This is a genomic window from Marinilactibacillus piezotolerans (assembly GCF_900114235.1).
In the GTDB taxonomy this organism is placed as follows: Bacteria; Bacillota; Bacilli; order Lactobacillales; family Carnobacteriaceae_A; genus Marinilactibacillus; species Marinilactibacillus piezotolerans.
The window spans coordinates 1-57,671 of record NZ_FOSJ01000010.1; the positions used below are offsets into that span (position 1 = coordinate 1).

The 57,671-nt window shown below is 34.3% G+C and carries 48 protein-coding genes (1 of these 48 running past the window's edge); 42 read left to right on the plus strand and 6 right to left on the minus strand.

Annotation, left to right across the window (positions count from 1 at the left end):
• On the plus strand, positions 1 to 725 hold a 725-nt coding region (gene istB / locus BM212_RS03845; RefSeq protein WP_143744898.1), incomplete at its 5' end, for an IS21-like element helper ATPase IstB.
• A 268-nt stretch (positions 726 to 993) separates the two neighbouring features.
• On the opposite strand, the gene BM212_RS03850 is transcribed toward istB, so the two are convergent.
• On the minus strand, positions 994 to 1,785 hold the full coding sequence (locus BM212_RS03850; protein ID WP_091896413.1) for a MurR/RpiR family transcriptional regulator: 792 nt from the start codon (positions 1,783 to 1,785) through the stop codon (positions 994 to 996).
• 205 nt (positions 1,786 to 1,990) lie between these two features.
• Here BM212_RS03850 and BM212_RS03855 point away from each other — a divergent pair, with 205 nt between their 5' ends.
• Entirely contained in the window at positions 1,991 to 3,385 is a 1,395-nt protein-coding gene (locus BM212_RS03855) for a glycoside hydrolase family 1 protein (RefSeq protein ID WP_091896417.1), read from the plus strand.
• Positions 3,386 to 3,389: 4 nt separating this feature from the next.
• Positions 3,390 to 4,700, plus strand: coding sequence for a PTS sugar transporter subunit IIC (locus BM212_RS03860; protein ID WP_091896420.1), 1,311 nt, complete (start codon positions 3,390 to 3,392; stop codon positions 4,698 to 4,700).
• A gap of 773 nt (positions 4,701 to 5,473) precedes the next feature.
• Here the strand turns inward: BM212_RS03860 and BM212_RS03865 are convergent.
• Positions 5,474 to 6,265, minus strand: a complete 792-nt coding sequence (locus BM212_RS03865) for a cation:proton antiporter (protein WP_091896423.1) — start codon at positions 6,263 to 6,265, stop codon at positions 5,474 to 5,476.
• Positions 6,266 to 6,792: 527 nt separating this feature from the next.
• Here BM212_RS03865 and BM212_RS03870 point away from each other — a divergent pair.
• The 14 genes from BM212_RS03870 to BM212_RS03935 all read left to right on the plus strand — a co-directional run bounded on the left by BM212_RS03870 (position 6,793) and on the right by BM212_RS03935 (position 23,994).
• Complete coding sequence (locus BM212_RS03870) at positions 6,793 to 7,107, plus strand: PTS cellobiose transporter subunit IIB (RefSeq protein ID WP_072695175.1); 315 nt, start codon at positions 6,793 to 6,795, stop codon at positions 7,105 to 7,107.
• A 16-nt stretch (positions 7,108 to 7,123) separates the two neighbouring features.
• A complete protein-coding gene (locus BM212_RS03875) occupies positions 7,124 to 9,124 on the plus strand; it encodes a BglG family transcription antiterminator (protein ID WP_177206300.1) in 2,001 nt (666 codons plus the stop codon).
• A 13-nt stretch (positions 9,125 to 9,137) separates the two neighbouring features.
• A complete protein-coding gene (locus BM212_RS03880) occupies positions 9,138 to 9,461 on the plus strand; it encodes a PTS cellobiose transporter subunit IIA (RefSeq protein ID WP_072695173.1) in 324 nt (107 codons plus the stop codon).
• A 1-nt stretch (position 9,462) separates the two neighbouring features.
• Positions 9,463 to 9,966: a hypothetical protein gene (locus BM212_RS03885; RefSeq protein WP_072695172.1), complete on the plus strand. Its 504-nt coding sequence runs from the start codon at positions 9,463 to 9,465 to the stop codon at positions 9,964 to 9,966.
• Positions 9,956 to 11,320 carry a PTS cellobiose transporter subunit IIC gene (gene celB / locus BM212_RS03890; RefSeq protein ID WP_072695171.1) on the plus strand — a complete coding sequence of 455 codons (1,365 nt, stop codon included), beginning with the start codon at positions 9,956 to 9,958 and terminating at the stop codon, positions 11,318 to 11,320. Before BM212_RS03885 ends, celB begins: the two co-directional genes overlap by 11 nt.
• 797 nt (positions 11,321 to 12,117) lie before the next feature.
• Positions 12,118 to 13,410: an AAA family ATPase gene (locus BM212_RS03895; RefSeq protein WP_091896430.1), complete on the plus strand. Its 1,293-nt coding sequence runs from the start codon at positions 12,118 to 12,120 to the stop codon at positions 13,408 to 13,410.
• 148 nt (positions 13,411 to 13,558) lie between these two features.
• Positions 13,559 to 14,017, plus strand: coding sequence for an RloB family protein (locus BM212_RS03900; RefSeq protein ID WP_091896433.1), 459 nt, complete (start codon positions 13,559 to 13,561; stop codon positions 14,015 to 14,017).
• A gap of 248 nt (positions 14,018 to 14,265) precedes the next feature.
• Positions 14,266 to 15,768, plus strand: a complete 1,503-nt coding sequence (locus BM212_RS03905; RefSeq protein WP_091896436.1) for a TIGR02677 family protein — start codon at positions 14,266 to 14,268, stop codon at positions 15,766 to 15,768.
• Positions 15,758 to 16,936 carry a TIGR02678 family protein gene (locus tag BM212_RS03910; protein WP_091896440.1) on the plus strand — a complete coding sequence of 393 codons (1,179 nt, stop codon included), beginning with the start codon at positions 15,758 to 15,760 and terminating at the stop codon, positions 16,934 to 16,936. The genes BM212_RS03905 and BM212_RS03910 overlap by 11 nt, the downstream gene beginning before the upstream one ends.
• The gene (locus tag BM212_RS03915) at positions 16,936 to 21,075 is read left to right on the plus strand and encodes a TIGR02680 family protein (RefSeq protein WP_177206301.1); all 4,140 of its coding nucleotides are present in this window, start codon (positions 16,936 to 16,938) and stop codon (positions 21,073 to 21,075) included. The genes BM212_RS03910 and BM212_RS03915 overlap by 1 nt, the downstream gene beginning before the upstream one ends.
• Positions 21,065 to 22,411, plus strand: coding sequence for a TIGR02679 family protein (locus BM212_RS03920; protein WP_091896446.1), 1,347 nt, complete (start codon positions 21,065 to 21,067; stop codon positions 22,409 to 22,411). Before BM212_RS03915 ends, BM212_RS03920 begins: the two co-directional genes overlap by 11 nt.
• Positions 22,412 to 22,532: 121 nt before the next feature.
• Complete coding sequence (locus BM212_RS03925) at positions 22,533 to 22,757, plus strand: hypothetical protein (RefSeq protein ID WP_072695165.1); 225 nt, start codon at positions 22,533 to 22,535, stop codon at positions 22,755 to 22,757.
• Positions 22,758 to 23,418: 661 nt separating this feature from the next.
• Positions 23,419 to 23,649, plus strand: a complete 231-nt coding sequence (mazE, locus tag BM212_RS03930) for a type II toxin-antitoxin system PemI/MazE family antitoxin (protein ID WP_072695164.1) — start codon at positions 23,419 to 23,421, stop codon at positions 23,647 to 23,649.
• Entirely contained in the window at positions 23,650 to 23,994 is a 345-nt protein-coding gene (locus BM212_RS03935) for a type II toxin-antitoxin system PemK/MazF family toxin (RefSeq protein ID WP_072695163.1), read from the plus strand.
• A 285-nt stretch (positions 23,995 to 24,279) separates the two neighbouring features.
• Here the strand turns inward: BM212_RS03935 and chbG are convergent, their stop codons facing one another.
• Positions 24,280 to 24,981 carry a chitin disaccharide deacetylase gene (chbG, locus tag BM212_RS03940; protein WP_091896449.1) on the minus strand — a complete coding sequence of 234 codons (702 nt, stop codon included), beginning with the start codon at positions 24,979 to 24,981 and terminating at the stop codon, positions 24,280 to 24,282.
• A gap of 26 nt (positions 24,982 to 25,007) precedes the next feature.
• Entirely contained in the window at positions 25,008 to 25,727 is a 720-nt protein-coding gene (locus tag BM212_RS03945; RefSeq protein ID WP_091896452.1) for a GntR family transcriptional regulator, read from the minus strand.
• A gap of 160 nt (positions 25,728 to 25,887) precedes the next feature.
• Between BM212_RS03945 and BM212_RS03950 the strand changes: the two genes are divergently transcribed.
• The 18 genes from BM212_RS03950 (at position 25,888) to BM212_RS04030 (ending at position 45,705) form a co-directional block, all read left to right on the plus strand.
• A complete protein-coding gene (locus BM212_RS03950; protein ID WP_425434169.1) occupies positions 25,888 to 27,192 on the plus strand; it encodes a 6-phospho-beta-glucosidase in 1,305 nt (434 codons plus the stop codon).
• Positions 27,193 to 27,403: 211 nt separating this feature from the next.
• A complete protein-coding gene (locus BM212_RS03955) occupies positions 27,404 to 28,828 on the plus strand; it encodes a PTS sugar transporter subunit IIC (RefSeq protein WP_072695160.1) in 1,425 nt (474 codons plus the stop codon).
• 80 nt (positions 28,829 to 28,908) lie between these two features.
• On the plus strand, positions 28,909 to 29,130 hold the full coding sequence (locus BM212_RS03960) for a hypothetical protein (protein WP_091896455.1): 222 nt from the start codon (positions 28,909 to 28,911) through the stop codon (positions 29,128 to 29,130).
• A gap of 22 nt (positions 29,131 to 29,152) precedes the next feature.
• Positions 29,153 to 29,326 carry a DUF3188 domain-containing protein gene (locus BM212_RS12400; protein WP_143744901.1) on the plus strand — a complete coding sequence of 58 codons (174 nt, stop codon included), beginning with the start codon at positions 29,153 to 29,155 and terminating at the stop codon, positions 29,324 to 29,326.
• A gap of 1 nt (position 29,327) precedes the next feature.
• Positions 29,328 to 29,738: a DUF3284 domain-containing protein gene (locus BM212_RS03965; protein ID WP_091896458.1), complete on the plus strand. Its 411-nt coding sequence runs from the start codon at positions 29,328 to 29,330 to the stop codon at positions 29,736 to 29,738.
• 37 nt (positions 29,739 to 29,775) lie between these two features.
• A complete protein-coding gene (locus BM212_RS03970) occupies positions 29,776 to 30,669 on the plus strand; it encodes a DUF7916 family protein (RefSeq protein ID WP_091896461.1) in 894 nt (297 codons plus the stop codon).
• A 574-nt stretch (positions 30,670 to 31,243) separates the two neighbouring features.
• Positions 31,244 to 32,581, plus strand: a complete 1,338-nt coding sequence (locus BM212_RS03975) for an FAD-dependent oxidoreductase (protein ID WP_091896464.1) — start codon at positions 31,244 to 31,246, stop codon at positions 32,579 to 32,581.
• A complete protein-coding gene (locus BM212_RS03980) occupies positions 32,571 to 34,040 on the plus strand; it encodes an AcpB/EbpR/MafR family transcriptional regulator (RefSeq protein WP_091896467.1) in 1,470 nt (489 codons plus the stop codon). The genes BM212_RS03975 and BM212_RS03980 overlap by 11 nt, the downstream gene beginning before the upstream one ends.
• A 569-nt stretch (positions 34,041 to 34,609) precedes the next feature.
• Positions 34,610 to 34,807, plus strand: a complete 198-nt coding sequence (locus BM212_RS03985; RefSeq protein WP_091896471.1) for a hypothetical protein — start codon at positions 34,610 to 34,612, stop codon at positions 34,805 to 34,807.
• An 18-nt stretch (positions 34,808 to 34,825) separates the two neighbouring features.
• The gene (locus BM212_RS03990) at positions 34,826 to 35,491 is read left to right on the plus strand and encodes a hypothetical protein (RefSeq protein ID WP_143744902.1); all 666 of its coding nucleotides are present in this window, start codon (positions 34,826 to 34,828) and stop codon (positions 35,489 to 35,491) included.
• 55 nt (positions 35,492 to 35,546) lie between these two features.
• Positions 35,547 to 35,747, plus strand: coding sequence for a hypothetical protein (locus BM212_RS03995; protein WP_072695152.1), 201 nt, complete (start codon positions 35,547 to 35,549; stop codon positions 35,745 to 35,747).
• Between the two features lie 505 nt (positions 35,748 to 36,252).
• Entirely contained in the window at positions 36,253 to 37,758 is a 1,506-nt protein-coding gene (gene glpK / locus BM212_RS04000) for a glycerol kinase GlpK (RefSeq protein WP_091896477.1), read from the plus strand.
• Positions 37,759 to 37,775: 17 nt separating this feature from the next.
• A complete protein-coding gene (gene glpO, locus BM212_RS04005; RefSeq protein WP_091896480.1) occupies positions 37,776 to 39,611 on the plus strand; it encodes a type 1 glycerol-3-phosphate oxidase in 1,836 nt (611 codons plus the stop codon).
• The gene (locus BM212_RS04010) at positions 39,612 to 40,328 is read left to right on the plus strand and encodes an MIP/aquaporin family protein (RefSeq protein ID WP_091896483.1); all 717 of its coding nucleotides are present in this window, start codon (positions 39,612 to 39,614) and stop codon (positions 40,326 to 40,328) included.
• A gap of 1,047 nt (positions 40,329 to 41,375) precedes the next feature.
• Positions 41,376 to 42,980 carry a DUF7309 domain-containing protein gene (locus tag BM212_RS04015; RefSeq protein WP_091896486.1) on the plus strand — a complete coding sequence of 535 codons (1,605 nt, stop codon included), beginning with the start codon at positions 41,376 to 41,378 and terminating at the stop codon, positions 42,978 to 42,980.
• Positions 42,981 to 43,039: 59 nt separating this feature from the next.
• Positions 43,040 to 43,807, plus strand: coding sequence for a tyrosine-protein phosphatase (locus BM212_RS04020; RefSeq protein ID WP_091896489.1), 768 nt, complete (start codon positions 43,040 to 43,042; stop codon positions 43,805 to 43,807).
• Positions 43,808 to 44,299: 492 nt separating this feature from the next.
• Complete coding sequence (locus BM212_RS04025; RefSeq protein WP_143744903.1) at positions 44,300 to 44,845, plus strand: sigma-70 family RNA polymerase sigma factor; 546 nt, start codon at positions 44,300 to 44,302, stop codon at positions 44,843 to 44,845.
• A 17-nt stretch (positions 44,846 to 44,862) separates the two neighbouring features.
• Positions 44,863 to 45,705, plus strand: a complete 843-nt coding sequence (locus BM212_RS04030; protein WP_072695146.1) for an N-acetylmuramoyl-L-alanine amidase family protein — start codon at positions 44,863 to 44,865, stop codon at positions 45,703 to 45,705.
• A 64-nt stretch (positions 45,706 to 45,769) separates the two neighbouring features.
• Here BM212_RS04030 and BM212_RS04035 read toward each other — a convergent pair whose 3' ends face one another.
• Entirely contained in the window at positions 45,770 to 46,615 is an 846-nt protein-coding gene (locus BM212_RS04035) for a competence protein ComK (RefSeq protein WP_091896495.1), read from the minus strand.
• Between the two features lie 328 nt (positions 46,616 to 46,943).
• Between BM212_RS04035 and BM212_RS04040 the strand changes: the two genes are divergently transcribed.
• From BM212_RS04040 to BM212_RS04050, 3 genes are all read left to right on the plus strand, one after another.
• The gene (locus tag BM212_RS04040; protein ID WP_091896498.1) at positions 46,944 to 47,804 is read left to right on the plus strand and encodes a transporter substrate-binding domain-containing protein; all 861 of its coding nucleotides are present in this window, start codon (positions 46,944 to 46,946) and stop codon (positions 47,802 to 47,804) included.
• Between the two features lie 2 nt (positions 47,805 to 47,806).
• On the plus strand, positions 47,807 to 48,490 hold the full coding sequence (locus tag BM212_RS04045) for an amino acid ABC transporter permease (RefSeq protein WP_091896501.1): 684 nt from the start codon (positions 47,807 to 47,809) through the stop codon (positions 48,488 to 48,490).
• Positions 48,491 to 48,793: 303 nt separating this feature from the next.
• Positions 48,794 to 49,096 (plus strand): DUF5316 family protein, encoded by a 303-nt coding sequence (locus tag BM212_RS04050; RefSeq protein ID WP_091896504.1) that lies wholly within the window; start codon positions 48,794 to 48,796, stop codon positions 49,094 to 49,096.
• Positions 49,097 to 49,408: 312 nt separating this feature from the next.
• On the opposite strand, the gene BM212_RS04055 is transcribed toward BM212_RS04050, so the two are convergent.
• Entirely contained in the window at positions 49,409 to 50,935 is a 1,527-nt protein-coding gene (locus tag BM212_RS04055; RefSeq protein WP_177206303.1) for an AcpB/EbpR/MafR family transcriptional regulator, read from the minus strand.
• 216 nt (positions 50,936 to 51,151) lie between these two features.
• Between BM212_RS04055 and BM212_RS04060 the strand changes: the two genes are divergently transcribed.
• The 4 genes from BM212_RS04060 to arsA all read left to right on the plus strand — a co-directional run.
• On the plus strand, positions 51,152 to 55,687 hold the full coding sequence (locus BM212_RS04060; protein WP_091896511.1) for a SpaA isopeptide-forming pilin-related protein: 4,536 nt from the start codon (positions 51,152 to 51,154) through the stop codon (positions 55,685 to 55,687).
• A gap of 9 nt (positions 55,688 to 55,696) precedes the next feature.
• Positions 55,697 to 56,020: an MSCRAMM family protein gene (locus tag BM212_RS04065; RefSeq protein ID WP_257786588.1), complete on the plus strand. Its 324-nt coding sequence runs from the start codon at positions 55,697 to 55,699 to the stop codon at positions 56,018 to 56,020.
• 281 nt (positions 56,021 to 56,301) lie between these two features.
• On the plus strand, positions 56,302 to 56,667 hold the full coding sequence (gene arsD / locus BM212_RS04070; protein ID WP_072695138.1) for an arsenite efflux transporter metallochaperone ArsD: 366 nt from the start codon (positions 56,302 to 56,304) through the stop codon (positions 56,665 to 56,667).
• A gap of 15 nt (positions 56,668 to 56,682) precedes the next feature.
• A protein-coding gene (gene arsA, locus BM212_RS04075; protein WP_091896514.1) for an arsenical pump-driving ATPase crosses the window boundary here: on the plus strand, positions 56,683 to 57,671 show its 5' portion. Its footprint extends 754 nt past the window's final position; the window shows 989 of its 1,743 coding nt (coding positions 1–989); the start codon lies at positions 56,683 to 56,685; the stop codon falls past the right edge of the window.

Below are 57,671 nucleotides of genomic sequence, written 5' to 3' on the forward strand. Positions count from 1 at the left end.
CAGACATGAAAATGAGTGCAATGGCCGATTCGTATAAAGAGCAGATGAACAATCACGATTATCAGGATATGACGTTCGAAGAACGCTTTAATCTACTTGTAGATCATGAGTATTCTCGTCGTCAGACAAGCAAACTACAGCGATTGATTAATCAAGCCCAGTTCAATGAACCGTCCGCAGCAATTGAAGATATTGAATATCATCCTGACCGGCATTTGGATAAACACCTTATTCTCGAATTGGCCGCAGGCAACTATATTCAAAAACATTTAAATATCATATTAATGGGAGCATCTGGAAACGGTAAGACTTGGTTATCAAATGCCTTCGGCGTTCAAGCCTGTAGACAACAGTATAAAGTGAAATATGTTCGCCTACCAGAATTATTAGATGAGTTCATTTCAGCAAGAAATGAAGCAGACGGTAGCTTTCGCCGGTTGATAAAGAAGTATAAAAAAGTTGACTTACTCATCATTGATGAATGGCTACTAACCACCTTACCCGAGGAACATACCCTAACATTATTTGAGATTATCGAATCTCGGTTGAAGACATCTTCAACCATCTTCTGTTCACAGACAGCACCTGAAGGATGGTATGAGAAACTTGGGGAAGCGCTAGTAGCTGACGCAATTCTTGACCGTATCGTACATGATTCTTACACTGTTTTGATTGATGGTGAAGTTTCTATGCGTGAAAGACATGGACTGAAGGGTGTAAGATAATAGAGCAAGTCAGTAACCATAATTGAAAAACTCTAGATAAATGGAATCCGGCCACTGACAATTACATGTCAGTGGCCTTTTCTTCTCCGCATTAAGTGGATTTATTTCCCGCACTGACTGGCTCTAAACTCCGCATACGCGGCTCAATCTGTCCGCAATATTCAGTAAATTTAAATACCGCTAAATCAAGGTTAAACTACCTTGGCTTGACGGTATTTTTTTGTACTAGTTGTGTCTCGACTTCTCCCTCACGCCTGTTAATTCAAAATTAAACATATTTATTAAAGTAACAATGCGCTAAGAACTCTATAAACATTAATAATTTGTATTTGCCACCTCGTTCTGCTCCATGGTCGCCAAGGTGGATGACGTGATCGAAAACAGTTGAAAGCTTCATTTCTGGATTATGAGTTAACAGCACAGTAGTAGCTTTTGACCTGGTTATTTTCAAAGTTAAATCTTTTTGCATAACATAGGATCCTTCAAGTGATATGAAAATAGCTAAGTCATTTTCTTTAAGGTTATCAGCAGCAATTAATTGATTATTAAGTTGAGGATAGTATTCAACAAACTTTCCAGCAGTCAATAACATATGCTGTAGGATTTCAGCCATATTTCCTGGTATCAATGTTGCATAAAGATGAACATTTGAAGCATCATGAATTAATTCAGATAAATTCTCAAATTCTTTTAAATCCAGTTTTTCTGCATAAGCTGCTAAGTCAGTCACTGAATTTTGAAATTCTGAAAGGATATTTTTTTGTAAAGGACTTACTTGTTTATTAGTAATTGCATCTAAATCAATTTTCATTTCGTCAAGTTCGATATAGGTTAACTGATAATCTTTTTTTAAATCATTAAATCCGGCATATCCTAAGTTTTGAGAAAATCGAGTGACGCTTGCTTTCGATATATGACACTCACTGGCAATATCATTTATTGAAAGATTTTCTTTATATAAATGTTTTAATAAATAACGTGCAATGACGATATCAATTTCTGTATATGTTGGAGATTGATTGATGATGTTTTGAAGCGTTAATACTAACCCGGCGCTCATATAACCACTACTTTCTCGTGAAATAATGCAATATTATTTCTACCCTTTTTCTTATTATACCAATTAGTTTTATAAATCCATAATGGTCATAATTTCAATTCTTAAAACTAGTTTCAAAAGATGAAACCGTTCTCTTAACGAGAGCCCATCTGGCTTAGTGTTGTTGCTATACTTGGACTATCAAATAGGAAAGGGATGAGAGCAAATGACATTTAGGGAAAATTTTTATTGGGGAAATTCAGTTTCAAGTATGCAAACAGAAGGAGCTTGGAATGCAGAGGGAAAAGGTAAATCAGTATACGATATTAAAGAAGCGACTGAATTTTCTTCTGACTGGAAAGTTGCAACTGACTCTTATCATAGATATGAAGAAGACTTTGACTATATGCAAGACCTTGGAATGAATATGTATCGTTTCCAAATTTCGTGGAGCAGAGTAAATCCTACTGGAGATGGAGCGTTTAATGAAGCTGGGATTGAATTTTACGATCGATTCATTGACTCCTTGATTTCTAGAGGGATTGAACCAATGATTTGTTTATATCATTTTGATATGCCTTTGCATTTAGCAGAAAAGTACAATGGGTTTTTATCGAAAGAAGTTGTTAGCGCTTTTAGTCGATATGGAATTGAAATGATTAAGAGATTCGGCCATAAAGTGAAGCATTGGATTACGTTTAACGAACAAAATGCATTCTGTTTAATACCTGAAGTTTTTGAATCTTCTGGATATATGACAGGGGGAAAAAGTATAAACGAAGCCTATCAGATCCAACACAATATTATGATGGCACACACCTATGTGGCGAATTATATACATGAGAATACCGACTGCCAAATAAGTGGGATGCTTGCTTATCAGGAAATATATCCGGCAACTTGTCATCCAAAAGATGTGTTTAGAGCAAGAGAATTTGATGAGCAGATTAACAATAATTTATTAGAAGCATTTGTACATGGTCGCTATTTGGATTCATTTTGGTCACTGCTTAAAGAACATAATATTGAATTGAAAATCGAAGAAGAAGAATTAAATGAGCTCAGTAAATTAACAAGTGACTATTTAACGTTTAGTTATTATGCAACTAACGTTATTGATCATAAGAAAATTCCAAAAGGAACATTCCCTGCTGAATATTTAGAATTTGGAAAAGTTGATAATCCATATATAGATTCCACTGAATGGAATTGGCAAATTGATCCACTAGGTTTTAGAAATATATTAAATAAATTATATGCTAGATATCATTTACCAGTTTTCCCGATTGAAAACGGAATTGGAGTTATTGAAGAATGGGATGGAAAAAACTCAATAGAAGATGATTATCGTATTGAATATCATAGAGATCATATACAAGAAATGAAAAATGCAGTAGAAAAAGATGGTGTAGATGTAATAGGATATCTTGGATGGGGTCTTATTGATATTCTTAGTTCAAAAGGAGATATGCGTAAAAGATATGGTGTTGTGTATGTAAATAGGGAAAATCATGATTTAAAAGACTTAGCACGTGTTCCGAAAAAAAGTTATCAATGGTTAAAAAGAGTCATTCGTACAAATGGAGAAAATTTGTCTAGCATGGTAAGCAGAGAGGAATGATCATATGTCAGATAAAAATGAAAGAATGATGAATAAGTTTGTTGAAATTGCAACTAAAATAGGAAATCAAGTTCATTTAAGATCTTTGCGGGATGCTTTTGCAACGATCATTCCGTTGTTTGTTTTAGCTGGATTAGCAGTTCTGATTAATTCTGTTGTTTTTCCATGGATCTTTTCTGATCAAATGCTGGAAACAGCAGAACAGTTTGGAACAAGTATTATTCGAGGAACGTTGAATAGTGCTGGTTTGCTGTTATGTCCTGCTATAGCTTATTTTCTATCAAAAAACAAAGGGTTTAGTAATCCTATTTCAGCAGCAATTATTGCCATAGCAACATATATCACAATGATGCCACTACAACTGATGACCACTACTACCACAGGTGAAGAAGTTCTAGTAGATAATGTACTAAGTTTTGCTAATTTAGGAACTGGAACAATGTTTGCCGGTATTGTTATTGGTTTAGTAGCTACTGAATTATTGATTGCGCTTAATAAATTTGATATTTTAAAAATTAATCTAGGAGAAAAAGTTCCACCAGCAGTTTCGAGATCTTTTAATGTTATGATTCCAGCTATCATAACGGTATCATTATTCTCTGGATTATCTTTGCTATTGATGATTACATTGGGAACTGATTTAATTTCTTTAATTGTAACGGTTATACAAGAACCTTTAAGAGCAGTTGGAACAAGTCTAGTGGGTTATTTGTTCCTTTATAGCTTAGGAAACTTATTCTTTGGATTAGGCATTCATCAATCTGTCATTAATGGACCATTTACAGAACCGTTCATGACACAAAATATTAATGAAAATTCAGTAGCTTTTGCCGAGGGTGCAGATATACCGCATATTTTAACAATCAGCTTTCAAACTGCATTTGCTCAAATGGGCGGAACAGGCGCAACTATTTCCTTAATTATTGCCATCCTCATATTTTCAAAAGTAAAAGCTTATAGACAAATTGCAAATTTATCAGCAGCACCAGGTATTTTCGAAATCAATGAACCTTTAATATTTGGTATGCCGATTGTATTCAATTTACCAATGATTATTCCATTTGTTTTGCTTCCAATTATTCAAACCATTATAGCTTATCTGGCTACTGCGGCTGGTTTGGTAAGTAAAACAGTTGTGTATATACCTTGGGTGACTCCGCCTGTTATAAGCGGATGGCTGGCAACGGGAGGAGATTGGAGAGCATCGGTACTCCAAATTATTCTAATAGCACTGGGAGTCATAATTTATCTTCCATTCTTGAAAATCAGCGAGCGAGTATTAATGAGACAGGCAGAACTGGAACAAGATCTGTAATTGAATTATGATTTAAGAAGAAAAACACGGAGTTTATTTATAAAATATCTACAAATGAACTGGAAAAAAATAGCCAACTCGTGTCTGTTGTTTTTGTTGAATCGTTATGTCAATAAAAAAAGAATGTCGCTTTATAAAGTTTTAAATGAATTGTAAGTAAATAGAAAATAATCAAATGATAGAGGCTGGGACAAAACCAGCCAGAAAAGAAAATACCGCCCAAGCGCAAGGTAACTGAGCCTTGACTGGGCGGTATTTAAAATTATTTGTACACAAAATTTTGGGTATTAAATATTTATATGCTAACTTTATCTTTATGGATATGTGGATCACTCTATTGTCAATACATTACTTAGATTCAACCTTCTTCAATAATTTCGTTAAAGGATAAACACCCATACTTTGAAGGACGAATGAGATTAGAATAGCTGAAAATGCAATAGAGATGACCAAATTTTGATTACCTACTGAACTGTTTACCGTCCATAGTAGTAAGACGATCGACATGGATCCTTTAATGCCTGCCCATGATAAGAGCAAGAAATTTAAAAGAATGTTTCGAAATAATGTTTTTCTCCAATTTGGAAAAATGGACATAAGGGAAAAGACAATAATTGTTCTTGCAAGCACAGATAATAAAAATACCATGAAAGCTAGGGGCCATTGATTAAATTTTAAATAGGGTATGGCCTGTATACCAATGAGTAGAAAAAGAATGGAAGTTAGAATGGGGTTAAGGATATTCCAGAATATATTTAAATGGTTTCTAGTTTCTATTTTATCTCAGTTTCTTTTTTTACAAATGCAAAAGAAAGTACGATCCCCGAAATAACGGTTGCTAGCACCCCAGAAAAGCCAAAGTATTCAGCAAGCAGGAAGCTTCCATATGCTGTTAACACACTTAACATTACCAGATAATCTGGGTGAGAAGTGAAACGTAGAAGTTTTCTGAGAATCCAACCTGTGATTAAACCTACGCCAACACCTCCCGCTGAAACAATCATGAATTCCTGTAGAAAATGAAGAATTGAAAAACCACCACCGGTTTCGACCATCGATAAGACAATCGTAAACATGACAATGCTCGTTCCGTCATTTAACATTGATTCCCCTTCTACAATATTTGCAATCTCATCCACACCATTGCTTTGCTTTAGAATATTTACAACAGAAACTGGATCTGTAGGAACCAATATAGCTGCTAGTAACAATGAGATGTTCCATGCCAAAGGATGAATTAATGCAGAAGTATAGTAGATCCCTATGCCTAAAAGAAACACAGTACCTAGCATACCAACAGTAGCCAGTGTCATAATGACAGGAGCATTACTTTTAAAAGCTTTTGCAGAAAACTGATATGCTGAGACAAACAGTAATCCTGGAATGAAAACTTCATATAAAACATCGCTTGCCACAGAAAAATCTGAAAATATAGGGATAAACGACAGTCCTATACCAATAAGTGCTAGAACAACAAGTACAGGAAAATACTTCTGCTTAATATCAAGCATACGAACTACAATACTCACTAGCAGAAGAATCATCAGCTGATGCAATATTGTCACATTAATACCCCTTTCTCTCTAAATATGAATTCTCTATTAAAATAGTATAACAAAGAAAAGGATAGGAGTTAAAAATGTAGCTTATTGCAATTATTTAATTTCTACTTTCAGACTAGACACTTCTAAGAAAAGTTACTACGATCCCATTATAAAACCATTTCGATAACTATTCAGAGAAAGTATATTCATAATTAAATAACCAAGAAAACTTTAAACGAATAATAATAAATATGAATTATTCTCAGAAAAAAAGAAATTTGTATATTGATTATACCGCTATTTAATCAGAGACCCAGACTATTATCAGAGGTGAACGCGATATGTGTAGAAACTTATAACTTTGTTGACTCATTTGTACATGATTTCAGTTTGGGGACATGGTGTAGTGAATGGTGAGGATAAATATTCATTTACAAATATAGTAAGCGATTACAATGAATGACCTTTACGAAACGGAACTTGTTTATATATATTGTGGAATCGCTTTATTATATAGTTAAGATACAAAATAAAAGGAGGAATTAAAAGTGAAAAGAGCTTTAATTATTTGTGCAGGCGGAATGTCCTCGTCACTTATTGCAAAGAAAACAACGGATTATCTTCAAGGAAAAGGAAAAGATATAGAGCTTGATGCTACGAGTCAATCACAGGGAGCCAAAATGATTGAGAAAGATGAATTTGATTTATATTTAGTTAGTCCTCAGACAAAAATGTATTTTAGCAGTTTAGAGAAAGCAGCTAATAAGAAAGGAAAACCAATTGTTAATATTCCACCCCAAGCATATGTTCCAATTCCAATGGGGATTGAAAAAATGGCTAAATTAGTTGAAAATAATATCTAAAAAGGATCCGATGAATGTGTTAAATCATAAAGAGATTTTGATTTTAGAATATTTTTACAACAATCAGAATAAATATCTTACAAGCAAGAAAGTTGCAAAAAATCTCGGAGTTACAGAGAAAACTGCTCGTAAATATATTAATCAGCTTATACAGGCTATTGATGACGATCTAGCTTGTATTACCTCAACTCCTGGCCATGGATTTAAGATAGTTATTCGAGATGAAGAAAAATTTAGAATCTATTTCCAGAGTAACAAAAAAGAACAACTTGAAAAAAGTAACATAAGGCATATTGAAGACTCAAAAGATCGTCAATATTTTATTTTAAGAAAGATATTTTTTGATAATAAAGAAATATTCTTCGATAACGTCATGCTTGATTTAGCAGTATCACAGTCCACTCTGTTGAATGATATCCAGTCTATAAATAAAAAGTTAAAGCAGTATGATTTATCTTTAAGAACCAGCAAAATAAATGGATTGTCGGTCGAGGGGAATGAACGGGACAAAAGGCATTTTATAATGAATTATTTCTTTGTTGAAAGACTACAAAATAATTTAAAGAGTCTCGGTGAAATATCAAAATTGCTAACTGTTATTAGTCCAGAAGAAATATTACTTATTGTACTAGATGAATGCAGGAATGTGGGATTAAAATTGAACGATACTGTAATGTTAAACATCGTTACACATATATCTCTAGCTTTGAAAAGAGTGGAAGAAGGATATCAAATCAAATTTAATCAGTATTTTAATAAGGAGGACTATACACAGGAAGTTTTTACAGCTGAAAAAATTGTAAATCGTTTGAGGAAAAGTTCGGATATCCATTTGCCTGATGAAGAAATATATAACATAGCACTTCATTTGAAAAATAAAAGCTCCAAAAGTTCTTTTACGATTGTAGATGAGGAAACAAAATGTCTAAGAGAAGCAATAACTAAAGTACTTGAAGAAATAGAATGGGATTCTGGAGTTCTGCTTTCTAAAGACCCTATTTTGTTAAACGGTTTAATTGATCATTTTTCGCCATTTATTGACAGAATGAGAAATAATAATAAACTTTCGAATCCATTGCTTAAAGAAATTCTCTTCAATTATAGGTATGAGTTTGAATTAACTAAAAAATATTTTTCTAAAATGGAACAGTTAAAAAATTTTGGCGTTACAAATGATGAGTGGGCATATATCTCATTGCATATAATTGCTGCTCTAGAAAGAAAGATCAAAAGTGAAAAGAAGAATACATTAGTGATATGTGCTACTGGGTTAGGTAGTTCACAAATGCTAAAAGTTCGTCTAGAGAATGAATTAGGGTCAAAATTAAATATAGTAAAGGTAATCAGTTATTACGAAATTACAGATGAAGTATTGCAAGATATTGATTTAATTGTTTCTTCTATTGATCTCTCCAATGTTGTCTTTAATATTCCAGTAGTGAATGTCAGTGTCTTGCTAAATGAAGAAGATATTAAATTAATTAACCAATTTTTAGGTACTAGAGTAGCTTCGATTCAAAAGCCAAAAACAGACTATAAAATAAAAGAAAATCAAGTAACTCAATTGATTAATAAATATTTCCATCCTGATTTGTTTCTTCTTTCAAATACAATTGTAACTAAAAATGAAGCTTTAAATCTTCTGGCTGATAAAAGCATCCAATTAGATACTAGTATTATTAAACATTTTCTGATGAACCAATTAAAGTTAAGAGAAAATTTCAGTAGTGTTGTGTTTTCAAAGCATATTGCTGTACCACATCCTATTGAAGGAGTTGGAAATATTCCAAGAGTTGGCATACTGATTACACCTAGAGGAATTGCTTGGGATGAGGCTAGTAAGGATATTAAATTAACTATACTGATGATTCCAGATAGATTTGGAAATAATCAAATAGATGAAGTAAGCAAAGCTCTTCTGCCAATCATTGAAAAAGATGAGTATCTTGATGAAATTGTAAAAGTAAACAATTATGAAGAATTCATAAATAAATTAACAAAATTATTAACGCGATGAAGGGGATAGGAAAATGGAGTCGGCTGAAATCCAAGAAATTGCATTTAAAATTATATTAGATAGTGGAAACGCACGAACACTTGTCCATGAAGGGTTTAAAGCGATGCGTGAAAATAAATTACAAGAAGCAGAAGAGAAGCTGGAAGAAGCAAATGATAGTTTAATAAAAGCTCATAATGTACAGACTAAATTGTTGCATGATTATGCTAATGGCACAGAAATTATTATGGACGTAATAATGGTTCATGCACAAGATCATCTAATGACTACAATGACTATAAGAGAGGTAGCAATAGAAATGCTTGTGATGTATCAGAAAATGGAGAAGGAGGAATAAAATGGATTTGAGGAGAAAAACTGCTTTGAAGAACATGCGGTATAATCGCTTCATATTTCTGAGGTATTCTTTAGCATTATTTTTCTTTACAAACTTAAATTGGTTGATACTTATGCTACCAAGCATAAATATTGCCATATTAGTACCTCTATCAATGATTATTAGTGCAATTTTTCCCATACAAGAGTTCTTGAAAGCATACAATAGTAATAAACATCAAATAATGCTTAAAAATACGAAAATATTCTTTTCTTTACAATTGCTTATAAATTTTTTGTTAATGGGATCCACAATAAATTCTCGTGTATTTAGTACTGTATATCCCTTTTTAAATTTCAATTCATATGGTATTACGGGCATATTAGGCGTTTTAATATTAGGATCAATAGTTAGTGCATTTTGTTTAAGAAAAATAAATGCTTTAAGATTTAATAAAGATAGTGGATATAAAACGTATGTCAATTTCAAAAATTCATTGAAGGTGAGTGAAACACATGGAAAATGAAAATAATAAATTTTTTGATTTGATGGAAAAGTATTTAATGGGCCCATTAGGAAAGATAGCTCAACTAAAAGTTGTAAGAGGTATAATGGGTGCTGGTATGGCTACTATTCCATTTACTATAGTAGGATCAATGTTCTTAGTATTTAATGTACTTCCTTTAACATTTCCATTTTTAGAAAATTTCTTTAACGATACATTTTTTAGGTTTAGTGATTTATATATGCTAGCTAATGCAACGACAATGGGATTACTTGCATTATATTTCAATGTAAGCCTTGGCTATGAATATGCTCAAATCATTTCCGAAGAAGATGAGTTAGAAATAAGCGGCTTAAACGGTGCATTACTGTCAATGTTTGCTTTCTTTATGACTATTCCAGAGTTACTATTCGACAACGGTGTAGTGAATCGTGTGACTGAGTTGACAGAAGAAGTAAATGTAGTAGGTGGCTGGCGGATAGGTGCTGATGGTGTTGAAAGATTAGGAACCACAGGAATATTTGTTGGGATTGTAATGGCAATTATTGCTGTCAATTTATATAAATTGTGTGTAGTTAAAAAATTGATTATTAAGCTTCCTGCTGAAGTGCCGGCTGGTGTTTCTAGAGCATTTACAGCGCTGATTCCAGCATTTTTAGTGGCTTTTGTTGTACTTATTATGAATGGTATTTTAGTAGTTTTCAATACTGATATTTTCCGTATGATTCAAGTTCCGTTTGGATTTGTAACTGAGTTGACAAACACATGGATTGGAGTCATGGTTATTTATTTCTTGGTCCATGCTTTATGGCTAGTCGGTATACATGGTGCAAACATTATATTTGCATTGATTACGCCTATTACACTAGCAAACTTAGCAGCTAATGCAGCAGGAGCAAATATTCCATTAGCAGGAGAATTTAATAACGCTTTTGTAACAGTGGGAGGATCTGGAGCAACTTTGCTTATGACTTTCTTTATAGCATTTTTAGCTAAATCAAAACAGTTACAAGCAATTGGCAAAGCTGCAATGGTACCTGCTTTATTTAACATTAATGAACCATTGATATTTGGTCTTCCGATAATTTATAATCCATTCTTAGCTATACCATTCTTTCTAGCTCCAATGGTAAGTGCTTCAATTGCGTATTTTGCTATTTCTTTTGAGATTATTAATCCAATAATAGCATTAATGCCTTGGCCTTCTCCAGTTGGTATAGGGGCTTTCATTGGTACTGGCGGGGACTGGTTAGCTGCGATTGTTGCTTTAGTTGCAGCAGCATCAGCTTTCTTAATTTATTATCCATTTATTAAAATTTATGATAAAAAATTAGTTAGACAAGAACAAGGTGAAGCATTGCAAGAGCAAGTTTAAATTCTGCAATTCTTGTTTGAGTAAATCTATACTGTAATAAAATACGTTCCTTTAAATCCCTTCAGTAAAGCGGTGATTTAGGAACGTATTTTTTATACAAAATACGTTCCTAAATATTGTTGCTGAATAAATAACATAAATCTTATTTTAAATTTTTATATGGGAGTTATTACATATCGATTCAAGAGAATACTCAAAGCAAAGTAAGTTTTAAAAATCTTATGGATTGTTTCATGATGTTTAGGAACACATTAATAGACTACTAATGGGATCTATTGTCTAAACTCCAACAGCTTCAACAACAGATCTTCAGGTCCAAGTAATAAACTTACAATACACAGTATATGCATACGATTAAAACAACAAATTTATTAAAGGAGGCACATACAAAAATCCATCTTGAAGCATCGAAATAGATAGTTGGAGCTCTATAAAACTATTAAAACATCAAGACACTAGAAAGCATAAAAATTCGGTGATTCAAATCAATATCCATATGGAAATCGGGAGAGATCGTAGTAGCACAACACGGAACCTATCGGTAAATGAATATTCTCTTGAGACATATAATCTTAAATAAGTTGATAACATGGTGCAACGACTACAGATTAGCCTAGAACCAAAACTAATACAAGAATTAATTTAGAATAATGTAAAACATAGTGATCCAAAGCTGATATTGACAACTATTTTCAACAAATTTCTGGAAAATTTTAAAAACGAGAAATTTTCTCAAAAAATTGTTTTTAAGTTTTTAGAAGAGTATAATTATGATAGATTAATCGGGAGGTGTTTGCGTGTTACACCAATTTACGTTTAAAAATTTCAAATCGTTTAAAGAAGAAGTTACTTTAGATTTGACGGCAACTGCTATAAAAGAACATATGGAAGATATTTTTACAGATATTTTTGATGAGAAGGTTTTAACTGTTGCAGCAATATATGGAGCAAATGCTTCAGGAAAAAGTAATGTCTTGGAAGCATTCCAATATATGAGAATGGTTGTTTTGCATTCTTTTGGAAAAAACGAATTACTGTCAGAACATGCATTTAATAATGTTTCACATTGGTTTGATAGAGAACAGCCGACTGAATTTGAAGTGATTTTTTCTCATAGAGGCTCAATTTATCAGTACGGATTTTGTATCTTACAGTCTAAAGTTATTGAAGAATATTTATATAAAAGAGATGAATCAGTAAAAAAAGAAAAGTTTGAATTGCAGTTTGAGCGATTTCCAGAAAAAATTTCGTTCATTTCTGAATCTTTATCTGAGCTTTCTTCACCGTTTACAGAATTATTTGATGAACAGACGCTTGTACTTTCTATATTATCTAGTTTAAAAATTGAATTGGCTCGAGATGTTTTTGATTGGTTTAGACAATCTAGTGTAATAGATTATGGTAATCCGTTCTTCGAATTTTATCAAAATCGAACTTTTGGTCAAGCATCGAAAATTAATCGAGGACATTGGTTATTAAAGGCGGTAGAAGATTCTGAATCTAAAAGAAAATTAGAACAATTTATTAAGGCAATTGATGTAGGGATTGAACGTTTTGAAATTGTAGAAACGGAATTGTCTAATGATATAGAGGATGAAGAAACGCAGAATAAACGTGTGGTCACTGTTCATAATGACCCGCAAACAGGTGATGAAATTAGAACAACCATTTCGATTGAATCAAGTGGGACTCAAAAAATGCTGCTGCTGTATAATTATCTTGATGAGGCATTAGAAAATGGATATACGTTATTTATCGATGAATTAGATGCAAAGCTCCATCATTTGATTGTACGGTTTATTCTAATCATGTTTCATGATCCAACAAGAAATAAAAAAGGGGCTCAACTCATCTTTACCACCCATGATGTATATTCGTTGGATAGTGAAAATTTTAGAAGAGATGAAATCTGGTTCGTAGACAAAGCGGATAATAGTGTTTCTGATTTATATTCTTTATATGAATATAAAGATGAATACAAACGTAAAATTCGTAAAGATGCTAGTTATGCGAAAGACTATATTGCAGGTCGCTACGATTCCATTCCAAGAATTTACCGTGATTGGGAGGAATTAGATGGGGAAAAATAGAAGAGAAGGTAAAAAGAAAAGAAGGTAAAAAGAAAAGAAGGCAAAAACGAACACCAAGTGCTGAGTACTTTTTAATCGCATCAGAAGGTAAAGAAACTGAAAAGAATTATTTTACTTATCTTAAAAATAAAATTGTAGAAGAAAAACCTTGTCCAATGACAAAATTGACCTTCCGCTTTTTCAAATCGAAGGGGTTGGGATGATTGGTGAAAGATTAATTGATGAAGCAGAAAAATATTTTAGAAGAACGCCAAGACAGTATAAATACAAATGGCTCGTGTTTGATAAAGATGACCTTTCTTCAAATGATTTTCATCGATTGATAGAAATGGCTGAATCTAGAGGTTTTAGAGTGGCGTGGTCTAATGAATGCTTTGAATTATGGCTGGTTTTGCATTTTGAATTTTTAAATTCTGGTATAACTCGTGATCAATATATTACTAAATTAGATAAGCATCTACAAGACAGAGGATTAGCAACAGGTTATAAAAAAAGCGACCATGCAGTTTTTGATTTCACTTTTGAATTAACAGAAGTTACTTTAAAAAATGCTGAAAACTTAAATAAGCAACATGGTACAGAAGGAAACCATACCCCAAGTAGTTAGAATCCATGTACACGTGTCAATTTACTTGTTGAAGAATTATTTCAGTTAGGTTCATAAATACGTAGTTAGGCAATTAGGACAATTATGTTTTGATTGCCTAACTATTGATAACTGAAGTAAACGTATTCATTATATTTTACACCTTGGCAATCCACTATATCATACAGCAGATAGCTGCCATAATTTTGTTTATCCTCTCAATAAACTATGATAAACTTAACGAAACACCTGTTTAAGGAAGTGACACAATGGTCTTGCGAAAAGTTAAAGAAGCGAGTTATTTAACGGCGGAGAATTACTTTCGGTATCGAGCAATTTTGCGTTTTTTTTATACTCAGCATGAGCGAATGCGGGAATTTATTTTTCCTGGAGAAGTATTTTTATCATTAAAAGAAGTTGAAGGGTTTTCAGAATATACAGAAGATCAATTGCAGCTAGATTTGAATCAATTAGTCGAATGGGGGAATTTATCCCCTAAGCAGGAAATTGGTAGTGCTCGTACCATTGATGAATACAAGAAAAAGCGATTTCGTTATCAGCCAACGCCGTATACGATTGAGTTTGAGCGATTGTTGATGGAGATGGAAAATAAAGAAGAATCGTTTGGTGGAGCACTTGAACGAACGCAGTTTGAGCGGTTATATCGGTTGATTCAAGATGTTGAAGAAGTGGTGTTTGGACAAACTAAGAAGCAGGATGAAGAAGTAAATCAATTATGGGAAGATGTGCAAACGTATTTCAAACAGATTGTGCAGAATACTTCTGACTATATTGCCTACATAAATAGTGAAGCGGTTGAAGAAAGAATGCAGACTGAAGCGTTTTTGCTATATAAGGATCAGTTCACAAAATATTTAAGAGAATTTATTCGTGCTATGCAGTCGACTTCTGAACAAATCAAGTCCGTTCTAGCTGAGCTGCCAGAAGGTAAGCTGTACCCTTTTTTTGAACAAGTATGGAGACATAAAGCACAAGCTCGTTTGGAAGAAGTGGATGTAACCAATGAGAGAAGACCGCTTGAAGAATATACTGGCCGCTGGCAATCAATGCAGCAGTGGTTTCGCGGAACGCAGTCATATGGTAAGAGCGAGGCTGAAATGCTCCTGGACCGAACGTCTGAGTCGATTCGGAAGATTACTCAAGTTGTTCAAAGAATGGGAGAACGTCATCAGAATTTCAGGAGTCGCCGTGAAGAATATTTATATCTCGCCAATTGGTTTACCCAATTAGAGAATATAGAAGAGGCTCATAAGTTGTTTGCGACTGCTTTTGGAGTGGAACATACGAGACATTATTATCTCCAAAATACTCGTTCAGAAAATCTTTATGAAGAGGAGTGGTCGCATACGCCTCAGATCCATATTACTAAACCCGGTGTTAGACAATATCGCGAAAAGACAAAATCTGGAGCGGTTGTGGATCAGACGCTGAAGAGAAAAGCGGCACGCGAAGAATATCTGAAAGAAAAAGCCAACGAGCGAAAAGCGATTGAACAGTATATTGTCAATCAGTCTATTGAATTAGAAAAGTTAGAGAAAGTGGAGCCTTCTGTTCGACACATCTTTTTGTCTTGGATCGGAAAAGCAATGGGACAAAAAGATCGTACGATTCAAACGGATCTTGGGATTCGCGTGAAAGTTTTGCTAAAAGATGAAAGAATAATATTGAGATCGTATGATGGCGACTTAGAGATGCCAAATGTTACATTCAAAATAGTGGAAGAGAAAGGAAAAAAGGGTCATGGTGCTTGAAATCGGATTTAATGCAGAGCAAGAAGAAGCACTCATGATACTTTTTGAGCAGTATTGGGTGTTGCGGAAGAAGGATCCTGAGTCTTATAGAGTGATTCGAGAAAATGAAAAAGCGCTGAAGCGCTACATTTCTGAAAAATTCGGTTATGCTTTTATCATACACAAAGATTTTATCAAATTGGAGAAAGTTCCAGTTGAGCCGAAGACTTGGATGGGGTTACGGGATTTTCAAGAGCCTAGAGATTATGCGTTGTTTTGCTGCGGTCTGGCTTACATGGAGAATCGATCGATCGAGGATCAGTTTTTGCTTTCCGAATTGACTGAAGCGTTAACGGAATTGTTTCCCGGGCTGTTTTCATTAGATTGGACAAATTATCAGCATCGCCTATCACTTGTTCGTGTAATCAAAAAACTAGTTGAACTGGATCTACTTCAAGAAATCGATAGCGACACTGGTGGTGTGGAAGGATTTGCCCTCACGGATAATCAGGAAGTCTTATTTCAGTCGACGATCTACTCGCGGTACTTTATGCGGACGCATGCAAGGTCTTTAAAAGAAACACAGTCTATTGAGGAGATTTTGAAAATGGATTGGGAACGAGATCAAGAAGACCAGCGAAGAAAACGGGTCTATAGACAATTGCTTTTAGAACCAGTGCTGTACCGTGAAAGTGAAGAGGATTTACTATTTGATTATATTCGGCGCTTTCGCAATCGAGTTAGAGAAGATATTGAAACACATACCCCATATGAACTGCAAATCACGAAAAATATGGCAATGCTGACACTGCCGGAACAGAAACAGCAGTTAGAAAGCTTCCCTGATCGTAAAGCGGTCTCTTCAGTTAGTCTGCATTTCCTTACGATGATTCAGGAAAAGCTGGATCATCGTGAGGTGGACCCTTTTGGTGAGATTCGGCTGACTCAAGCACAGTTTGAACAAATGATACAAGAGATGAGAAAAAAATATCAGCATGGCTGGAGCAGTGAATATCGGGAAAAAAGCACGCTCCAGAAAATAGCAGAAGATGTTTTCAGGCAACTAGACGAGTGGTCCTTTTTGAAAAAAGAAGAACAGACTGGACTGATTGTTTTAAGACCGGCAATGTCGCAAATGATTGGTCAATATCCAGCTGATTTTGCGAAATCAGTAGAGGAGGAATCGTAGTGCAGAATACTGCAGAACGCAATAAATGGAAAGTCAACCGAGCAGGATTGTTTAACTACTGGTATTACGAAGACCAGGCATTTGATTTTGCGGGTGGAAAATTATTACTGAGAGGAAATAATGGTGCAGGAAAATCGGTCACGATGCAAAGCTTTTTACCTGTACTTCTAGATGGATCCACTCGTCCTGAAAGGTTAGATCCTTTTAATTCTAAGGCGCGCAGAATGGAAGACTACCTATTAGGAGAAAAGGAAGTTTCTGGCCACGATGAACGCACAGGCTATTTGTATATGGAGTTCAAACGGGAGCAGACGGAACAATATATGACGATCGGAATTGGTCTGCAGGCTAAACGCGGAAGTCAACTAAAATTCTGGGGATTCATTTTGACGGATAATCGGCGTATAGGGCACGACTTCCCTCTTTATAAAATGGAAAACCATGACGGCGAACAGGTGAAAATTCCTTTGTCCAAAATTCAACTAAGGAACCAAGTAGCTAATGGTGGATATGTGGTGGATAAAAGAAAAGACTATGCCAGTCTAGTAAATGAATATATTTTTGGATATGAAACCATTGAACAGTATGAAGACTTAATCAAATTATTGATTCAGTTAAGAAGCCCCAAGCTTTCCAAAGATTACAAACCATCGGCGATTTATGAAATCTTAGAAGAGGCATTGCCGCCATTATCAGATGAAGATCTGCGTCATCTTTCAGACACCATCGAACAAATGGATCAGACAAAACAGCAACTCGACCAATTAGAACGCGAGTATACTGCGATCACAGATTTGAATAAAGTGTATACGGCTTATAATGAAAAAATCTTGTATGATCAAACAATGGGTTATCTAGAAGCTGAAAAAAGAAAACAAGACACTGAACAACGGTATCAAACAGCTGTCGATAAAGCGAAACATCACGAAGATTCGTTAGCATGTTTAGCTCAAACGATTAATCTTCAACATATCGACTTAGAAACAGCCAGAAAGACGCGTCAGCGATTAGAGCATCACGAAGTCTGGAATCTAGAAGAGGAAAGACAAGATAATGAGAAACGGCTTGAAGAAGAAGAGAACATTAAAGAACAAACCGAACAAAAGGTAGACAAAGTACGTAAAAAGATACATACAGAGCAATCTGGGTTAGATGATATGGAACTGAAAATCAACCAGCGTCAAGAAAGAATAGAGGACTTGTTAGAAGAATTAGAAGCCGATGCGCTTGAAGCCTCATTTATCGAAGCGGATCGGATGCATCAAGAGGATTTTCAAGAGAACAAGCAGAATCCCTTTTCTTTTAGTGCATGGAATCGTCAGGCTAGAAATCAGTTGAAGCATTTAGAAGAAATTAAAGAATCATTAAGAAAATTGGAAATGCTGCAAAAACAGTATCAAGAAAAAGATCAGGAACTGGGGCAGTACAAACAAACAATGGATGAACTGAGAAACAGTGAAAAAGACTGGGAGCAGTGGTTCAAAGAAGAAAAAAATCAGCAGTTGAACAAAATCCACGAATGGATAAAAACGGCCGATTATCTTATGGTTTCAGATGAGCAGATACAGGAAGCTTCTCGCGCATTGGACCGACTATATGAAGAAACTAGGTACGATCAGGTTCGGGAACCGATCCAAGCCGCATTGAATGCGTATAAGAGTGGAAAGCAGAAAAATCTGGCTGTTTTACGTGTTCATCAAGACAGAACAAATAAAATAATCGAAGAGCTTGAGCAGGAAGCAACGGAATGGAAAAACAAGAAAGATCCAGATCCCGATACTCACCCGAAAACCAAAGAAATGCGAGAGCAATGGAAGCAGCAAGGGATTCAAGCAGAACCTCTATATAATGTGGTAGAGTTCCGTGAAACGGTAGATGAAGAAACAAAAAAACGCATTGAAGCGGCATTGATTGAAACAGGTTTATTGGACGCTGTCGTTTCTGAAGAGGAAGTGATGGTTGAATATGACAGGATCCTGCGGCCAAACCCGCAGCTGATGGCGTATACCTTGTCGGAATTTCTGCAACCGGATGTAAGCGAAACTTCGGTAACGGCCGAATTCGTTGAACAGATCCTGCAAAGTATTTTGATTGATGAGTCAGATGAGCAGGTATTATCTATTTCTGAAAAAGGGCATTATTCTATTGGATTACTGAAGGGTCATGCTGTGCCTGTAGAAACGGTCCGCTTTATTGGAAAGAATGTGCGCAAGAGATACCGGGAAGAGCAGATTCGGTTATTAGAAGAACAGATCCAATCAGAAAAGCAAGAATTGGAAAAAATCGAAACGGATATAGAAAGAAACGAAAGCTCTATCCGGCAAGCTGACCATGACTTCAAGGAATTCCCAAATGATGAGAACTTATTTGGTCTTTACGACAAACTGGAAAAAGCTCGATTTAACATAAATCAACTGAATGACACGATCCAGAGACTATCTGAAGCAGTGAAAAGGATCGGAAAAGAAGTAAGAGAGCTTGAATTATCGATTAAAGCGCAAACAAAAGAAAATCGTCTGAATTTGACGGTTCAAGAATATGTGACAGCTGCTGATCATATGCACGAATACGAACGGATGCTTTCTGAATTAAAAAGAGAACAGGAACACTTTTTGAATGAAGAAGAGAGAAAGCAAGAGACGATCAATCGATTGGAAGACTTAGAAGAGGAGATCCTGGAGTTAAAAGGGGATTTCAATGTCGTTCAAGACAGAATAACACGTTTAGAAAAAAATATTGAGCAAATAGAACGGCAAATGGACCAAGCCGGGGTGAAAGACATACGAGATCAAATCCAATCTGTCATAGAAGAAATAGAGAAATTAACAGAAGAGATTGAGCGGAATAAAGTATCTCATACGGAACATAGAGTAGATCTGACTCATGTTGAAAAAGATATTGAAGATCTAGAAACAGAACGAACATTTTTTGCTCAATTAGTCAAGGCTTGGAGAAAGTCTTACGTTAATGAAATGAAAAGAGCATTGGTAACCTTTGATGACGACGAATCCACCGAAATGCTAGAGGCTTCTGAAGTTCTTAAAGCGTTGAGTGGTCGTGTTTCTACAAAAGAAACGGCACAACTAACAAGCCAATTATCTCGAGTACGGAATGATCGTCAAGATGACTTAATAGAGTATAGTCCGCTTCAGCGCAGTCTTTTTCAAGAAACAGAACATTGGATGCAAGAGGTAGAAGGTGGAGAGAAACAGTTATTGATCAATCAGTGGAAGCAAGCTGGTTCAAGAGAAATCATTGAATTAACTGCACAAGGGAAACGAGTCAGTCCTTACCTCGTAGGAGAAGATTTGAAACAAGAAAGAGAACGTCAGAGTGTGATGTTGGATGAACAAGATAAAAAACTATATGAAGAGATTTTGTTCCATTCTGTAGGAATGAAACTTCGTGCCCGCATCGATAGAGCCGAACGCTGGGTAGAAGAAATGAGGAAGCTGATGGAATCAAGGAATGATTCATCAGGCGTAGAATTCTCCATTCGCTGGAGACCTCGTACAGCTGAAACAGAAGAAGAAATGGACACCAAAGATTTGGTGGAGTTGCTGCGTCAAAATCCTAGAGCATTAAAAGATGAAGCAATAGATCAAGTGACCAAGCACTTCCGGACAAAAATCAACCGTGCAAAAGTTTTGATGAATGAGTCTACAGAAATGCAGACTCTTCTTCAAGTTTTAAAACAAGTGTTGGATTATCGTCGCTGGTTTTCCTTTGAATTGAGCGTGAAACGCACGGGAGATGAACGCAGAAAACCATTGACCAATACGCAATTCGACAAATTCAGTGGTGGAGAAAAGGCCAGAGCCATGTATATCCCACTATTTATTGCGACCTATTCTCGCTATCTGGAAGCGGGTGACGAGGCCCCTTATCTGATCTCTTTAGATGAGGCATTTGCAGGGGTAGATGAACGCAATATAGCAGATTTATTTGAAGTGGTTGAAGAATTAGGATTCAACTACATCATGAACTCGCAAGCGATCTGGGGAGACTATGAGACCGTTTCTAAATTAGCCATCAGTGAATTGTTCCGACCTCAAAATGCAGATCATGTAGTAGTCATTCGATATCTTTGGGACGGACAAAAGCGTGTAATGGTTAATGATGAAATAAGTGAAAGCTGACTTCGCACTAGATTTAAAAGTAAAGGTTGGTTATGTTATGAACGAAGCATTGAAAGAAGCCGTCGCTTTTTTTAAAGCGGAAGCTGTGTATGGGAAACTTTTTTCAGCTTTTGCAAAAAAATATCGGTCACTGGGAAGAATGAGTGGAAGTATTTCTCTTGAGAAGTACTCCATAGGAGAAATAGAAACCATTGCAAGATTTTTAGGGATGAGACAAGATCTGTTACTTGATCAGAATAAAGTATCCATTCAAGCATTTGAAAAACAGTTAGCCATTTATAGATTTGAAGGCGTCTCTTTGAAAGAGATAGTGGAAGCGTATTGTGGTATCCATTTAGTATCTAATAGGGAAAAACGTGAAGCAAAACTGATTAAAAAACACATTTTTTTCGAGAAACAGAAGGAGACTTTTCCAAATTTATCTTATTGGCTTCAATACATCCAAAGTCAACCAAAAGAGAATCGCTGGTTGCATCAACTCATCGATCAAGATAAATCCGAGTTTTCGGATTTGATAAGACGATTAAATCAACTTGTTGAAAATTTACCTAAAAAGCCGATTCGTTTACCGGTCTTTGCTCAGCAGCAGTTAGGCAATCCACATGCTTTAGATCGCAATCAATGGTTAAGTAGATTATTTCTGCATAAATTGTCATTCGATATGGCCAATATTGAAGAATCACCTGTGATAGAAGTGCCTAATAGTAGTGAAGAGTATAGCGAATTGCTGCTGACATTCAATTTATTGCGAGATGATATTACCAATGATATCACGCTGGTCAATATTCTAGCTGATACGAAAGTTGAAAATAAACAGGCAGTGTGGCGTGCCGCTAGTCAAACACATACTGTAATGAACGTGCCGATACGTGAACTGCTTGCTGTAGAATCATTATATCCTTCAAACTCCAGTAAAAAAGTCCATATAGTAGAAAATTCGGGAGTTTTTTCAAGCATTATAGATGAAGTACCGCAAGTCCCTTTAATCTGCACTCATGGTCAGTTTACTTTAGCCACTTGGAAATGTTTGGATTTATTTGACGAATCGACTCATTTTTATTATGCCAGTGATATGGATCCGGAAGGAATAGGCATGGCGAATCGACTGATTGAAAGATACGGAAATCGAGTGATATTGTGGAAGATGGATGCTAAATCCTACGAAAAAGCTGTGTCTTCTGATAATGATTTAACGTTTCGTCGTATTCAACAGTTAAAAGGCTTAAAAAGCCCGATGCTGAAAGAATTGAAAATGAAAATGGTTGAATTAAAGTCCCCAGCTTATCAAGAAGCCTTGTTAGATGAAATGATTGAAGAGTTGGAAAATAATTACTGAGAAGCAATGTTTATTTGCCAATTTTGTCCAGATAAGAGGTTTGGATCATTAAATTGGGTTGAAAGACATAGAGACAGTCTTACAGGCTCTGCTAAACTAGTATTCGTAGGAACTGCAGATTATGGCAATAACAAATAAGATGTTTCAAGATCGTGCTCAAAAATATGAAAAAGATATAGGAATTTTAATCTCAAAGGAAATGATCGATGAATTGAAAATTATAGTCGAAACAAAGTTTTCTTTGTATATAGAAGGAGATAGGCTAGTGATTGAACCAAAACAGATGAACTTAATCATTAAAGAAATGGTAGATTTAATCACTGAAGAAAATAAACACAATCAATAGACTTTGGAAAGCCATTGGGTAGAGAAAATTTGTAAAGATGAGAGAACTGGGAACTAAACCTTATGTGCATTTCCACTTTCACTATTTTTAGTGTCATTTAGGAATATTTAGTTTTTTACTATAAAAATGTGAATGAACAATCAAACGAGCGAAAATGTTCCCAAATCGAGTAATATAAATAGACAAGCACTCAGTTTGAAAGACAAATGAATAAAAGGTTTTTAAAAGTAGCTTTGTGTATTGGTTTGGTAGTAGTTTTAGGTATTTATTTTTTAAGTAATAATTTTGCAAATGCTGGAGAATATGAGGCTTTAGATGGAATAGTTTCATAAAATTTCAAAAAAAGGTGTTGCTACAATCATAGGAACTTTATAATATGACGAATCACATTATGAAGTAGGACTGCCATACAAGATCTATACGCATTTAATTTTTATGATTGAAATACTGATTAAATTTATTGATTCTAACCCTTTATCTAATACTGATTTTCCATCCATATGTTCAACATCTCTCATATCAATTATTTCAATAGGCAGATTTTATTAGGGAATTTTTTCTAATGGTTCTTTTTAAATTCTAAATCTCGATGTAGTGTTGCAATTAACCTATTGCGTTATTAAATGTTATTTAGTATAATTAATGATAAGGAGTGATGTAAATGTTAACAACAAAATTGCGGAAACAAGGAAGTTCCGTTGTGGTTACTATACCTGCTTCTGAAGCGAAAAATTTAGACATGAATGTAGAATATATTGTAAGAACGGATAAGAATGGAAACATATCCTTAATTCCCAAACTAGATAACCCATTCAAAAAGGCGGAACCTGGAGAATATTATGAAAAAGATGTGTGGGCAGATATGAAACCGGCTGGAAAAGAGGTCTGGTAGATGTCAGTTGATAAGTATATTCCCCATAAAGGAGATATTATCTGGATTGACTTTGATCCATCGGCTGGAAAAGAAATTCAAAAAAGAAGACCTGGATTAGTGGTATCATCTTATGCATTTAATAAAAGCACTTATTTCGCAGTCGTCTGTCCTATTACTTCTACTTTGAAAAACTACTCAACTCGATTCAATTTGACGAGCACATCAAAAATTAAAGGACAGGTATTGATTTCTCAATTAAAATCACTTGATTATATGGAGAGAAATAGTGAGTTTGTTGAAAAAATATCTACAAATGAACTAGAACAAATCAACCAACTCGTATCTTTTGTTTTTGCTGAATAGTTAGGCCAAAGAAAAATGAATGCTGCTTTATAAATTATGAAATAAATCGCAAACAAATTTTAAACTTCGAATAAAATAATTAGATGAAACGACTGATTCTCATGTGAATCAGTCGTTTTTAAAATTTATCTATCAAATTTAAAAAACATAATCGTAAATTTATTATTCCCTATCCGGTACATGGGTAATCAATAGAAGGAAAAATTAATTATTTAGAATTTAAATATTAAAATTCTCCTATTTTAAAATAAATTCTAGCCAAGCTAAAAATGAATAAACTAACTTCTAGATAAGAGTAATACCCTCTTTAACTTTCAGGGTTTTTAAAATTTGTGTTTCTTTTTCTCTAAAGTCAGTATAGCTGCTGATTTGTCTCAAATCAGTATCTACTACCGCTGGGTGAACCATTACTTCGATAGAATGGTAAGGTAGAGAAGACAGCTCTTCAAATAACTGGTCGTTAATGCCTTCTTTATAAAAGTTTAACCAGAGATTTTCAGTAAGTAACTGTTCTGGTTTATCTTTTAATGATTCTGTATAACGGACAGGAAGATTATATTGAGTGCTTAATTCTTGCACAACGGTTTTTAAATCCTGCCAGCCATGAACGTGATGATGACTATCGATGTGGTCAAGAGTAAGTCCTGTCTTCAAGAATTCTTCAATTTGAGTTGTCCATTCTATTTTGACTTGTTCAATTTCAGTTTGTGTCAGTGAAACTTCAGTACTTGTATATTTAAAATGACCACTATCATTAGTCAAGAGGTTTGTTTCTAGTTTATTCAAGGGTTTTCCAAAAGAAAGCGTTAAGTGAATGCCTACTTTTAATGAAGGTGTTTCTTTCGCTAGCTTGATAGCATCTTCTACAGCCATACCATTCATCATAAGGGTAGTACGGGTAACCACGCCATTGATATGAGCATCAATTACACCTTCATTTATACCTTTGGTTAACCCAAAGTCATCAGCATTTACCAAAATTTTCATGTTTAATTCCTCCAGCTAATAGTTTTTTAATTTTCCTGATAATATCGTTCAATTCTAAAGCTCGTCTTATCGCCTCTAAAGTATGAGCGTGAAAACTCTATGACCAGCCCATTTTTGTCTTCAGCGACCGTTTCAATATAAAAACAAGGTTGTCCGACTTCACACTGCAGATAATGACTGATATCTTTATCTGCAAGCGTTATTTCAACGATTTCTGTTGTCTTATGAATAGAGATGCCGTATGTTTCTTTTAGAGTTTTATACAAGGATGCTTCCAGATATTCTTTTTTTAGTCCAGGAGCAATATTCCAAGGAACATAGGCGACTTCATATTGAGTAACTTCGTTGTTAGCTGATCGTGTTCGCTTGATTTTTTGAATGGGATCATTTTCTTCAATGTTAAATCTCTTTTTATGAGAATCCCGAGCAGGTATTACTTCAATCTTCTCTAAGCTAATTTGACCGTATTTTCCCTGTGCTTGAAGTTGTTGTGTAAATCGGTCATCAGTATGAGAGAGTATCTGATTTACTTTGGGTTCGGCTACAAAACTACCTTTACCTCGTTGACGAATAAGGTAGCCTTCTTGAACCAATTGAGTAAGGGCGATCCGCACTGTAGTCCGACTAACATTGAATTCTTTACATAATTCATTTTCTGTAGGGAATTGATCACCTACCTTATATACATCTGTTTTGATTCGTTCAATCAATTTTTCTTTAATAAATGCGTGTAATGACTTTTTCATTCTCCTAAGTCTTCCTTTCGTTTCATTAAATGTATTATAGCAAAAATATAAATGTATGTACATTTAATATTTTTGCTATAAATATGTTTACATTTAAAAATTTGTATGATACATTTTAACTGTGGTTAATCACAAGTCACATAAAAGGAGTATGATTTTAATGAAAGTAGTTATCATAGGGGGGGGATCAAGTTACACCCCGGAAATAATAGAGGGTTTAATATTAAGACAGGATGAATTTCCTGTAGATTTCATAACACTAGTAGATATTGAGAGCGGGAAGGAAAAGCTTGAAATTGTTGGTCAGCTAGCTAAGAGAATGATAGAAAAAGCAGGAGTATCCATTGAACTGTCATGGACTTTAGATAGAAGAGAAGCGCTAGATGGTGCAGATTTTGTTTCTACCCAGATTCGTGTTGGAGGACTCAAAGCAAGAGAGAAAGATGAACGAATCCCTTTGAGTCATGGTTTGATAGGTCAGGAAACAAACGGTGCTGGAGGAATTTTCAAAGCTTTTAGAACGATACCAGTATTATTGGATCTGGCAAAAGATGTCAGTGAAATTTGTCCAGATGCATGGATCATCAACTTTACAAATCCTGCTGGAATAGTGACTGAGGCGTTGCTGAAACACGGAGTGCATAAGAGAGTGATTGGTGTATGTAATATTCCATATAACATGACTCAGTCAGCAGCTGAGATATTAAAGGAAGATCCAAATAATGTACGAATTGAATTTATTGGAATGAATCACTTTGTTTTCGGTTCTAAAGTGTTGGTCAACGGAGAAGATAAATTAAGTAAAATAATTGAAGCATTAGTTAATCAATCTGTAGACTTCTCTCCAGCTAACATAGTAAGTTCCGGATGGTCAGAAACATTTTTGAGAGCAATGAATATGCTGCCTAATCCGTATCATCAATATTATTATCAGAATGAATCTACATTAAAGAAAGATTTAAAAGCCTATCAAGATAACGGAACAAGGGCAGAACAAGTACAAGTTATTGAAGAAGAACTTTTTAATGAATATAAAAATCCTCAGTTAGATATAAAACCAGAAGCATTGGAAAAGCGCGGAGGAGCCTATTATAGTGATGTTGCCTGTAGTTTAATGTCATCAATTTATAATAATAGTCAGAATATTATGACTGTAAATACTTTAAATAATGGTGCAATTGTTGATTTAGCTGAAGATTCCGTTATAGAAGTAAACTGCCTAATTACTAAAGAAGGTCCGGTTCCATTAACAGTTGGACGTTTGCCACAGCAAATTAAAGCTGATATTTTAATGATGAAAGCTTTTGAAGAACAGGCTATCAAAGCGAGCATTTCTGGAGATTACCGTGATGCTTATCTTGCATTTGTTATGAATCCATTAATCAAAGATGAAAAGAAAGCAAAAGTTATTTTAGACGAATTACTTAATGCACATAAGGAATACTTGCCTCAATTCGATCTATAAGTTAATCAGTATATTAAAGCCACGTTAAATTAATTTGGGTCAACTCAATAAAGATTGAGACTGAGTCATTTACAAAATAATGTATGCCTTTTCAAGGGAGGAGGGTTTATTCGAAAAGATAGAAATATTGTTATTTCAAGTATTGGTTTAGTAAAGAATGTGTTTGAGTCATTTTATTGTTTATTCTAAAAAAATAATTGGAGGGAATTATATGGATGCTTTAACAGCTTGGTTAGAGAAATACATTCTTCCGATCGCCGGGAGAATCGGAGCACAGAAACATCTAGTTGCTTTGCGAGATGCTTTTATTGGAACACTTCCTGCTACAATGGCTGGTTCTGTGGCTGTTATGCTAAATGCTATTTTGAGAGATCTTCCACCTCAATTTTTTGAAGGATACGATGGAAATTCGATTCCAGTTATCAGTCAGATTATTGCAATCAATGGGTATGTCTGGAACGGTACACTGGCAGTAGCCGGATTGATTTTCGTCTTTTCTTGGGGATATAATCTCGCCAGAGCCTATGGGGTTAATGAACTTGCTGGAGGAATAGTGGCTACGGCTTCTTCAATTGCCGGTATCACATTTTCTTTTGCAGGAGAAATTACTGGATTGAACCTGGACCAGTCAACAATTGATGCTATTAATATCAATGAAGCAGGCTGGACTGCAACAGCGACAGGAATATCAGCTACCGGGTGGGGCTGGCTGCCACTAAACAACTTGGATAGTAACTTTTTCTTTACAGCAATGATTATTGGATTTGTATCCACCGTTATTTATGCTAAATTAATGCTTGCAAATATTACAATTAAACTTCCTGACACAGTACCACCGGCTGTATCAAAAGCATTTGCTTCAATCATTCCAGCCACCGTTGCTATATATGCAGTAAGTATTTTTTATTGGGTCTTTTCACTTATTTTCCCAGGAATGACATTCTTGGCATGGCTGCAGGAAACGATTGCACTCCCACTATTAGGTCTGTCTCAAGGGTTTGGAGCTGTAATTTTAGCAACATTGTTTGTACAAATATTCTGGTTCTTTGGTATTCATGGACCCAATGTACTAGCCCCTATTTTAGAAGGTGTTTTTGGTGTTGCACAGCTTGAAAATGTAAACCTTTTCCAAGAAGGCGGAGCAGAATTAGTTATAGCAGAAGGGTATAATTGGGTTCGTGGTTCCTTTGATGCTTATGCATGGTTTGGAGGATCTGGTGGTACGATTGTGTTGATTATAGCATTGCTGCTATTCTCTAAACGATCTGATTATAAAACAGTCGGAAAATTATCAGTGGGTCCTGGTATTTTTAATATTAATGAACCATTAATGTTTGGGCTACCGATTGTTTTGAATCCTATTATGTTTATACCATTTCTACTCGCTCCGGTTGTATCAGTTTCGATTGGATACTTTGCTACGATCTGGGGATTAGTTAATCCAGTTTCTCAACAAGTAGCATGGGTTACCCCACCGTTTTTGTTGTCGTTCCTAGCTACAGGTGCTGACTGGAGAGCGCCAATTGTTACGTTAGTCGCCTTTGTTGCTTCATTCTTAATTTGGATACCATTTGTCATAGCAGCAAATAAAATGGATCCAGCATTAGGAGAAGAAGAAATGAAGAAAGCAGAGTAAAAAATGAATAACGGCTGATTCATCTCTTCATGTAAGAGCAACTCAGCCGTTAAATTTTATAAATAAAGGAGTATTGTAATATGATTAAAGTTAATTCAGCATTGCAGCAAGATAAGATTATCGATCTTTTGAATAATCTTAATGATGAAAATATACATTTTACTTACCATGAAAAAGAAGGTATTTCACTTTTATTTGAAACGAATGCAGATGATTTAGAAAAAGCTGCTAAAATAGCAAAATCTGCTATAAAAAATCAAAGTTGGGGTTCAATTCTATATTTTCAGGTGGTTTCAGTTTGAGCTAAAAGAAAGGATGCTCGTCATGTCAAAAAACGGACTATTTTTATTGAGTATCGGTTGTCTACTATTACTATTCAGTGTAAATACTGTTACGGCAGTTTATGATATTTTAAGTTTGGTAACTGCTTTGACATTAATAATGTCAGGCATAATCATAACGATTAAAGGAAAGAATCCTAAACGAAGCAGGGGATAAAATGGAAATATACAGAGAAATGAATATATCAGCTGAGCAGTTATTCACTACGATTACTCGTTCTGTTTTATACGATATAAAAACACAAACGGGTAAAAGTCCTTCTACGGAGCAAATGATTGGATTTGAATACATTAAAACTTTCAGCAAAAATAGTCGAGCGAACATTAAGATAGAAGAATTCAGAATAAATGAAGCTTATCATTACAGGACTCAGACGAACAAAAATGATTTTCTTGTTAAATATGACATTCTGCCTTTGTCAAAGGATAAATGTAAAATACACTATACGGAGGAAGTAGAGTCAATTGGACAAATGCAGAAACTGAATGATGCACTTGTCGGTACACTATTGAACTATTTTAGAAAGAAACGTCTCATGCAAATGTTGCAGAGTATAGAACAAACCTAAAAGAATTCGGATTGTATCAATTAACGGAGGTCAGAGAATGGTTAAAAGATTACTCAGTTGCTACGCAAGTGACTTTAAAAAGATGGATAAATATGATTTAAAAGCGTCCATCAAGGCAAGCGAAGGCAGAACAATTTTATCTGAGAATATTGTGAGTACATCAGTATCACATGGATTGACCAACAGCGAAGTAGCTAAAGCATTCGGAGCAGATTTGATTTTATTGAACGGGTTAGATTTAATGGAGCCCAAAATAGAGGGTATAGATCATGAAGAACAACCAATACAATATTTGAAAAAACTCGTTGGCAGACCCATTGGTGTCAATTTAGAACCAGTGGATGAATCAGCAAAAATGTCTGAAAATAAGCTGGACATATCTAAAGGTAGACAAGCATTTAAAGAAACTTTTGAGAAAGCTAATGAATTAGGTTTTGATTTTATCTGTTTAACTGGCAATCCAGGAACCGGTGTAAGTAATAAAGAAATCATCAAAGCATTAAAAGTCGCAAAAGAAAAGTTCACTGGATTGATTATAGCTGGTAAAATGCATGGTGCTGGTGTTAATGAACCAGTTGTTGATTTAAATGCTATAAAAGATTTTATCATGAATGGTGCAGATATTATCTTGCTTCCAGCTATAGGCACAGTGCCTGGTGTTACAACGAGTATGGTAATGAAAGCTGTTCAGTTAGCTAAACAACATGATGTTTTAACTCTCTCTGCAATCGGGACAAGTCAAGAAACTTCAGCACCTTCAACAATAAGAGAAATTGCTCTTCAAAATAAAATAGCTGGGGTAGATATTCAACACATTGGAGATGCGGGAAGTGGAGGAGTAGCACCGTATCAAAATCTACTCGAGATGTCACGAACGATTAGAGGAGACCGACATACTATTGCACGAATAGCAGGATCAAACGAAAGATAATGATAGGGAAATTTATCAATGAAGAGGTACAACTAGACAGTAAGGTTGTATGTATAATAAGAATGCATTAAATTCTCCGTAATTACCTTTCCATGCGGATAATTTAGTGCATTTTTGATTATATTAGAGTTCAGTTTGAGTATAAAGAGTTACTCACTTACAACTCAACTTAATATCAAATTCCAGTTAGCACATAACGAGTCCTTTGCTTATAACTTGATTCAATACCAGATTTCAGTTAGTACATAAAGGACCATTATCTTTCAACTCATTTTGAAATCAAATTTCAGTTAGTACATAGTGAGTCCTTCAGTTACAACTCAACTTAATATCAAATTCCAGTTAGTACATAAAGAGCCATTATCTTTCAGCTCACTTTGAAATCGAATTGTAGTTGGTATATAAATACGCCTCTAACTACAACTCAACTTAACATCAGAATAATGTTTCAGCTTTTTATTTCTTTTTATAGTAAATAAAGCTAGCTCATCTTCAGTTAGCTCAATTTCTGTTATTCGAATGCTTTACTTACTGTGTTATACTAATTGAAAATGGATGGACAAGGGGTAATGGAATGAAAGTTGTTATTATAGGTGCTTCTTTTGCTGGTGTAGCTGCAGCTTTAGAGGTACGAAATAAACATCTCGATGCAGAAATTATATTGCTGGAAAAAAAGTCAGCTTTAGGTTACATTCCAAACGGCCTGCATCTTTATTGGGAAAAAAGAATTGATAATTTAGAATCAGCTTATTTCATTACAAAAGAAGAGTTGGAAAATCAAAATATCCACTGTAATTTAAAGTCATCAGTAGAAAAAATTGATACAGTGAAAAAAGAAGTTCATTATCTCTGTGATGAACAAGAAGAAACAATTACTTATGATAAACTGATTATCGCAACAGGTTCGAGTCAATTGTCGCAAAAAATCAGCGGCAGTGATGGAGAGCATGTTTTAAAATACAAAGGTCGCTATGAAGCAGAAGCTGCTATAGAAAAAGTCGAATCGAGCGAAAGTGTTACGATTATTGGAGGCGGCCAAGTAGGCGTAGAAGCAGCTGATTTGTTAAACAAACAGCAAAAGCAAGTTACACTCATTGAAAGTATGGATTATGTGTTATTCAAATATTTTGATAAAGATATGATTCAGCCATTGCAAAAGAAAATGCTCGCTGATGGTATTAATTTGCGTTTGCAGCAAACAGTTTCTTCTATAGAAGAAACTGACAATCAACAGGTAAGGATTCAATTAAAAAAGGAAACAGTTAAGAGTGATGCTGTTGTTTTAGGCGTCAATGTTAGACCTGACCTCCACTTTTTAGATGAACACGTTCAACTTCACATGGATCAGACCATTGCAGTTGATCGCTATATGCGAACATCCGCGGAAGATGTCTTTGCCGTCGGGGACTGTATCCAACTGAATTTTGGAGAAGAAAGTGAGATGGTCTATATTCCACTCGTAAACAATGCTGTACGGAGTGGAATCGTAGCAGCTGCCAATCTTAACCAGCCAAAAGTACCATTTAAAGGTTCGTTACGGACTATTGGTACTTCGGCATTTGGCTACTACATTGCTAGTACTGGTATGACTGAAGCAGAAAGTTTATTTACGAATCAAACGATTAAAACTTCTCGTCAAGAAATGTGTTTAACTAGTTTACCAGACGCTAGTACGGTGATGATGAAATGGATTTATGATGCAGACAGTCATATTCTGCTGGGAGCACAAATGCTTTCAAACGCTAATATTTTAGAAAAAATCAATACGCTTGCATTAGCTATTCAAACCAAGCAGACGCTAGAAGATTTGCAACAGAAAGATTATTTCTTTCATCCTTCCTTTTCTCCAATGATTTCAACGACTAATTTCGTTCCCTGGCAAGAAATGAGGGATGATGTAAATGAAAATTGAACACTTTCTTGAAAAAAATGAAATTAGAGAAGTTACGATTTTTAAACAGCTCATTTTAAACGGTGGTAGGCTTTCTTATATGGATATGCTGGATTATTTAAAAGTTGCTAAAGCGTCACTGGACAATGATCTAGACTCTATCTCAGCTCGAATAGGATCTCTATCTGAACAAGTGAACATTTATTATGATGGACAAACCATCTCTTTAAAAATGGATGATGACTATTCTTTACAGCAGATTTATCATCTTTATTTGAGTCAGTCGGTAAAAGTAAAGTTAATCAATTTTCTATTCAAATATCAAGAATTCTCAATTATGCAGCTGACAGAAGAGCTAGCCATCAGCGACTCTTCTTTATTTCGTAAGATTAAAGAACTCAACAGCTATTTGAAAGAATTTGGGATTAAAATTCGTAATGGACAGCTCCATGGAGAAGAATTGCAGATTCGATATTTTTATTTTCAGTTTTATAATTATATTGAAAATAAGGAAGTCTTTACTGATTTACATTCTGATAAACAAATCACTCAAGCAGTACAAGCTGTAGAAAATTTTCTGAAAGTCACCATTGAACCTGAAAATAGACAACGTTTGGCAATCTGGATGATTATCAGCAAAAATCGCGTCAATTGCAAAGACAAGAAATACCAGCATTTGCATAAACAGATGCAAACATATTTAGAAGATCCGTTATACCAGAAAATTCGTATTATGGTTTTACGCTATTTTAGCCGGTATTCGATTGAAGTCGATGAGGAAGAAGCTATGTTGCATTTTGCATTTTTACTGGCTTTTTCAATACTGACGGAACATGAATTTCACGAATATACGCTGATGCGCGATCGTCGGGCTCCCATTGCTTCATTAGATACTTACATTGTAGAAACCATTATTATTCACTACAAATTCCGTAGATTACCTTATATGCTGGAACGTGATATGTTTTATCACCTTTCACATATTCATACAAAGCTATATTTTTTCAAAGGGGATATTGAAGTCTACGAATATGAAGAAATGTTAGCTAAGGAAAAACAGTTTACAGGTAGAAATCTAGTATCATTTGCTCATACATTGTTGACTACTACTACCGATAAATTCATGATCATAGAAGACAAAGAGAATAGCTTATTGAAGATGGAACTACTGAAGTACATCAGTTTACTAGCTATCGTTACTTTTAAGATGACGACTATCGTACAAATCGGTATTGACTTAAAGATGGAAACTATTTATACCGAAACACTCAATCAGATGCTGATGCTTAATATGCGTCATATAAATGGTATTAAGGTAGAAACTTATCAACCCGATAAAGAGTATGACCTAATTCTAACTAATGAAAGGCCAAGTCAGAAGGTTCAATACGGTGATGCCAAAGTATATGTCCTTTCAGAAATCTTATCATCTTTTGATCTGAAAAATATCCAGTCGATTATTCAAGAACTGAATTCATAGAACAAGCCTGCAGGGAACAAACTGAGCTTGTTCTTTTTTAGTTAAAAAATTTTAAATTGTATAGCAAATGATCATTGTCACGTAACCAGACAGAAGTTTTTTGTATCAAATAATTTTTATAATAGTTAATAATAAAATTTAGAGATTGATGGATTTCAGTTTATACTAAATATTTGTCTTTTATTAAGAATGGAATCAGTGAAAGAATGAACTTAAAATAGCAAAATAGTTAAAAATAAATTCAAAACTAGTAGGGAGTTAAAAAATAAGAATTTAATCTTTAAGGTTACCAAAATTAAACACTTCTGGAAAATAACTAATTAGTAAGTAATTATTGTAACGACAGTTGTTTTACAATAGGAATAAAATTAAAAATATATTTTTACGCATACCTTTAGATACTTATAAATTATTTACCTTCACAATTTGGTATAATCCTTATGTAGATTACAAGTAGATGATACTAAGAGATTAGAGTTAAGTATAAATGTTTTTTTCACATTCAATCAATTGAGTAATAATATTTTTTGATTTCCGAAGTAAATAATTATTGATGAAGGGAGTAATACATGGAACTTCAAGGTTTCAAAGATATATTAGATTCTTTAAAAAACAAATCGTTTAGGGAAAAGCAGCTCCGAACTGCTGGTGTAATATCCGAATATGTGAAACAAAAGCATAATATAGATCTGGTTGTAGTTAGGGGATTATCCGTTGAAATTTATACTGAAGGGGGATATTCTACCCAAGATATTGATTTTGTTTGAGTGGGTCATGAAAAAATTATGTCTGCTCTTTTAGATTTAGGATTTAAGAGATTAGGAAAAGATAGTTTGCATGAAGAACTAAAAGTATATGTTGAAGTTCCTGGTTCTATATTAGAAGATTCGGATGAAAAGTATATAAATCAGATTATTACTGATGATCAATTCAGATTAAATGTTATTGGAATTGAAGATATCATTAAGGATCGGATCAGAGCTTATTTACATTTTAAAGAATATAATCAAAGAGATTGGATCTATCAGTTAATAAAAAGACATCTTAAATATTTGGATATTTCATATATTGAAAAAACCCTTGATGTTGAGGAAAAGGCAATCTTCACTAATTTTCTAGATTTAGCAAAAGAGGTAAATTCAGCTGACGATCAACATTTCAAAATGACATCATTTCTTGAAAAGAATCATATTCCCTATACGATTACTGAAGGTAGCATCATTACTATACCAGCTAGAGAAACTTATTATGGATTTACTATGACTCCATATTATATGGTATATACTTATATGGATGAAGAAGATAAAATATTTGTACCAATCCGAAGTAAGTATTTAACTTTAGTTGAATTAATAGAACAATTAGAAAAAATACCGTATAAAGAAGTGAAAGATATTAGGAAAATTATCACTTATCTACATCAAATAAGTCATAGCCAAATTAAAGAATAAGTATTTTCAGGATTTTAAATAAATATGTTATAATAAAAAAAAGGAGGAGTGGACGATGTCAGATATAAAAGTCAAATTAGATAAAAAAGAAGTTCCGAAAGGCATGACTTTAATGGAGTCTAAACTATTAAGTGAACGATTATCGCATAAAATTCCTTATAGTACTGGTCGCAAACGTCCAAGAAATTTCTCCGAGAAAAAAACTTTATTGCGGTGGGAAAAAGAACGTAATGGGAAAAAAATTGGGCATATTTAATCATACTTGAATCTTGACAAAGAAGCCCTCAACGGGGCTTCTTTTTATTATATTACCTTGAAAAAGTAACTATAAATAGCTGAGAATAATTTGGAAATTGATTCGGATGAAAATTTTTTCTGAAATACAAAAGTATATTCTAACAATTATTTTAGGGTAGTGAAGAAAGTAAGGTATTAATACAGAAGCCTATTTTGCTGGAAGTAGCTGCAGCGTTAAACTATCTAATACCTTATTCAAATTTATAAACATTCTTCTACAAATTATTCAAGAACTGAATTCATAGAACAAGCTGCAGGGAACATACTGAGCTTGTTCTTTTTTAGTTAAAAATTTTTCACTTAATATAAAGAAATTCATTGGTATTGTAGGATTTTAGAGCCTATTATCCAAAAATCTCTCAAAAAATTTTAAAATTAAAAAAAAGCTGACATTTTTTTTGGAAGAAAAACGGTTACAATGAAAAAGTAAAGAAATTGCTTGCACATACAAGGAGGAAATTAAAATGGCAGAAAAAAAATATGTTATGTCAATTGACCAAGGTACAACAAGTTCGAGAGCAATTATATATGATAAAAAAACAAATACAATAGGAAGCTCACAAAAAGAGTTTACTCAAATTTTTCCACAAAGTGGCTGGGTAGAACATAACCCAAATGAAATATGGAATTCAGTGCAGTCTGTAATTGCTGGGGCATTTATTGAATCCGGTGTCAAACCAGATGAAATTGCCGCAATCGGGATTACGAACCAACGTGAAACGACCATTATCTGGGATAAAAAAACAGGTCTCCCCATCTATAATGCAATTGTCTGGCAGTCTCGTCAATCTGCTCCTATCGCTACTAAACTATACGAAGATGGATATTCAGAGATGATCCATGAAAAAACTGGCTTGATCATTGATTCGTATTTCTCAGCAACCAAAATTCGCTGGATTCTTGATCACGTAGAAGGTGCTCAAGAACGTGCTGAAAAAGGTGAATTGATGTTTGGTACGGTAGATACTTGGCTAGTTTGGAAATTAACAGGTGGAGAATCATTTGTTACTGACTATTCAAATGCCAGTCGTACAATGCTATATAACATCCACAAGCTGGAATGGGATCAAGACATTTTAGATTTATTGAATATTCCAAATGCTATCATGCCGGAAGTTAAGTCTAATTCAGAAGTATATGGACATACAACTAACTACCACTTCTATGGAGCAAATACACCTATCTCGGGAATGGCTGGGGACCAGCAAGCTGCACTATTCGGTCAGATGGCTTTCGAACCGGGAATGGTAAAAAACACTTACGGAACAGGTTCATTTATTGTCATGAATACAGGAGAAACTCCACAGCTATCAGAAAATAACTTACTAACAACAATTGGATATGGCATTAACGGAAAAATCAATTACGCGTTAGAGGGAAGTATTTTCGTAGCAGGATCGTCTATTCAATGGTTACGTGATGGATTAAAAATGCTTGAAAATTCTGCCGATTCAGAAGCTCTTGCTAAAACTTCTGAAAACGATAATGAAGTATTTGTTGTACCGGCCTTTACTGGACTTGGTGCACCTTATTGGGACTCAGATGCTCGAGGGTCAGTATTTGGATTAACTCGTGGCACATCTAAAGCTGACTTTGTCAAAGCTACTTTGCAGTCCATTGCTTATCAGACTCGTGATGTAATCGACACGATGAACAAAGATGCTGGCATTGATATTCCATTACTCAAAGTAGATGGTGGAGCTGCAAATAACGACTGGCTATTACAATTCCAAGCGGATATCTTGGGTACTAAAGTCCAACGTGCTCACAATTTAGAAACAACAGCTTTAGGAGCAGCTTACTTAGCTGGTTTAGCTGTTGGGTTCTGGGAAAGTGTAGATGAAATTAAAAATATGTATGAAGAAGGCGGCATTTTTGAACCACAAATGCCAGAAGCTGAACGTGAAAAATTATACAAAAACTGGAGATTAGCTGTTAAGGCTACGCAAGTATTCAAACCAGAAGCGTAAAAGGAGGAAATAGAAGTATGAATTTCTCAATTGAACGAAGAAAGCAAGATATCCAAACTTTAAAAGAAGAAACTCTTGATGTCTTGATCATTGGAGGCGGAATCACAGGTGCTGGAATTGCCTTGCAAGCCAGCGCTTCTGGACTAAAAACTGGATTAGTAGAAATGCAGGATTTTGCAGAAGGAACCTCTTCTCGCTCTACTAAATTAGTTCATGGTGGAATCCGTTACTTGAAAAACTTCGATGTAGAAGTTGTAGCAGATACTGTTCAAGAACGAGCTGTCGTACAAGGAGTTGCGCCACATATTCCTAAAGCTGATCCAATGATCCTACCGATTTATGATGAACCGGGTTCAACCTTTTCAATGTTTTCATTAAAAGTTGCAATGGATTTATATGATCGCTTGGCAGGCGTTACCGGAACAAAATATGCCAATTATACTTTGACAAAAGCAGAAGTTCTTGATCGTCTCCCACAACTTAATCCCAAAGGACTACTCGGTGCAGGAGTTTACTTGGACTACCGCAATAATGATGCCCGCTTAGTGATTGAAAATATTAAACAAGCTGCTGCAGATGGTGGACATATGGTTAGCCGGATGAAAGTAATAGGAATCTTACATGATGAGAAAGGTAAGGTTTCAGGAGCGGAAGTAGAGGATCTATTATCAGGAGAAAGGTTTGAAATCAACGCACGTGTTGTGTTGAACTCAACTGGTCCTTGGTCTGATACGATTCGTCAAATGGATGATAAACTAGATGTCCTTCCTCAAATGAGACCGACTAAAGGTGTTCATTTAGTGGTTGATCGTGAAAAATTACAAGTACCACAGCCCACTTATTTCGATACAGGTAAAAAAGATGGTCGAATGGTGTTTGTGATTCCTCGTGAAGAAAAGACTTACTTTGGAACGACTGATACGGATTATAATGGAGATTTTGCACATCCAACTGTTGAGCAAGATGATGTCGACTATCTGTTAGAGGTTGTTAATACTCATTATCCTTCAGCGAATCTTACCATTGATGATATTGAATCAAGCTGGGCAGGATTAAGACCATTGATCTCAACAAATGGTGGTTCCGATTATAATGGTGGAAATAACCAAGCGATTACAGATGAAAGTTTCGATCATATCCTTTCTACTATTACTAAATATCAAGAAGGTAAAACGGATCGGAACGAAGTAGAAAGTGCCCTTAAAAATATTGAAACAAGTAATTCTGAATCTGATTTTAATCCTTCTGCAATCTCTCGTGGTAGTACTCTGGACATTGATGAAGATGGATTGTTAACAGTAGCAGGGGGTAAAATAACAGATTATCGTAAGATGGCTTTGGGTGCTATGAAAAAGGTTATTGAAATATTGGAGCAAAATTACAGCTTAACGTATGATCTGATAGATTCTACTAAATATCCAGTTTCAGGTGGAGATATTGATCCATCAAAAGTGGAAGAAGAAACAGAAAAAATAGCACAAATTGGAATTGAAAAAGGATTAAGTGAATCAGAAGCACTATATTTGGCTAATCTATATGGTTCAAATGCACCTAAAGTATTTTCTTTACTAGATGATGTAGAAAAAGTAGCAGGACTGAATGCAGCAGAAGCTGTTAGTTTAAGATATGCCATGGATGAAGAAATGACATTGACACCTAGTGATTTCTTGATTCGTCGTACAAACCATATGTTGTTTAAACGTGATACTTTAGATAACATAAAAGAATCAGTGATTAGGGAAATGGCTCGTTATAATGATTGGTCAGATGAGGAAAAAGCTAACTATACTAAAGAATTAGAAGTAGCGATTGCAGAGTCTGACTTAAAACACTTAAAAGGAGATAAAAAGTAGATGACTGGAGATATGTTAACGATATTTAGTGAGTTTTTAGGAACGATGATATTAATTTTGCTTGGTGATGGTGTAGTTGCTGCTGTCAGCTTGAAAAAAAGTAAAGCAGAAGGAGCAGGATGGGTTGCAATTACAATGGGCTGGGGCGCCGGTGTAGCTATGGCCGTTTATATCTCTGGATTTATGGGACCCGCTCATTTAAATCCAGCTGTAACGCTTGGTATGGCAATGATTGGTAATTTGGAATGGTCAATGGTTATACCATTTATAATTGCCCAAGTAGCTGGAGCAATTGTCGGAGCTGTCTTAGTCTGGCTGACATATCTTGCTCACTTCAGAGAAACAACCGATCAAGGAGCAATTCTAGGTACATTTGCAACAGCTCCGGAAATTTACGATACTGTCAGCAATGTAATGTCAGAAGTTATCGGAACTTTTGTATTAGTATTCGGGATCATGGCATTTGGACAAAACTCATTTACCGATGGGTTAAATCCTCTAGTTGTTGGTGTATTGATTCTATCAATCGGTCTTTCACTTGGAGGTTCTACTGGGTACGCAATCAACCCTGCTCGTGACTTAGGTCCCCGTATTGCCCATGCATTCTTGCCACTGAAAAATAAAGGCGGATCAGACTGGGGATACTCTTGGATTCCAGTAGTAGCTCCAATGTTGGGTGCTGCTCTTGCCGCATTGCTTTATATGGTTATCATTTAAAAATATTCTAATAGTTTAGTAATTTACACATGCGTTCTAAATAAAGAATAGTTGAGCGTAACTGATCGACCGACTTAAGTTTGGTATTTGTCCAAACTTAAGTCGGTCGATTTTTATTTCATTAAATCTATAAGATAAACTGACAGGAATAGGATAAAATGAATGAGTAGAACATGTCATCAACTGCTATAGGAAAACATTTCATTTTTTTGTCCTTAATGATAATTATGAGACATGCATTCTTTTGGGAATAAGTAGTGCCTATCATCTCAGAATGGAGCAAAGTACGAAAATTTCAGGCATCTTATATTCACATTAAGGTTATAGTAGAGTGTTATTTACCGACTCAAGTAAGAATTAACGTTCAGTTGGTAGATAACAGATCTTTCTGTATCAGCTTAACTAGGAATTAACGTTCAGTTGGTAGATAACAGCTCTTTCTGTGTCAACTCAAGTAGGAATTGACATTCAGTTGACATATAACAGCTGTTTCTGTGCCAACTCAATTAGGAATTAGCATTCAGTTGACAGATAACAGGAGCTACTGTGCTAACTCAAGTATAATCTATTCCGTGGCTGGCAGATAAAGACTCCTTCTGTGTAAACTCTAGCTGCATTCATTATTCACCTGATACATAAAGTTGATTTTTTAACAAAATAGTTTATTTTTATATTTAAAGATGCGGAACTCACTCACTTTAAACAAATAATCAATCACGTTAGGATAAAAGCAATCTTATATTATATGAGTAGAAAAGGTACTTAAAAATAAGCCTTCAGACTTTTAGTGAAAGGTTTGCTTCTACTGGAAGTAACTGAAAGTAGAAGGTTAGTCTAAACTTCTGAACTCTTTTCGCTTTTAATTCTTTAACAACTCACTATGTAAAAATCAATATAGGATAAATCTTGATACGATTAATGATTGCATAATAGATCTTAGACAATTAAACTTAGACTATTAAGTGAACAAGCTTTAAAGTTAAAAATTTTTATCTAAATAATAAAATAAGCTTAGCCAAATTGATTATAATAAAGGGCGGAGATAAAATGAGATTTCATTGTACGAAAAAGTTGCTTGATTTGTTGGGTAAGAGTTCAAAGCTATATGATTCTGATCCGTTACCTGTACATCCAGTGGACAAAGTGATTAATCAAGATGAATTATATGACTGGCACGCTTCGGTAACTGAAGCAGATGGAAGTTATATCGTAACGTTCATAAATGATTTGACAAGTTTTCCCGTAGCCGTAGGACTATTTGATTTAGAAAGTATGCATGAAGTTTTTGAAGCTTTTGAAAATGTTCTAGGTGAAGTCATGCTTAGACAAAAAATCGATAAACAAATTGTTTTCGAATATCTGGAAAATCTTGAGCCGCCTGTCTTGACTAAAACAATTAGCCGTGCCAAAACAGGTCCATTGTCAGCTGTAACCATTGATGCCAAAAATAGACTATATGATGAAGAGTTTACAACTTATTTTGATCCTGTTGAGTTTACAATTGAGCTGTCAGAGATACCGAGAGTGAAAAATGGAAAAGCCTTTGATCCAGCTGAAAATTGGGTAGATATTTGGGATGAACGCAGTAAACTAGAAGATGGTTATCTAAGACCTGTTGTATCTGATGAATTTCTAACTGAGGATGGTCAACCCACACAAGCAGACTGGATGGCTTTTTATGAAACAGTTGATAAAATCAAAAAAGCAGCCCCTTGGAGAAAGATTTCTGATGATGAGTTGATTGCCGTTATGGATCCAGATACTGAAGAGTGGATTTATTGTTCCGTTATGGGAAGACTAGGAGAATTTTCCGGAATTGGTCTATTTGAAGGAAAAAAAGGGTTGGAAAGTCTTGTGAAAGTCTATTCAGTAGATCATTTTATACCAGATTATCAGTTGAAATCCATTCAAGATTGCTTGTTGCTATCTTTTGTCAGTAGAACGGATATAGAAACAGATAATTTTGAGAGATTACAAAAGTTGAATTTGCTTGAAAATAATTACTATTTTTTACCTGAAATTATGAAACACACACCTGGATTTGTTCCATGGTCTATACTTTCAAAAGCTGAAGTAAGACGGGCTACACTCATACTCAGTCAAATTCTAATCGTTATAAGCAAACTTGGGTATGAAGATTCACTGCCACGACTGATGGATGGCATCGTTACGAGCCGTTTCAAGCAAGAAGGAAAATGGGAAACGAGTGAACATCCATTACCAGATTTAAAAAGTTTGTTTGACCAAGAATCTTATGTTTTCAAAAATGAGATTGTGATCCATCAGATTAAAAAGGCGCCTAAGAGTAATATTTCGATCCAGGTTGACGCTGCTCATGCACCAGCCGTTCTTCAGGAACATCCACAAGACAGACCTTATTATCCAATTATTAATTTATGCGTAGAAGAAGCAAGCATGGAAGTTTTAAGTGCGGTAACCTATCCAGAAATGAAACAAAATCCGGAACATATTCTAGAATGTGTAGTAGAAGTTTGTAAGGAAATCAGGCCAAAGGAAATTATTGTCAGAAACCATACGATTGAATGGGTATTAGCAGACTTCTGTAATAAATCGGATATTAAACTCGTCATAAGAGAGCGATTGCCTGAACTTGATGAAGTTATCATACAAATGGAAAATGAGTTTAATTAGGCTATTGAGCAGCATTAATGATTGTCATAAATAATGATATTTGAAGGGGTGAGCAAAAGATGATCGACTTGCATTGTCATATTTTACCTGGCATAGATGACGGAGCTAGTACAATGAAGGAATCCGTGGAAATGGCTCGCTTAGCTGTTGCTGAAGGGATTACTCACTTATTAGCTACTCCGCATCATATGAATCGCAATTGGATGAATGAGAAAAGCAAAGTTGTTGAGTTAGTGAATGAAGTTCAATCTGAAATTGACCGTGAAGGTATTCCATTGACTATTTATCCGGGGCAAGAAGTTCGAATCTATGGAAATATGCTAGAGGATATAGGAAAAGATAAATTGTTATTCACAGATGAATTGCAACAGTATCTCTTGGTAGAATTTCCAACTGCTTCGATTCCCAATTTTACTGAACGTTTATTTTATGATCTTCAAACTAATGGAAAGACGCCAATTATTGTACACCCTGAACGTAATCGGGTAATTCAAGAAGATCCGCATAAGCTGAAAGAGTTCGTACAGCATGGAGCGTTAGCACAATTGACAGCTGCTAGTTATACCGGCGGATTCGGAAAACAAATACAAAAATTGAGTAAACAAATGATCGATGCTGACCTTGTTCATTTTATTGCTTCTGATGCTCATAATACAACAAATAGGGCATTTCATATGAAAGAAGCACATAATCTAGTGATGAAAGAATTCGGGCGTCATAAATGGCATCAGTTTGATCAGACAACAAAAGACTTGATTAATGGAGATGTGGTCATACCGCCTACACCAACCAATATTGCAAAGAAAAAGTTTTTTGGCCTATTTTAGGCAATTTATTGTTTATGAGTATGATGAACTATCAAAAGTTAAAATATTTGATTTTTAAAGATCAGAAATACTTTTCGTTCTATAATATATTGGAAAAATTATTTAAGATTTTATATGCTGTTTTATCAACTTTTTTATTTGTTTTAGCAAGAAATTTTGTCTAAATAAGAAAATAGATTTACTAAATCAAAACTATATGTAATTTTGATTGATGAACTTTTGAATTTCGATACTGGCTGCTATAGCCGCAAATAGCTTTTCTATTCTCTACTGAGGATAGGAAAGCTATTTTTTATTAAGAAAATGATTAAATTGGCACCCTTAATTTGACGTTTGTCAATCATTCAACTCGATTCGGTTCGATTAATAAGAGTTTGTCACGGATTTAGTTAGTTTTGTCTTTTTGAATGAGTGTACTTAAACTTTTAAAGTGGATGTATACAAGGCCTTGTATACATCAAACAGGAGATCTTCAGAAAATTGAGGAAAGATATGAATAGAATTTTAAAAGAGGAAATGGAGCAGGACTTTTTCTATGTTCATGATTCAATTGTATATGGTGCAATCAAAAAGTGCGGTATTCATTATGACCACGCAAACTATGATGACTTTGTTCAAATCGGACGCATAAAACTGGTAGATGCTTATAAAGAATTCCCAAAATCTTTATTCAATGAAGAATACTTTTATCAGTTTACTGGATATGCTTACCGGAAAGTCTATTGGGCACTTATGGATCAGATTAGAAAAGAACAACGAATTTTTGAAAGAGAAGCGGCTTTACCAGATTCATTTGAAGAATGGCAGATGACTGATCCAGAACCATTTGATGAGGATTTTGTGATGTGGGAATTATTTCACTCTATGCTTCAGTGTCTTTCAGAAAAGGAACAGGTCTATTTGAAGGATTCAGTGATAGAACAATTGACCATTACAGAAATTGCGAAAAAAAGGAAAGTCAGTAGGAAAACAGTATATGCTTGGAGGAAACAAGTAGCCAAGAAACTGGAACATTATCAAGCTGTAATAAAAAAATAATTAGGAGATGAAGATAAATGAGTAAAAATGTTATTATCGATGCAGGACATGGTGGAACAGACACAGGAGCGAATGGTCTTGGAGTAATGGAAAAAGACTGGGCATTAGAAATCAGTCGCTATCAGTATAAACGACTGAAAGAATTGGGCGCACAAGTGGCTTTGACTAGAAAAGGGGACAGTACTTTAAGTCCTACAGAACGAGTTGCACGAATCAAAAATCAGTATGATGTCTGTGTATCGAATCATTGGAATGCTTATGACGGAACCGCCAGCGGAATTGAGACAATACATTCTGTTCACGCCAAATCAGCTTTTGCACAGCAATTAGCAGACCATTTAGTTTCTGCTACTGATTTACCCCTGCGTAGAGTATTTAAAAGGTCAATCAGTACAGGTGTGGACTATTACTTTCTACACCGTCTAACAGGTCGTACTGAAACAGTAATCATAGAGTATGGATTTATAGATAACCAGCGAGACTTTGATTATTATAACAATGTATCCCATTTCAATACTGCTGCTGAGGCTATTATTGAAGGGATCTGTGAAAAAATTGATGTAAAGTATCAGCCCGTTAAAGCTCTGAGTGAGCAAAGTAAGAAAAATATTAATCAGACTTCTAAGACTATTAGTTATATAGGAAAAAGAGTAGAAAGTATTTTTAATGGAACACTTCGCTTTTATAACCAGCCTAGCTGGAAAGATGAGGATGTATATGGTCAGCTTTTAAAAGGACAAGGATTTCCAGAAATTATTGAGAAGATCAAAGTAGGGAGCAGAGAGCAGTATAAAGTGAAAAATTCAAATGGCCAGATTTTTTATCTGACTGCTAGTCCAACGTATGTAAAAGTAATTTAAATATATGAATTAATAAAGCCTTTCCATTTCTTAGTGAAACGGAAAGGCTTTTATAGATTAGTGTTCAAGTTTCTATCTCATCTTCAATCAATGAAAAAGCTTCTTTAATATCTTCTAAATATGGATCGTCTTCTCCAAGAGTTAAAGTAACCATCTTATAGGATAAAGAATAGACTAGTTTTGTATGCCAGCCAATAGGAGAGGGGGCATCAGCACCGGTCATTTTAGTTCTTGTTTTTCTTTGTAATAATGTATCTGTGTCAAAATTTTGTGTAGGTGCAAATAATAGTTGCCACTCTCTGGAAATCTGTAATTCAACTAAGTATAAACGAATAGCCTGATCAAATAATTTATGGACATTTTTGATATTTAAGTTAATGATCAGCTCATGATGATGAACAAAGCTTAAGAGGGTTTTATCTTTATAGGATGAATAATTCTTTAAGTGATGGAGTCCAATCCAATTCACATTTTGTTTTGAAGGACCTTTATCTGGAACAAAAACAATGGTTCCTGCTACATATGGACATTTTCGATTAATATTGATAACTCTGCCTAAATTTTGAATAGTTGAATAAGGAACATGGTCATTAAAATAGGACTGCATAATTTGTGTGGTCGTTTCTTTACTTTTCAATACATCACCGCGGTATTGAAAGACGAGTGAATTATAATCGCTATCGGCAAGGTTTGAAATATCACAAACATAGAGTGTTTCACTATCTACAATAATTTTCTTTAAAGGAATTGCTTGATCTATGTATTTTTTTAACTCTTCTGAACAAATTTGAAATGTAGTAGCTGAAGTTCTATAAATGGAGGGTGAGTCTTCTATCTTATCGCCAGGCATTCTCATGTTAGTACAGATAGTGTTCTGTAAATCATAAAGTATCTTTTTGGTTTGTTCCATTTGATTTATTCCTCTCTTTATATCTCAAGATCAGTCGATAAAACTAATGAAGAGATAATTTTTATTTGTAAAATCATTATAACAAATTTGTGTTGTTATTCACAAATGGAGAATGAATAATAATAAGATTTTACTAGAGAACAGTAAAACCATCATTATAAAATACAATTTTGTTTTTTGTTACATTTATAAAAAGCTTTAGTATTAAAGGATTTAAGAACTAAATATACTCTGAAATCGGAAATAGTTAATTTAATCCTCTGAAATTTTGACGAACACTTAAAAAAACTGATAGAATCTATAAGTCATTAAAAAAAGGAGAGTACTAATGAATAAAAAAAGAAAAGTAATTGCTAATATTATTTTAGGTAGTGCGCTGTTTCTGACAGCATGTGGGACTGATTCGCAAGAAGATACAAGTAGTGAAAACACTGCTTGGGATGATATTCAAGAAGCTGGTGTGTTGCGTGCAGCTACTTCTGGAACATACTATCCCAACTCTTACCATGATGAAGAAACGAATGAATTAACTGGTTTTGAAGTTGAAATTTTACGTGAGATTGGTGAGCGTCTGGATTTGGAAGTTGAATTTACTGAAATGGGTGTCGATGGAATGTTGACATCACTTAATAGTGATCAGCTTGATATTGCAGCATTAAGCATCAGCCATGCTGGTGAAAATGCGGATAAGTTTAATTATTCAATTCCTTACAAATATACGTATATGTCTATGATCGTTAGAGAAGAAGACAATTCTGGGATTGAAACGATGGAAGATCTGGACGGTAAAAAAGCAGCAGGTGCAGCAACTACTTCTTATATGAAAATCGCTGAACAATATGGTGCAGAACTCGTTATTTACGACAACGCTACAAATGACCAATATCTTTGGGATGTTGCAAATGGACGGACAGATGTTATCATTAACGATTATTATGGTCAGACAATGGCATTAGAAGCTTTTCCGGAGATTCCAGTCAAGATTCAGGAAGATCTCTTTTTTAATCCAAGTTATACAAACTTTTCAATGAAACTAGGCAATGATCAGTTGACCGAAGCAGTGGACGGAGCACTTGAAGATATGCATGCTGATGGGACCTTAAGTGAATTATCTGAAGAATATTATTATGGAGAAGATGTAACAAAAGAAAAAGATATGGATATTATGACAATAGAAATTGAGGAATAATTATGGGGATTCAATGGGAATATATTTTTGACCCGGAGCTTGCCTGGGAGACATTACCTTTCCTTTTGGCCGGAGTACCAAAGACTTTGTTTATTGCGATTATCAGTACAGTAATCGGAATGATATTAGGGATGGTACTAACTTTAATGCGTATGTCTAGTATCTGGGTAGTAGGCTGGTTAGCAAGAGTTTATGTTTCATTTATGAGAGGAACACCTGCCTTAGTATTTTTATTTCTGATTTATTTTGGCTTGCCTTTCATTAATGTTCAATTTGATGCGATGACCGCAGCAATAATCGGGTTCAGTCTTAACTCAGCAGCATATATATCAGAAATTCTAAGATCTTCTATTTCTTCCGTAGACTACGGACAATGGGAAGCTGCTAAAGCACTGGGTTTGAATAAGATCGTTACGATGCGTGCCATTATTTTACCTCAAGCAATTAGAATCGCCGTTCCTCCACTTGGGAATGTGCTGCTGGATGTAATCAAAGGAACTTCATTAGCAGCAATGATCACTGTTAATGAGTTATTTCAAAATGCACGTATTGTTGGTGGAAGAGAATATGATTATATGACAATGTATATAATGGTCGCATTGATTTACTGGGCAGTCTGCAGCATATTTGGGTACATGCAAAGTTATCTTGAAATTGTTTCTTCTAAATATGTAGAACAACATTAACATTTTATAAAAAGACTTTCTCCTAACATGAGGAGAAAGTCTTTTTATCATGAAACACTAAAGAGCTCGCTAAGAGTTTTAATAAATAATTTATTGTTTGAGTTATGAAACCAAAAATTTAGATAATTCTATAAAATCCTTTTAGTATATTATATTTTTTAATAAATAACGAAGTGCTATTTTCAGTCGGTTACAGCAGGATCTATTGTGATTTTTCTAACAAATATATGATATAATAACTGCAGAAAAACTGGTTTTATAACTATTTCTATCTAGTTTTGCTACTATAAAGGAGTGTATAAATTGAAAAAAATCAAAGTACCCAAGTCTCAACTTTTAATAGTCAGCATTGTAATTATCATGCTATTTTACCTAATCTCCTTAGTTGCTAATTATGATTTCAACACCATAATCTGGTATTCTTCAATTATTTTAACTGTTCTTGCCATAATTTTATCGGGTGCTTTAGTAAGTGGAGACAGACAGCGTGGGAATTATCATTCAAGCCCTGAAAATACAAATCAAGCGCTTAACTATAGTCAAATCATCCTGATAATTGCTATTCCGTTTTACTTAGTGTTGTTATTACAGTATCTAATTTATTAATTATTTTAGAATAAAATATAATTAAATAGTTAATATCTTACATGATAACTAATAAAAACAATAAAATAGGAAATAGTTAAGAATGAGATAGAAATTAAAGTTATAGTTATATTGAAAAAATAGTAAGTACATTAAATTATTATTAATGATCTAAACAGTAATAGTAATCAGTAATTTAGAAAATAAGGGCCATGGAAATAATTACTATCTCCATGGCCCTTATTTTCAAAACTTGGAAGTACTAACAACTTCTCTTTTATAAATTAATATTACTAGTATTGATATTTTAGCTAGTATAAGTATAATATTCATTTATTTTTTCAGTCTTTGTGATATTTTCTGGTTCGCTGAATTTTTATAGTTTTGCTTAATCTTTTCTATAACGTTTAGTAACGGTTTAATACTTTCTATATCTGTCTTAATAGGCATAAAAGCAATGGGCTGTTCTATATCCAAAAAGAGAGTTCCTGTGCTAACCAGAACGTCAAAATCATAAGATTCCAATGCAGATTCAGAGATTAGAGGTTCAAGAAATAATTCTGTAGTTATAGAATCTTCTAACTTGGAGTCAAGTAAAGCTTTAATATCGTAGCCATGCTGATAATTAATGTGACTATACAAAAGAATTTTACATCTTGAAAAATTATTATATAAATGAAAAGACAATTGCTCCCATTTTGAAATCAAAAAATACATCAGTTCTTCTGAATTAATTTGTTCGCTTATCAAATTCCGCTTTTTACATATTTCAATCAATTCTCGTTCAGCCAGCTCATAAAATAAAGGATAAGAAGATTTGAAAATATCAAGCAAACTATAATCTCTTGGTCTAAATACTAAATAGTTATTTAAACCAGTTGTAGAGTTGTAATAACTATAAAGTGTCATAAGCTCATCTAATTTATGGACTAAATGTGAATGTTCATCCGAAGGTAAGTCAAAAACGTAGCTCAAATAATCTAAACTTTCTTTAATTTTATTTATATTTTCGTTTTTATGTTGAGTTTTTTCGTCTGACTTTATATAAGATCCATAATAATAAATATAAATATATGAAAATATTTTAGTATATTTAAGAGTGAAATCTTCTGAAAACGATAAACTGTTCAACCATTTCCTGATTTTTATTTCTGCATTTTTAAAATCAGAGGATGATAGATTATGATTTTTTAAAGGCATTTCAAATAATGACTTTTCTCTTTCTTCTCTAAATATATTTATTGCTAGGAACAATCTTATTTTATTAAAATTCAATGTTTCTATTCTCATTCCATCACTTAAACGGAAGGATTGAACCAATTTAGTTAGCGTGTTTTCACTAATACTTTGAAAGGGCCATTCTGTTTGACAATAAGCTTCATGAAAATATTTAGTATAGAATTTCCTGATTAAAAATTCGTCTCCTTTGATTTGATAGGGCCTAGAATCTAAAACCAGTCCATGTTTAACCAAAATTTTTCTTAATTGTGAAGCTAATCGACTTAATGACGACATACTGACAAATAATTGTTCTTCCAGTTCCCTTGAAGTCATAGTTTGATTAAAGAAGAGCAATTCAAGCATTTTGAATCCAAGGGAGTTTCTAATAAGGTGCTGCTGAAAATAGTCGATCCCTATATGCAGGGGGAGTTTCATGACGATTCCGCTACTTGAAGCATCAATCGTTCCTCCAATATCATTTAATTGACTTTTAATTTCATCAAGATATGTTTTTGTACTCCGAATAGAAGTATTATTTTTTTGTGCTAAGTATTGAATAGTACAAGGTTTCTTTGCAAAATACAATGTTTCAACTATTAGATACTTGCGGTTATCTTTTGCTGAAATCAGTTCCTTCATAAAAAAATCCCTCATTTCTAACTTTCGATAAAAAGTATATCAATATAAAATATCACGTGTTTTCAATAGTTGCATTGTAGCATGCAATTATTGAAAATGTAAAATGTGTAATATTTGATACACTCAATATGCATTCTTCTGATAATATTTTTGTAATTATCAGTACATTCCGAAACTGAATATCTTAAATAGTCATTAAATATAGGGGGAAATCACATGAAGAAATTGAGTGTATATGTTTTAACGTTTATTATTCTGTTACAGCAAATATTTTCAATACCATTTACTGTAATTGCTGAAAGTTTTGATACAGAAAAAGAAATAACAATCAGTCAATTAGCTTTGACAAATGATTCGGGTGAGGAAATATCAGAAATTGATAGTGAATCTCCGGTCAATCTGTCTTTGAATTGGCAGTTTGAAAGTACTGATGATGAAATTGAAACGATTATTTCGCTTCCAGAACAATTAAATGGTCAACAGTTTGAAAGCAAATTAATTGATGATAAAGGAAAAGAAGTAGGCACATATTTAGTTTCTGCTAATCAAATAATGTTATTGGCAAATCCTAATACTGTAGGAGAAGGCAATATAAGTGTTTCATTACAATTAGAAGATGAATATACTGGAGAACAGGATTTAGAATTTATCATCAATGATACTGCAATTATAAAAACAATTTTTATAAATTCTAACCAAGAGAATAATACAGAACCTTCAATTGTAAATTCTTCGGAAGAGAATGATGAAGTAAATTTAGTCGATGAGAATAAGGGTAAAGAGACTGATGATTCAAGTTCAGTGACAGATGCTGCAGATCAGGGTACTAGCAGTAATACTAATTATCAACCAAAAGCTGCTGAAATAACTGCTATGCAAAATATTGATGATCAGATCATTTTTTCTAACGTCAGATTTACTGACGGAGATGAACAAGAATATGGCGCTGACTATCCATATAATCTTGATGCCAGTCCAATTGGAAGATTATACTTTGACTGGGAATTAATTGACCAACATACAGTGCAGTCTGGGGATACTTACACATTTAACTTACCGGCAGAATTCAAACCTGTTGCTGGAACTAATGGACTACTTGGTGAAGTGGGTACTTGGACAGTCAATGCTGATGGCTTAGTGACTTTTGAATTTAATGAATATGTTGATGGTGATGATGTAAATGGTAATTTCTGGTTTGAAATTACTTTAGATGAACAAGAATTAAGCGAATCTATTGAACAAGAAATCGCATTTGAAAATATTCCTGATTTTACGATTAATTTTCCAGTTACACCCAAAGGTGGAGCGTTGATCGATAAAAAAGGAACAATAAACAATGAAGGGTTTAATTCCTCTGAGGCTTATTGGACAGTCGATATTAATACTGCTTTAAACAAATTAGTAAATGCAACAGTCACTGATAATATTCCAACAAATATGAATTATAAAGATAATAGTATGGAAGTCATTATACTTCAGATGAATCCGCAAGGTGACAGAACTGAGCAAGAAGTATTAGATCCAAGCAAATATTCAATTGAAGTAAATGAGGAAGGGAATCCTGTTGTACATTTTAATAATCTTAATGAAGAAGAAGCTAAGCAGGCATATCGATTAAACTATACAACTGAAATTGTAGAACCTAGTGAAGGATTTGATGGAACGCAGATATTCACGAACAGAGCTGTACTTGAAAATAATAATGAAATCTATCCGGCTGAATCTACTGTAAGCAGTGGATTTGGAAAAGAGATTGAGAAATTAGATCCTGAATATAATTCAGAAACTCAAACATTCGATTGGACAATAAATTACAATTATAATCAAAAATATATTGATTCAGAAATTGGTTTAATCAAAGATTCATGGAATCCTGCGGGAGTGATGGAACTTGATGCAGATGATCTATCTGTTTACCCTGTTTCTATTGATGAAAATGGAAATGCGGTAGTAGACGAAACAACTATTGATCCTTCCAATTATCAGCTAACAATAAATCCGGATAAATCTGGATTTGAATTGAACTTTGTTGAAGATATTGACCAGCAAGCTTATCAAATTAAATATATGACCAAATTGGTTGGATCAAAAGGGACTGGTATTGTAGATAACAGTGGTACTGTTTCTAACACTGTTGAAACGAGTACAGAAAGAACCGACGGTAGCAGCGGAAGATGGACTCAACAAGGAATCATCAAAAGAAGAACAAATTTAGATATTAACCAAAAAACAATATCATGGAGAATTGACATCAATAAAAATGGATATTTGATGGAGAATCTAGTGTTAACTGATGTCTTTACAGGAGATGGGTTATCTTTAATCGAAAATGCAGCTAATCATTCAGGTTTTGAGTTAAAAATAGTTAATGCTCAGGGAGAAGAATTTACCGGTTATACAATTGATGCAAATCCTGAAAATGGTTCAGGAAATGGATTTATATTGGAATTTACTGAACCAATAAATGAACCTTTAATGATTGATTATACTACTCATTTTGAAAGAAATTCCGATGGAACTGGAGTATATAAAAACAGTGCATCTATTGATTGGCGCGAAGGGGATACAGATTATACAGTTGGTACTGGAGATATCAGTAGCGGAGATACGAAATTCACTGCAAGCAATGGTGTTAAGTCTGGAACATATAATGCAACAACTCAACGAATTACTTGGGAAGTTAACACAAACTATGCAAGGCTTCCAATTCAGTCGCCTTATACGATTGAAGACCAGATTCCAGAAAATCAAGAAATAATCGAAGATTCTATAACAGTATATAGTTATGAAGTTAATCAGACGGGTGATATATTAAATAAAATTCCTTTAAATAGCGATGCATATAGAATTGATCTTCCTACTACTGAGAATAATAAAAAATTAACCATTACTTTAGAAGAAGAATTGCTGGGAACTCGCACAGCAGTAGGTATCAGTTTTGATATAAAATTTGAAGATGATCTAATTCAAGACAGTGAAGTAGCTAATCAAGCAGTCATCACAAATGGAGAAAATACTTTTAACCTAGATGCTACAGTTCCTATCCCTTATGGTGGAGAGTATGGTGATAAATTTGGAGAACAAGCTGGAGAGGCAAACGAAAGAGCAGACTGGACAGTTTATTTGAACCCCAACCGTTCAAGAATTCGTAACTTTGTATTAACAGATAATCCTGATTTGAATTCAGTCTTATTAGAAGATACATTTAGAGTTTACGAAGCTTCAGTAGATCAGACAGGAAAATTAACAAAAACTGATAACCTTTTAGAAGAGGATAAGGATTATACACTTTCTATAGAAACAGATAATACAACGGGAAATCAGGAATTTGTTTTATCATTTAACGATGAGATTACAGAAGCGTATATATTAGAATATAGTTCCTTTATTGATCCTTTAACAAATAAAGGGGAGAGCATAAGTAATACTTTTAAAGTTGAAGGATTGAATGTGGAAGTTATTGAATCGTCAGAAAACGAAGTTGATATTGTTAAAAGCAACGTTGGGGGTGGAAGCGGCTCTAGTATTCGCGGTTCTTTAGCTTTGCAAAAGACAGATGAAAGCGAGAATAAAGTTTTACAAGGTGCTGTTTTTGAGTTGCTTACCGAAGACGGCTCACAAGTTTTAAGAGTTGGTGAGACCGATAGTAATGGAGAACTTTTATTTGGAGGATTAAGAGGAGGAACTTATCTCTTAAGAGAAACAAAAGCACCAGATGGATATATAATAAGCGATGAATTAGCTGAAGGAATGTCTGTTACTTTAAATAATACTGAAGAAAATGAGGTAACAACTTTAGATCTGAAAAATTCATTAACAAAAGTAAATATAGAGAAAATTGAAATAACCAATTCTGGTACTTCTATTATTAACGATGAAGTAACTTATAATATTTATGATAGTGAGAATAATCTGGTAAGGGAAAGCATTACAGCTCTTGATGGGATTATTACAGTCGAGAATCTTGAACCTGGGAATTACTTCATAGAAGAAGTTGCTGCACCAGATGGATATATTAGAAACACAGAACGTGTAGAATTTACGATTTCAATTAATAGTAATGGGACGCAAACTGTTCCTACAATTGATATCATCAATTATCAAGGTAGCGTCGAATGGTATAAATTAAATGAAAAAGAAGAACCATTGCCAGGAGCTGTTTTTGAAATCACTGGTCCAAATGGATTTACCACTGAAGTAACATCCGATGAGAATGGTTTCGTTGAGGTTTTTGGATTGGCACCTGGAGACTATACTATTAAGGAAATTACAGCTTCTACAGATTATATCTTAAATACGGAAGAGGTCACTTTTACAATTGAAAATGAAAGTTTAGGTGAACCATCTCCGTTAGAATTAAATAACTTTGTCAACTACCAGGGGAAAGTTAAATTAGTAAAAACAAACGTTATAGGAGAACCATTATCCGGTGCTGAATTTACTCTTTTAAGAGGGGGATCGGTTATTAAAGAAAATCTGGTTTCAGATACAAATGGAGAAATATTTGTCGAAGGACTTGTTCCTGGTGAATATTCTTTCATTGAAACTGCTGCACCAGAAGGCTATATCCTGAATAAGGATTCTGCAGATTTCACAATAAATGCAAGTAACAAAGGAGAACCAGTAGTTGTAACTGCTGGAGACTTCTTGAACTATAAAGGATCTGTTGAATTAAATAAAATCGATACTAATGGATTACCGTTAACAGGTGCGGAATTTGAAATTAGAGATCAAGAGAACAATCTGATCTAAGACAACTTAATTTCAGATGAATCCGGAAAAGTAATGGCTGAAGGACTTGCACCTGGAAAATATTCAATTCAAGAAACTGCTGCACCAGAAGGCTATCTTTTAAATACACTGCCAATTGAGTTTGAGATTGTTTTTTCAGAAAATGGGGCAGTACAAACAGTCGATGCAGGAGAGGCAATTAATTACCAGGGAAGTGTGAGAATATCTAAGAGTGATTCCAGGAATAATGGTTTACAAGGAGCAGTCTTTGAAATTAGAAACATTGACGCACTAGTGTTGCATGAAACATATTATGTTTCATGCAACACTAGTGACTTCCTATATTTAAAATAAATAATTTGTAGTTAAAGACAGGTAGTTTTTCTACTTTACATTAGGAATCAATAAACAAACTTGCGAGTACATTTATAAGTGTACTTGCAAGTTTGTTTTATTATTTCTTGTTTAAATACATAAAATTGAGTAGAATCCTGTATCAAATGAACTGATAGTCAGAATTCGGACAAAAAATCTGTTTTTTATTGACTATACATAGATGAAGGTCTATATTACTTACATAGATACTTATCTATGTACGCTTATTAAATTAGTTATATAAAAGGAGCGAATAGAAGATGACAGAATTAGCAATATATGAACCAGCAATGTGCTGTGCTACAGGGGTATGCGGACCATCCGTAAACGAGGATTTATTACAAATTACTTCAGTTATTAATGCTTTAGATACACTAGATGGTTTTCAAGCAACAAGATACAGCTTGTCTAGCAACCCTCAAGCATTCGTTGACAATGCGTCTTTGAGCACGCTATTACAAGAAAAAGGTGCGGAAGCTTTACCAGTCACTTTATTAAACGGTGAAATTGTTAAAGTTGGCGATTACCCTTCAATGGAAGAAATAACAGCCTTTACAGGAGTACAATTTGTGCCAATGGATTCAGATACTGGTGGCTGTTGCGGACCCAACTCAGGATGTTGTTAGGAGGATTTAAAAAAAATGAGAAATTATCAACCAGAACAATTAAATCTTACAAAATATCTTTTCTTTACTGGTAAAGGCGGCGTAGGAAAAACGTCTACGGCTTGTGCTACAGCGGTATCATTAGCGGATAGCGGAAAAAACGTTATGTTGGTTAGTACGGATCCGGCTAGCAACTTGCAAGATGTTTTTGATAAAGAATTAACCAATAGCGGTCTAGAAATTCCAGAAGTCAAAGGGTTAACGGTTGCCAACTTTGATCCGGTAACTGCTGCGAATGATTACATGGAAAGTGTAGTAGGTCCTTATAGAGGAGTACTACCAGAATCAGCTGTAGCCAATATGGAAGAACAATTATTAGGTTCTTGCACTGTAGAAATTGCTTCTTTTAATGAATTTGCAGGATTTCTGACCAATCCAGAAGTAGAAGCTAAATATGATTACATTATTTTTGATACAGCACCAACCGGACATACATTAAGAATGTTGCAGCTTCCTTCTGCTTGGAGTAGTTTCTTGGACGAAAATACTACTGGAGTTTCCTGTATGGGACAACTATCAGGGTTAGGCGATAAACAAGAGATGTACAAACATGCAGTAGATACATTAGCCGATGGGGCAAAGACAACTTTAATGTTAGTGAGTCGCCCACAAAATGGACCGCTTATTGAAGCCAATAGAGCGTCAGAAGAATTAAAAGAAATTGGTGTTTCAAACCAACAACTCATTATCAACGGGCTATTAGAAAGACCGACGGATAGTATTTCTCAAAAGATATATGATGAACAACAATTGACTTTAAAAAATATGCCTGAAAATTTGAAACAATTCCCAGCATTTATGGTTCCACTACGTTCTTATAACGTTACAGGTGTGGAAAATCTCCGATCGCTCTTAAAATCAGATCAAGCAAATGTCGTAGTAAAAGCGCAAGAAGTAAATGCCTACCCTAAATTGCAACACATTGTAGATGAGTTAAATCGGACGCATAAAAAAGTTATTTTCAC

Coding starts and splice junctions, on each gene's coding strand:
- BM212_RS03850 (WP_091896413.1), bottom strand. CDS start 1,785: ATGAGCGCCGGGTTAGTATTAACGCTTCAAAACATCATCAATCAATCT.
- BM212_RS03855 (WP_091896417.1), top strand. CDS start 1,991: ATGACATTTAGGGAAAATTTTTATTGGGGAAATTCAGTTTCAAGTATG.
- BM212_RS03860 (WP_091896420.1), top strand. CDS start 3,390: ATGTCAGATAAAAATGAAAGAATGATGAATAAGTTTGTTGAAATTGCA.
- BM212_RS03880 (WP_072695173.1), top strand. CDS start 9,138: ATGGAGTCGGCTGAAATCCAAGAAATTGCATTTAAAATTATATTAGAT.
- BM212_RS03885 (WP_072695172.1), top strand. CDS start 9,463: ATGGATTTGAGGAGAAAAACTGCTTTGAAGAACATGCGGTATAATCGC.
- celB (WP_072695171.1), top strand. CDS start 9,956: ATGGAAAATGAAAATAATAAATTTTTTGATTTGATGGAAAAGTATTTA.
- BM212_RS03905 (WP_091896436.1), top strand. CDS start 14,266: ATGGTCTTGCGAAAAGTTAAAGAAGCGAGTTATTTAACGGCGGAGAAT.
- BM212_RS03910 (WP_091896440.1), top strand. CDS start 15,758: ATGGTGCTTGAAATCGGATTTAATGCAGAGCAAGAAGAAGCACTCATG.
- BM212_RS03925 (WP_072695165.1), top strand. CDS start 22,533: ATGGCAATAACAAATAAGATGTTTCAAGATCGTGCTCAAAAATATGAA.
- mazE (WP_072695164.1), top strand. CDS start 23,419: ATGTTAACAACAAAATTGCGGAAACAAGGAAGTTCCGTTGTGGTTACT.
- BM212_RS03935 (WP_072695163.1), top strand. CDS start 23,650: ATGTCAGTTGATAAGTATATTCCCCATAAAGGAGATATTATCTGGATT.
- chbG (WP_091896449.1), bottom strand. CDS start 24,981: ATGAAAATTTTGGTAAATGCTGATGACTTTGGGTTAACCAAAGGTATA.
- BM212_RS03945 (WP_091896452.1), bottom strand. CDS start 25,727: ATGAAAAAGTCATTACACGCATTTATTAAAGAAAAATTGATTGAACGA.
- BM212_RS03950 (WP_425434169.1), top strand. CDS start 25,888: ATGAAAGTAGTTATCATAGGGGGGGGATCAAGTTACACCCCGGAAATA.
- BM212_RS03955 (WP_072695160.1), top strand. CDS start 27,404: ATGGATGCTTTAACAGCTTGGTTAGAGAAATACATTCTTCCGATCGCC.
- BM212_RS03960 (WP_091896455.1), top strand. CDS start 28,909: ATGATTAAAGTTAATTCAGCATTGCAGCAAGATAAGATTATCGATCTT.
- BM212_RS12400 (WP_143744901.1), top strand. CDS start 29,153: ATGTCAAAAAACGGACTATTTTTATTGAGTATCGGTTGTCTACTATTA.
- BM212_RS03965 (WP_091896458.1), top strand. CDS start 29,328: ATGGAAATATACAGAGAAATGAATATATCAGCTGAGCAGTTATTCACT.
- BM212_RS03970 (WP_091896461.1), top strand. CDS start 29,776: ATGGTTAAAAGATTACTCAGTTGCTACGCAAGTGACTTTAAAAAGATG.
- BM212_RS03975 (WP_091896464.1), top strand. CDS start 31,244: ATGAAAGTTGTTATTATAGGTGCTTCTTTTGCTGGTGTAGCTGCAGCT.
- BM212_RS03980 (WP_091896467.1), top strand. CDS start 32,571: ATGAAAATTGAACACTTTCTTGAAAAAAATGAAATTAGAGAAGTTACG.
- BM212_RS03985 (WP_091896471.1), top strand. CDS start 34,610: ATGGAACTTCAAGGTTTCAAAGATATATTAGATTCTTTAAAAAACAAA.
- BM212_RS03990 (WP_143744902.1), top strand. CDS start 34,826: ATGTCTGCTCTTTTAGATTTAGGATTTAAGAGATTAGGAAAAGATAGT.
- BM212_RS03995 (WP_072695152.1), top strand. CDS start 35,547: ATGTCAGATATAAAAGTCAAATTAGATAAAAAAGAAGTTCCGAAAGGC.
- glpK (WP_091896477.1), top strand. CDS start 36,253: ATGGCAGAAAAAAAATATGTTATGTCAATTGACCAAGGTACAACAAGT.
- glpO (WP_091896480.1), top strand. CDS start 37,776: ATGAATTTCTCAATTGAACGAAGAAAGCAAGATATCCAAACTTTAAAA.
- BM212_RS04010 (WP_091896483.1), top strand. CDS start 39,612: ATGACTGGAGATATGTTAACGATATTTAGTGAGTTTTTAGGAACGATG.
- BM212_RS04015 (WP_091896486.1), top strand. CDS start 41,376: ATGAGATTTCATTGTACGAAAAAGTTGCTTGATTTGTTGGGTAAGAGT.
- BM212_RS04020 (WP_091896489.1), top strand. CDS start 43,040: ATGATCGACTTGCATTGTCATATTTTACCTGGCATAGATGACGGAGCT.
- BM212_RS04025 (WP_143744903.1), top strand. CDS start 44,300: ATGAATAGAATTTTAAAAGAGGAAATGGAGCAGGACTTTTTCTATGTT.
- BM212_RS04030 (WP_072695146.1), top strand. CDS start 44,863: ATGAGTAAAAATGTTATTATCGATGCAGGACATGGTGGAACAGACACA.
- BM212_RS04035 (WP_091896495.1), bottom strand. CDS start 46,615: ATGGAACAAACCAAAAAGATACTTTATGATTTACAGAACACTATCTGT.
- BM212_RS04040 (WP_091896498.1), top strand. CDS start 46,944: ATGAATAAAAAAAGAAAAGTAATTGCTAATATTATTTTAGGTAGTGCG.
- BM212_RS04045 (WP_091896501.1), top strand. CDS start 47,807: ATGGGGATTCAATGGGAATATATTTTTGACCCGGAGCTTGCCTGGGAG.
- BM212_RS04055 (WP_177206303.1), bottom strand. CDS start 50,935: ATGAAGGAACTGATTTCAGCAAAAGATAACCGCAAGTATCTAATAGTT.
- BM212_RS04060 (WP_091896511.1), top strand. CDS start 51,152: ATGAAGAAATTGAGTGTATATGTTTTAACGTTTATTATTCTGTTACAG.
- arsD (WP_072695138.1), top strand. CDS start 56,302: ATGACAGAATTAGCAATATATGAACCAGCAATGTGCTGTGCTACAGGG.